51 protein-coding genes and 5 tRNA genes (2 of these 56 cut by a window edge) are annotated in these 55,830 nt (G+C 68.6%); 29 read left to right on the top strand and 27 right to left on the bottom strand.

Annotation, left to right across the window (positions count from 1 at the left end; translation table 11 throughout):
* A protein-coding gene (locus AB6807_RS29535; RefSeq protein ID WP_371087335.1) for a response regulator crosses the window boundary here: on the top strand, positions 1-53 show its 3' end. The gene continues 631 nt to the left of window position 1, outside the view; the window shows 53 of its 684 coding nt (coding positions 632-684); the start codon falls outside the window, past its left edge; it ends in the stop codon at positions 51-53.
* A 213-nt stretch (positions 54-266) separates the two neighbouring features.
* Positions 267-6,425 carry an ESPR-type extended signal peptide-containing protein gene (locus AB6807_RS29530; RefSeq protein ID WP_371087334.1) on the top strand — a complete coding sequence of 2,053 codons (6,159 nt, stop codon included), beginning with the start codon at positions 267-269 and terminating at the stop codon, positions 6,423-6,425.
* A 118-nt stretch (positions 6,426-6,543) separates the two neighbouring features.
* Here the strand turns inward: AB6807_RS29530 and AB6807_RS29525 are convergent.
* From AB6807_RS29525 to AB6807_RS29500, 6 genes are all read right to left on the bottom strand, one after another.
* A tRNA-Ser gene (locus AB6807_RS29525) sits at positions 6,544-6,631 on the bottom strand.
* Between the two features lie 43 nt (positions 6,632-6,674).
* A complete protein-coding gene (gene hemW / locus AB6807_RS29520; protein ID WP_371087333.1) occupies positions 6,675-7,955 on the bottom strand; it encodes a radical SAM family heme chaperone HemW in 1,281 nt (426 codons plus the stop codon).
* Positions 7,956-7,962: 7 nt separating this feature from the next.
* Positions 7,963-8,562, bottom strand: coding sequence for an RdgB/HAM1 family non-canonical purine NTP pyrophosphatase (gene rdgB / locus AB6807_RS29515; protein WP_371087332.1), 600 nt, complete (start codon positions 8,560-8,562; stop codon positions 7,963-7,965).
* A 48-nt stretch (positions 8,563-8,610) separates the two neighbouring features.
* On the bottom strand, positions 8,611-9,342 hold the full coding sequence (rph, locus tag AB6807_RS29510; protein WP_371087331.1) for a ribonuclease PH: 732 nt from the start codon (positions 9,340-9,342) through the stop codon (positions 8,611-8,613).
* A gap of 54 nt (positions 9,343-9,396) precedes the next feature.
* Positions 9,397-10,308 (bottom strand): PP2C family serine/threonine-protein phosphatase, encoded by a 912-nt coding sequence (locus AB6807_RS29505; RefSeq protein WP_116909288.1) that lies wholly within the window; start codon positions 10,306-10,308, stop codon positions 9,397-9,399.
* 4 nt (positions 10,309-10,312) lie between these two features.
* Positions 10,313-11,320 carry a serine/threonine-protein kinase gene (locus AB6807_RS29500; RefSeq protein WP_116909289.1) on the bottom strand — a complete coding sequence of 336 codons (1,008 nt, stop codon included), beginning with the start codon at positions 11,318-11,320 and terminating at the stop codon, positions 10,313-10,315.
* A 91-nt stretch (positions 11,321-11,411) separates the two neighbouring features.
* On the opposite strand from AB6807_RS29500, the gene AB6807_RS29495 reads away from it, so the two are divergent.
* The 4 genes from AB6807_RS29495 to AB6807_RS29480 all read left to right on the top strand — a co-directional run bounded on the left by AB6807_RS29495 (position 11,412) and on the right by AB6807_RS29480 (position 15,558).
* Positions 11,412-12,335, top strand: a complete 924-nt coding sequence (locus AB6807_RS29495) for a YicC/YloC family endoribonuclease (RefSeq protein ID WP_371087330.1) — start codon at positions 11,412-11,414, stop codon at positions 12,333-12,335.
* A gap of 11 nt (positions 12,336-12,346) precedes the next feature.
* Positions 12,347-12,967 (top strand): guanylate kinase, encoded by a 621-nt coding sequence (gene gmk / locus AB6807_RS29490; protein ID WP_116909291.1) that lies wholly within the window; start codon positions 12,347-12,349, stop codon positions 12,965-12,967.
* A gap of 38 nt (positions 12,968-13,005) precedes the next feature.
* Positions 13,006-13,209: a DNA-directed RNA polymerase subunit omega gene (gene rpoZ / locus AB6807_RS29485; protein WP_007835875.1), complete on the top strand. Its 204-nt coding sequence runs from the start codon at positions 13,006-13,008 to the stop codon at positions 13,207-13,209.
* A gap of 93 nt (positions 13,210-13,302) precedes the next feature.
* Positions 13,303-15,558, top strand: a complete 2,256-nt coding sequence (locus tag AB6807_RS29480; RefSeq protein ID WP_116909633.1) for a bifunctional (p)ppGpp synthetase/guanosine-3',5'-bis(diphosphate) 3'-pyrophosphohydrolase — start codon at positions 13,303-13,305, stop codon at positions 15,556-15,558.
* 4 nt (positions 15,559-15,562) lie between these two features.
* Here AB6807_RS29480 and greB read toward each other — a convergent pair whose 3' ends face one another.
* The 5 genes from greB to hrcA form a co-directional block, all read right to left on the bottom strand.
* On the bottom strand, positions 15,563-16,138 hold the full coding sequence (greB, locus tag AB6807_RS29475; RefSeq protein ID WP_371087329.1) for a transcription elongation factor GreB: 576 nt from the start codon (positions 16,136-16,138) through the stop codon (positions 15,563-15,565).
* Between the two features lie 59 nt (positions 16,139-16,197).
* A tRNA-Arg gene (locus AB6807_RS29470) sits at positions 16,198-16,274 on the bottom strand.
* Between the two features lie 116 nt (positions 16,275-16,390).
* Positions 16,391-16,467: transfer RNA gene (locus tag AB6807_RS29465), tRNA-Arg, on the bottom strand.
* A gap of 84 nt (positions 16,468-16,551) precedes the next feature.
* Positions 16,552-16,628, bottom strand: a tRNA-Ile gene (locus AB6807_RS29460).
* Between the two features lie 40 nt (positions 16,629-16,668).
* A complete protein-coding gene (gene hrcA, locus AB6807_RS29455; protein ID WP_116909293.1) occupies positions 16,669-17,676 on the bottom strand; it encodes a heat-inducible transcriptional repressor HrcA in 1,008 nt (335 codons plus the stop codon).
* 31 nt (positions 17,677-17,707) lie between these two features.
* On the opposite strand from hrcA, the gene AB6807_RS29450 reads away from it, so the two are divergent.
* From AB6807_RS29450 to rapZ, 3 genes are read left to right on the top strand one after another with little or no spacing between them, the layout of a single operon-like run.
* Positions 17,708-18,619: an NAD kinase gene (locus AB6807_RS29450; protein WP_116909294.1), complete on the top strand. Its 912-nt coding sequence runs from the start codon at positions 17,708-17,710 to the stop codon at positions 18,617-18,619.
* Position 18,620: 1 nt separating this feature from the next.
* Positions 18,621-20,312 carry a DNA repair protein RecN gene (recN, locus tag AB6807_RS29445; RefSeq protein ID WP_116909295.1) on the top strand — a complete coding sequence of 564 codons (1,692 nt, stop codon included), beginning with the start codon at positions 18,621-18,623 and terminating at the stop codon, positions 20,310-20,312.
* Positions 20,309-21,190 (top strand): RNase adapter RapZ, encoded by an 882-nt coding sequence (gene rapZ / locus AB6807_RS29440; RefSeq protein WP_116909296.1) that lies wholly within the window; start codon positions 20,309-20,311, stop codon positions 21,188-21,190. Before recN ends, rapZ begins: the two co-directional genes overlap by 4 nt.
* Positions 21,191-21,214: 24 nt before the next feature.
* On the opposite strand, the gene mutY is transcribed toward rapZ, so the two are convergent.
* From mutY to mutM, 3 genes are all read right to left on the bottom strand, one after another.
* Positions 21,215-22,249, bottom strand: coding sequence for an A/G-specific adenine glycosylase (gene mutY, locus AB6807_RS29435; RefSeq protein ID WP_371087328.1), 1,035 nt, complete (start codon positions 22,247-22,249; stop codon positions 21,215-21,217).
* A gap of 34 nt (positions 22,250-22,283) precedes the next feature.
* A complete protein-coding gene (locus tag AB6807_RS29430; RefSeq protein WP_371087327.1) occupies positions 22,284-24,245 on the bottom strand; it encodes a dynamin family protein in 1,962 nt (653 codons plus the stop codon).
* 112 nt (positions 24,246-24,357) lie between these two features.
* On the bottom strand, positions 24,358-25,170 hold the full coding sequence (gene mutM, locus AB6807_RS29425) for a bifunctional DNA-formamidopyrimidine glycosylase/DNA-(apurinic or apyrimidinic site) lyase (protein WP_116909298.1): 813 nt from the start codon (positions 25,168-25,170) through the stop codon (positions 24,358-24,360).
* A gap of 82 nt (positions 25,171-25,252) precedes the next feature.
* On the opposite strand from mutM, the gene AB6807_RS29420 reads away from it, so the two are divergent.
* The 8 genes from AB6807_RS29420 to AB6807_RS29385 all read left to right on the top strand — a co-directional run bounded on the left by AB6807_RS29420 (position 25,253) and on the right by AB6807_RS29385 (position 31,818).
* Positions 25,253-27,100 carry a tetratricopeptide repeat protein gene (locus tag AB6807_RS29420; protein WP_371087326.1) on the top strand — a complete coding sequence of 616 codons (1,848 nt, stop codon included), beginning with the start codon at positions 25,253-25,255 and terminating at the stop codon, positions 27,098-27,100.
* A gap of 2 nt (positions 27,101-27,102) precedes the next feature.
* Complete coding sequence (locus AB6807_RS29415; RefSeq protein WP_371087325.1) at positions 27,103-27,639, top strand: lipoprotein insertase outer membrane protein LolB; 537 nt, start codon at positions 27,103-27,105, stop codon at positions 27,637-27,639.
* Complete coding sequence (ispE, locus tag AB6807_RS29410; protein ID WP_371087324.1) at positions 27,636-28,535, top strand: 4-(cytidine 5'-diphospho)-2-C-methyl-D-erythritol kinase; 900 nt, start codon at positions 27,636-27,638, stop codon at positions 28,533-28,535. Before AB6807_RS29415 ends, ispE begins: the two co-directional genes overlap by 4 nt.
* 70 nt (positions 28,536-28,605) lie before the next feature.
* Positions 28,606-28,682: transfer RNA gene (locus AB6807_RS29405), tRNA-Gln, on the top strand.
* Between the two features lie 140 nt (positions 28,683-28,822).
* Positions 28,823-29,797: a ribose-phosphate pyrophosphokinase gene (locus AB6807_RS29400; protein WP_093132507.1), complete on the top strand. Its 975-nt coding sequence runs from the start codon at positions 28,823-28,825 to the stop codon at positions 29,795-29,797.
* A gap of 95 nt (positions 29,798-29,892) precedes the next feature.
* Positions 29,893-30,573: a 50S ribosomal protein L25/general stress protein Ctc gene (locus AB6807_RS29395; protein ID WP_116909302.1), complete on the top strand. Its 681-nt coding sequence runs from the start codon at positions 29,893-29,895 to the stop codon at positions 30,571-30,573.
* Positions 30,574-30,651: 78 nt separating this feature from the next.
* Positions 30,652-31,284, top strand: coding sequence for an aminoacyl-tRNA hydrolase (pth, locus tag AB6807_RS29390; protein ID WP_116909303.1), 633 nt, complete (start codon positions 30,652-30,654; stop codon positions 31,282-31,284).
* Between the two features lie 36 nt (positions 31,285-31,320).
* Positions 31,321-31,818 (top strand): hypothetical protein, encoded by a 498-nt coding sequence (locus tag AB6807_RS29385; RefSeq protein ID WP_371087323.1) that lies wholly within the window; start codon positions 31,321-31,323, stop codon positions 31,816-31,818.
* 77 nt (positions 31,819-31,895) lie between these two features.
* Here the strand turns inward: AB6807_RS29385 and AB6807_RS29380 are convergent, their stop codons facing one another.
* Positions 31,896-32,171, bottom strand: coding sequence for a YfhL family 4Fe-4S dicluster ferredoxin (locus AB6807_RS29380; protein ID WP_116909305.1), 276 nt, complete (start codon positions 32,169-32,171; stop codon positions 31,896-31,898).
* A 103-nt stretch (positions 32,172-32,274) separates the two neighbouring features.
* On the opposite strand from AB6807_RS29380, the gene AB6807_RS29375 reads away from it, so the two are divergent.
* The 7 genes from AB6807_RS29375 (at position 32,275) to AB6807_RS29345 (ending at position 40,651) form a co-directional block, all read left to right on the top strand.
* Complete coding sequence (locus AB6807_RS29375) at positions 32,275-33,225, top strand: ABC transporter permease (protein ID WP_116909306.1); 951 nt, start codon at positions 32,275-32,277, stop codon at positions 33,223-33,225.
* Entirely contained in the window at positions 33,222-34,097 is an 876-nt protein-coding gene (locus AB6807_RS29370; protein ID WP_371087322.1) for an ABC transporter permease, read from the top strand. The genes AB6807_RS29375 and AB6807_RS29370 overlap by 4 nt, the downstream gene beginning before the upstream one ends.
* Before the next feature lie 15 nt (positions 34,098-34,112).
* Positions 34,113-35,111 carry an ABC transporter ATP-binding protein gene (locus tag AB6807_RS29365; protein WP_371087321.1) on the top strand — a complete coding sequence of 333 codons (999 nt, stop codon included), beginning with the start codon at positions 34,113-34,115 and terminating at the stop codon, positions 35,109-35,111.
* A complete protein-coding gene (locus AB6807_RS29360; protein ID WP_371087320.1) occupies positions 35,108-35,956 on the top strand; it encodes an ATP-binding cassette domain-containing protein in 849 nt (282 codons plus the stop codon). The genes AB6807_RS29365 and AB6807_RS29360 overlap by 4 nt, the downstream gene beginning before the upstream one ends.
* 111 nt (positions 35,957-36,067) lie before the next feature.
* Entirely contained in the window at positions 36,068-37,558 is a 1,491-nt protein-coding gene (locus AB6807_RS29355) for an ABC transporter substrate-binding protein (protein WP_371087319.1), read from the top strand.
* 220 nt (positions 37,559-37,778) lie between these two features.
* Positions 37,779-39,266 carry an ABC transporter substrate-binding protein gene (locus AB6807_RS29350; RefSeq protein WP_116909311.1) on the top strand — a complete coding sequence of 496 codons (1,488 nt, stop codon included), beginning with the start codon at positions 37,779-37,781 and terminating at the stop codon, positions 39,264-39,266.
* Positions 39,257-40,651: an amidase gene (locus AB6807_RS29345; RefSeq protein WP_371087318.1), complete on the top strand. Its 1,395-nt coding sequence runs from the start codon at positions 39,257-39,259 to the stop codon at positions 40,649-40,651. The genes AB6807_RS29350 and AB6807_RS29345 overlap by 10 nt, the downstream gene beginning before the upstream one ends.
* A gap of 207 nt (positions 40,652-40,858) precedes the next feature.
* On the opposite strand, the gene AB6807_RS29340 is transcribed toward AB6807_RS29345, so the two are convergent.
* Positions 40,859-41,485 carry a YitT family protein gene (locus AB6807_RS29340; protein WP_116909313.1) on the bottom strand — a complete coding sequence of 209 codons (627 nt, stop codon included), beginning with the start codon at positions 41,483-41,485 and terminating at the stop codon, positions 40,859-40,861.
* A 92-nt stretch (positions 41,486-41,577) separates the two neighbouring features.
* Positions 41,578-42,438: a LysR family transcriptional regulator gene (locus tag AB6807_RS29335; protein ID WP_371087317.1), complete on the bottom strand. Its 861-nt coding sequence runs from the start codon at positions 42,436-42,438 to the stop codon at positions 41,578-41,580.
* Positions 42,439-42,573: 135 nt separating this feature from the next.
* On the opposite strand from AB6807_RS29335, the gene AB6807_RS29330 reads away from it, so the two are divergent.
* Both AB6807_RS29330 and AB6807_RS29325 read left to right on the top strand, forming a co-directional pair.
* Positions 42,574-42,972 carry a 4-oxalocrotonate tautomerase family protein gene (locus AB6807_RS29330; RefSeq protein WP_371087316.1) on the top strand — a complete coding sequence of 133 codons (399 nt, stop codon included), beginning with the start codon at positions 42,574-42,576 and terminating at the stop codon, positions 42,970-42,972.
* Between the two features lie 39 nt (positions 42,973-43,011).
* Complete coding sequence (locus AB6807_RS29325; RefSeq protein ID WP_371087315.1) at positions 43,012-44,370, top strand: tetratricopeptide repeat protein; 1,359 nt, start codon at positions 43,012-43,014, stop codon at positions 44,368-44,370.
* A 40-nt stretch (positions 44,371-44,410) separates the two neighbouring features.
* Here AB6807_RS29325 and AB6807_RS29320 read toward each other — a convergent pair whose 3' ends face one another.
* Entirely contained in the window at positions 44,411-45,118 is a 708-nt protein-coding gene (locus AB6807_RS29320; RefSeq protein WP_116909316.1) for a histidine phosphatase family protein, read from the bottom strand.
* A 31-nt stretch (positions 45,119-45,149) separates the two neighbouring features.
* A complete protein-coding gene (locus tag AB6807_RS29315) occupies positions 45,150-45,809 on the bottom strand; it encodes a Yip1 family protein (RefSeq protein WP_371087314.1) in 660 nt (219 codons plus the stop codon).
* Positions 45,810-45,948: 139 nt separating this feature from the next.
* On the opposite strand from AB6807_RS29315, the gene AB6807_RS29310 reads away from it, so the two are divergent.
* Entirely contained in the window at positions 45,949-46,659 is a 711-nt protein-coding gene (locus AB6807_RS29310; protein WP_371087313.1) for an alpha/beta fold hydrolase, read from the top strand.
* An 88-nt stretch (positions 46,660-46,747) separates the two neighbouring features.
* Here AB6807_RS29310 and pxpA read toward each other — a convergent pair whose 3' ends face one another.
* The 6 genes from pxpA to AB6807_RS29280 all read right to left on the bottom strand — a co-directional run bounded on the left by pxpA (position 46,748) and on the right by AB6807_RS29280 (position 51,234).
* The gene (gene pxpA, locus AB6807_RS29305; RefSeq protein ID WP_371087312.1) at positions 46,748-47,488 is read right to left on the bottom strand and encodes a 5-oxoprolinase subunit PxpA; all 741 of its coding nucleotides are present in this window, start codon (positions 47,486-47,488) and stop codon (positions 46,748-46,750) included.
* 25 nt (positions 47,489-47,513) lie between these two features.
* Positions 47,514-48,512 carry a biotin-dependent carboxyltransferase family protein gene (locus tag AB6807_RS29300; RefSeq protein WP_371087311.1) on the bottom strand — a complete coding sequence of 333 codons (999 nt, stop codon included), beginning with the start codon at positions 48,510-48,512 and terminating at the stop codon, positions 47,514-47,516.
* Positions 48,509-49,171, bottom strand: coding sequence for a 5-oxoprolinase subunit PxpB (gene pxpB, locus AB6807_RS29295; protein WP_371087310.1), 663 nt, complete (start codon positions 49,169-49,171; stop codon positions 48,509-48,511). The genes AB6807_RS29300 and pxpB overlap by 4 nt, the downstream gene beginning before the upstream one ends.
* Positions 49,172-49,291: 120 nt before the next feature.
* Positions 49,292-49,795, bottom strand: coding sequence for a pantetheine-phosphate adenylyltransferase (coaD, locus tag AB6807_RS29290; protein WP_116909322.1), 504 nt, complete (start codon positions 49,793-49,795; stop codon positions 49,292-49,294).
* Between the two features lie 43 nt (positions 49,796-49,838).
* Positions 49,839-50,564 (bottom strand): RsmD family RNA methyltransferase, encoded by a 726-nt coding sequence (locus AB6807_RS29285; protein ID WP_371087309.1) that lies wholly within the window; start codon positions 50,562-50,564, stop codon positions 49,839-49,841.
* Positions 50,565-50,598: 34 nt separating this feature from the next.
* Positions 50,599-51,234, bottom strand: a complete 636-nt coding sequence (locus AB6807_RS29280) for a LysE/ArgO family amino acid transporter (RefSeq protein ID WP_371087308.1) — start codon at positions 51,232-51,234, stop codon at positions 50,599-50,601.
* 77 nt (positions 51,235-51,311) lie between these two features.
* Between AB6807_RS29280 and AB6807_RS29275 the strand changes: the two genes are divergently transcribed.
* Positions 51,312-52,223 carry a LysR family transcriptional regulator ArgP gene (locus tag AB6807_RS29275; protein WP_116909325.1) on the top strand — a complete coding sequence of 304 codons (912 nt, stop codon included), beginning with the start codon at positions 51,312-51,314 and terminating at the stop codon, positions 52,221-52,223.
* 42 nt (positions 52,224-52,265) lie between these two features.
* On the opposite strand, the gene AB6807_RS29270 is transcribed toward AB6807_RS29275, so the two are convergent.
* Both AB6807_RS29270 and AB6807_RS29265 read right to left on the bottom strand, forming a co-directional pair.
* Positions 52,266-53,687: a M16 family metallopeptidase gene (locus tag AB6807_RS29270; RefSeq protein ID WP_371087307.1), complete on the bottom strand. Its 1,422-nt coding sequence runs from the start codon at positions 53,685-53,687 to the stop codon at positions 52,266-52,268.
* A gap of 14 nt (positions 53,688-53,701) precedes the next feature.
* Entirely contained in the window at positions 53,702-55,150 is a 1,449-nt protein-coding gene (locus AB6807_RS29265) for a M16 family metallopeptidase (protein ID WP_371087306.1), read from the bottom strand.
* Positions 55,151-55,179: 29 nt separating this feature from the next.
* Here AB6807_RS29265 and ftsY point away from each other — a divergent pair, with 29 nt between their 5' ends.
* A protein-coding gene (ftsY, locus tag AB6807_RS29260; RefSeq protein ID WP_371087305.1) for a signal recognition particle-docking protein FtsY crosses the window boundary here: on the top strand, positions 55,180-55,830 show its beginning. It continues 780 nt past the right edge of the window; 651 of the gene's 1,431 nt are visible here — the first part of the coding sequence; its start codon is at positions 55,180-55,182; the stop codon falls past the right edge of the window.

Here is a 55,830-nt window from a genome sequence, read left to right as displayed (position 1 = left end):
TCGGCGTCACCTCGAATAACGGCCTTTTCAAGATCATGAGCAAGCTGGAGTGATCGGCCGCAACGGTCGATGCAGGGCTAGTGGTGGCCCGCTGACGATCGGGAACAGTTATTGAGACTGGTCCTATAGGGAAGTGAAAGAGCGAAACCTAGAGTCCAAACCGGCCGTGGGGTTTGGCCAGTTTTCTTCGCGCATCCGGCGTCTCCATCGCGCCTGCGTCTTTCACCCTTCCCCGCCTTTGCTTCAAGGCGCTGACCCGTCCACCAATGAACAAGTCCTACAAAACCATCTGGAACGAATCGCTCGGCGCCTGGGTTGCCGCCTCTGAAACGACCAAGGGCCGCGGCAAGCGCAGCAAGCTCGGAAATTCGGCAACCGGTTCTTCGCCAGCGTCCTTCGAGCGAACGCGCGGCCATGGCGGTCGACTCACCGGCGCGATCTCCCTGGCCGTTCTTGGCATGGCCGGCGCATTGCCTTCTGCATTCGCTCAGTTCACTCCCGTGGGCAGTGGCGGCGTCGCCACCGGTGCGGCGAGCATCGCCATCGGCGGTGGCACGGGCGCCACGGCCCGCGGCACTATTGCAGCGGGTGCATCAGCCACCGCCGCGGATGCCATCGCCATCGGCGAACAATCGAACGCCGCGTCCACGGCCATTTCCGGTATTGCCATCGGCCGCGGGGCGACAGTCAGCGACAAGTTCGGCATCGCCCAGGGCGACGGCGCAACGGCCGCGTTCAGCAGCGTGGCCATCGGCATGACAGCCCTGGCCACGAACAACTTCGCTTCTGCCCTGGGTTGGACGGCCCAGGCGCTCGGCAACGCTTCCATCGCATTCGGCCCCGGCGCCATCGCTGGGGTCAACGCGAAAAACGCAGTGGCCATCGGCATGAGCGCCCAGGCGTTCGCCGGCTCTTCCATTGCGCTGGGCCCCACCGCGGTCACGGGCGTCAATGCGTCGAACGGAATTGCCATCGGCTCATCGGCATCGTCCACCGGCGACCGGAGCGCGGCCATCGGCTCCGGCGCCCAGGCAGCGGGCGAGTTCGCCTTGGCCGTGGGCCGCACGACGCTGGCGGCAGGGGCCGGGGCGACGGCGCTCGGCAGCAACACCTTGAACGGCGCGTCCGCCGCCGGCGCCGATGCGATTGCCATCGGCGGCCAATCCAACGTCGCGTCCACGGCCACCTCCGGCATCGCGCTCGGCCGAGGGGCCACCACCAGCGGCGCCTTCGGCATCGCCCAGGGCGACGGGGCCACGGCCTCCGCGTCGAATGCCGTCGCTGTGGGCACGGGTGCCCAGGCATCCGGGGCCGGGGCCATCGCGCTGGGCAACAAGTCGATTGCGCTGTACCCCGACAGCGTGGCGCTGGGCTCGTCGAGCAAGACGTCGGGCACGCTGGCGACGTTGCAGTCGGGCGTGGCGCACACGCCGTTCAAGGGCGCGGTCATTGCGGGCTCGACGCCGGTTGGCGAGGTGTCGGTGGGGTCGGCCGGCAACGAGCGGCGCATCACCAATGTGGCCGCTGGCAGTGCCGCAACGGATTCGGTCAACGTCAGCCAGTTGCAGGCGGCGTCCGCGGCGGGCGTGCAGTACGACAGGAACACGGACGGCACGCTGAACAAGGCCGGCGTGACGTTGGGCGGCGCAGGCGCCACCACGCCGGTGCGGCTGGGTAACGTGGCCGCGGGCAATGTGGCCGCGGGTTCGACCGATGCGGTCAACGGCGGGCAGCTCGATACGGTGCGCGCGGCGGCCGGCAAGGGCTGGAACCTGGGCGTGAACGGAGGGGCCGCGCTGAACATCGCGCCGGGCGGTGCGGTGGACTTCATCAACGGCAGCAACACCACCGCCTCGCGCACCGGCAACCAGATCAGGGTCGATGTGTCGAAGGCGCCGACCTTCGACTCGGTGACTGCAAGACCGGGCGCGCCCGGCAGCGGCAGCGCCACGCTGGGCGGCAACGGTCTGACGACCATCGGCGCGGACGGCAGGGCCGGACCCGGCATTCTCTCTACCGGCATCGACGCGGCGAGCCGGCAGATCGCCAACGTGGGCGCGGCCACCAGGGACGACGACGCGATCAACAAGAGGCAGCTGGACGACGCGACCAAGTTCGTCAAGGTGAGATCCGGCGGCACGGAACTGGCCGCCGTTGCGGCAACGCTGGGAGACGTCGCCATCGGCGTGCAGGCCAACGCGACCAGCGGCAGCAACCTCGACCATGCCGGCGTGGCCATCGGCTATGGCGCGACGATGAGGGGCAACCGGGGCGTGGCCGTGGGTATGCAGTCGTCGGCCACGGGCGACGACACGGTCGCTTACGGCTACGAGGCCAATGCCAGCGCAAGGGGCGCGTTGGCGCTCGGCAGCCGCGCCAATGCCACGCAGGCCAGCGCGGTGGCCTTGGGCCAGGGCAGCGTCGCGGATCGCGCCAACACGGTGTCGGTCGGCAGCGCCGGTGCGGAGCGCCAGATCGCCAACGTCGCTGCCGGCACGGCGTTGACCGACGCGGTCAACAAGTCGCAGCTGGACACCGCGACGAAGTTCGTCAAGGCGCGATCCGGCGGCTCGGAAGTGGCGGCTGTGACGGGGTCCCCCGGAGACATCGCCATCGGCGTACAGTCCAACGCGACCAGCGGCAGCGGCGGCGACCATGCCGGCGTGGCGATCGGCTATGGCGCCACGATGAAAGGCAACCGGGGCGTGGCCGTGGGCATGCAGGCGTCGGCCACGGCCGATGACACGGTCGCCTATGGCTACGGCGCCAACGCCAGTGCAGCGGGTGCTTCGGCGCTGGGCAGCCGCGCCAGCGCCACGCAGGAAGGCGCCGTCGCGCTGGGCCAGGGCAGCATCGCGGACCGCGCCGACACGGTGTCGGTCGGCAGCGCCGACGCCGAGCGCCAGATCGTCAACGTGGCCGCCGGCACGGCGCCCACCGATGCCGTCAACCTCAGCCAGCTGGACGTGGTGAACGCGACGGCGACCAAGGGATGGAACCTGAGTGCGAACGGCGTGAATCCGCTGAACATCGCGCCTGGCGGCGGAGTCGATTTCGTCAACGGCAGCAATACCGCCGTCTCGCGCATCGGCAATCAGATCAGGGTGGATGTGTCGAAGACGCCGACCTTCGATTCGGTGACTGCGACGTCAGGCACGCCGGGCACGGCCGGCTTCAGCAGCACCACGCTGGGCGCCAACGGCCTGACAACGGCCTCCGGCATCGACAACAAGGCCGGCCCGAGCGTGACCACCGCCGGCATCGACGCAGGCAGCAGGAAGATCACCCGTGTGGTCGCAGGCACGGACGACACCGATGCGGCCAACGTAGGGCAGGTGAAGCTCGCGCAGGCCCAGGCCGGCAATTCGGTGCAATACGACGGCGGCGACCGGCGCGCCGCGACGCTCGGCGGCATGGTCTCCACGGACGGCGGCAGAACCGGCGGCACCAGGCTGTCCAACGTCGCGCAGGGCGCGCTGAGCGCCAGCTCGACGGACGCCGTCAACGGCGCCCAGCTGAACACCACCAACCAGAACGTCACCATGCTGGGCGACAGCATTGCCGCGGGCACAACCGGCCTGGTGCAGGCTGCTCCCGGCAAGACCGACCAGCTCACGCTGCTCGCGCCGGGTGCGACCACCGCTGCGCCCGGCACTGCGCAAACGCTGGGCAACGTCGCGGCCGGCAAGGCACCGACCGATGCGGCCAACGTGGGCCAACTCGACGCGCTCGCCGGCAGCGCGGTGCAGTACGACAGGAACGCAGACGGCACGCAGGGCCGGACCGGCGTGACGCTGGGCGGCGCGGGCGCCAGCACGCCGGTGAGGCTGGGCAATGTGGCGGACGGCAACGTGGCAGTCGGCTCGAGGGACGCGGTCAACGGCGGGCAGCTCGATGCAGTGCGAGCGACGGCTGGCAAAGGGTGGCGCCTGAGCGTCAACGGTGTGGACGCCCTGAACCTCGCACCGGGCGGTGCGGTCGACTTCATCGACGGCAGCAACACCACGGTGTCTCGTGCCGGCAATCAGTTGAAGGTGGACGTGTCGAAGACGCCGACCTTCGAATCGGTGACTTCCACCACCGGCACACCAGGCGCGCCCGGCTTCAGCAGCGCCACGCTGGGCAGCAACGGCTTGACCGTGCAAGGCGGCCCGAGCGTGACCACGGCCGGCGTCGATGCCGGCGGCTCGACGATCACCCGCGTCGGCAACGGCACCGCGCCCGACGACGCGATCAACCGCGGTCAACTCGACCAGCTTGCGGACGAGGCGGTGAAGTACGACAAGAGGGCCGATGGCACCGTCGACAAGACCCGCGTCACGCTGGGAGGCAACAACGCAGACGGCACACCTGCAACGGACGCTGTGCGGTTGGCGAACGTGGCCGACGGCAACGTGGTCGCGGGATCGAAGGACGCTGTCAACGGCGGCCAGCTGAACGCACTGGGCACAGGCATCGGCAACGCGCTGGGCGGCACCTACGCCAACGGCGTGTACACCCCGCCGACCTTCGTCACGGTCGGCGGCGGCACCGCCACGACGGTGCAGGGCGCGCTGGACAACCTCGGCCGCGCGGTTTCCAACGGCGCGGTCGGTCCGGTGCGGCAAACGGGCAACGACGACCAGCTCGCACTGGTGGCGCCGGGCGGCACCGGCGCCGCGCCGGGCGCCGCGCAGCAACTGACCAACGTGAAGGCGGGCACCCTGTCGGCCACCTCGACCGATGCGGTCAACGGCAGCCAGCTGCACGCGGTCAACGCGGCGGTGGCCGCTGCGGGCACCAAGGCGGACAACGCGCTGCAGTACGACAGGAACGCGGACGGCACGCAGGCAAAGACCCACATCACGCTGGGCGGCGCGGGCGCCGACGGCGCGGCGCCGCTGACCGCGCCGGTGAGGCTGAGCAACGTCGCCGACGGCAACCTGGCCGAAGGCTCGAGGGACGCGGTCAACGGCGGCCAGCTGCATGCAACCAACCAGAACGTCGCCAACCTCGGCAACGACATCAGGAACCTGAACGCGAGCATCAACGACGGCAAGTCCGGCCCGCTGCAGCGCACAGGCAGTGCCAATGAACTGGTGCTGGTGGGCAGGGACGGAAATTCCGACAACCCAGGCGCGGCGCAGCGCGTGACCAACGTGGCCGCCGGCACGGGCGACGGCGATGCCGTCAATCTCGGCCAGTTGAGGCGGGTGTCGACCGCGGCGGGCAACGCGCTCCAGTACGACGGTGCAGACAAGCGCGCAGCGACGCTGGGCGGCCCGGCCTCCACCGACGGCGGCAGGACGGGCGGCACCCGGATCGGCAACGTGGCGCAGGGCGCGGTCAACGACCGGTCGACCGATGCCGTCAACGGCGCGCAGCTCGCCGCCGCGAACACAGCGGTGTCGCGCGCGCTGGGCGGCGGCGCGAACCTGAACGAAGGCAACGCGCCGAGCTACACCGTGCAGGGCAACACCTATGACAACGTCGGCGGCGCACTGGGTTCGGTGAACGACAACCTGCGCACGGTCAACCACGCGATCAACGGCGGGGGCGGCATCAAGTACTTCCGCTCGAACTCCGCTCTGCCCGATGCCAACGCGAGCGGCACCGACGCCGTGGCGGTGGGGCCGCAGGCGGTGGCCGGCGGTGCTTCGTCCGTGGCCGTGGGTTCGGGCGCGCAGGCGACATCGGCCAGCGGCACGGCCATCGGCTTCAAGGCGGTGGTGCAGCAGACGGGCGGGGTTGCGCTGGGCTCGGGCTCTGTGGCGTCGGCCGCGGCGGGCGTGGTTGGCCACGTACCGGTCGGTGCGAGCGCGCAGCAGGCCGCGGCGGTGCGGGCGACCACCGGCACGCAAGGCGCGGTGTTCGTAGGCGATGCAGGCAACGGGCAGTTCCGCCAGATCACCGGCGTTGCCGCGGGCACGGCGGACAGCGATGCGGCCAACGTGGCGCAATTGAAGGCTTCTGCGAACGCCGTCAAGGCGGGCTCGGTGCAGTACGACACCCACGCCGACGGCACGACCAACTACGGCCAGATGACGATGGGCAACGGCCAGGCGCCCGACGGCACGCGCATTTCGAACGTGGCGCCGGGCGTGCAGGGCAACGACGCGGTCAATGTGAACCAGCTCAACAGCGCCACGGCGGCGTCGATGAACTACACCAACGCGCGCGCCAACCAGCTCGGCAGCGCGTTGCGCGATGTGGCGAAAAAGTCCTATGCGGGCACTGCGGCTGCGATGGCGCTCGAGAGCGCGCCGTACGTCGCAGGCAAAGTCACCTATGCGGCCGGCCTGGGCCACTACCAGGGCCAGACGGCGGTCGGTGCTTCGCTGCGCAAGACGGCGGAGAACGGCCGCTGGAGCGTGACGGGCGGTGTCACCGCCACCTCGGCCGGCACCGCGGGCGTGCGTGCAGGTATCTCGGGTGTGTGGGACTGACGGGGCGCCCGGAGATCGAGGTAGCCAGAGGGCTGATGCGCCGCAGGTAACCGCCCAATGGAAAAAGTCCCGTCGCAGAGACTGCGCGGGACTTTCAAAAACTGCCAGAGATCGATTCTGGCGGAGAGTGTGAGATTCGAACTCACGGACGTTTTCACGTCGGCAGTTTTCAAGACTGCTGGTTTAAACCACTCACCCAACTCTCCGGAGCCGGCGATTCTAAGCCGGCGGCGCGGCCCACCGACGCGCTCAGTCGCCCTCGGGCAGGAACAGCGTCTGCAGGTCACTCAGAAAATCCAGCCCGCGCTCGGTCGGCCATACGCGGAACAGGTCGCGCGCCACCAGCCCCTTGCGCTCGGCTTCTTCCAGGCCGCGCTGTATCGACGTCATCGCCAGCCCGGTGCGCTCGCTGAACTGCGGCAGCGTGAAGCCCTGCTTCAGGCGCAGCGTGTTGAGCATGAACTCGAACGGCAGGTCGGCCAGCGCCACCTCGTCGCTCTGCGACACCGCGGCGCCCGCGCGCGCGTTCTCCATGTACAGCCGCGGCTCGCGATAGCGCACCTGCCGCACGATGCGGTGCGCAAAGCTCAGCTTGCTGTGGGCGCCGGCGCCAATGCCCAGGTAGTCGCCGAACTGCCAGTAGTTCAGGTTGTGCTGGCACACGTGGCCGTCCCGCGCATAGGCCGAGACCTCGTAGCGCGACATGCCCTGCGCGCCGGTGCGCTCGGTGATGCGGTCGAGCATGGCGTAGGCGATGTCGTCCTCGGGCAGGGTCGGCGGAAACTTGGCGAACCAGGTGTTGGGCTCGATGGTCAGGTGGTAGATGGAGAGATGCGGCGGCGCCAGCGCCAGCGCCTGGCTCAGGTCGGCGTCCAGGTCTTCCATGGTCTGGCCCGGCAGCGCGTACATCAGGTCGAGGTTGAAGGTGTCGAACGCCTGCGCGGCCTCTTCGAGCGCGGCGATGGCCTGCGCGCGGTCGTGCACGCGGCCCAGGGCCTTCAGGTGCGCGTCGTTGAAGCTCTGCACGCCCACCGACAGGCGCGTGACGCCCGCGGCGCGGTAGGCGCGAAAGCGGTTGCGCTCGAAGGTGCCGGGGTTGGCCTCCAGCGTGATCTCGCAGTCGGGCGCCAGTTTGAGCCGCGCACGCACGTCGCCCAGCAGGCGGTCGATGGCCTGCGGCGAGAACAGGCTGGGCGTGCCCCCGCCGATGAAGATGGTGTGCACGGTGCGGCCCCAGATGAGCGGCAGCGCCGCGTCCAGGTCGGCGACCAGCGCGTCGATGTACGCCGCCTCGGGCAGGCCGTCGATGTCGGCCTCGCTGGTGGCGCGCCATTCGTGCGAGTTGAAGTCGCAGTACGGGCACTTGCGTAGGCACCACGGCAGGTGGATGTACAGCGACAGCGGCGGCAGCGCCGAGAGCTGCAGCGGGCCGGGCCGCATCCAGTGCAGCACGTCGTTGGCCTGCCCGGCGTTTGCTTGGCCCGTGGGCTGGTCCGGCTGTGCCGGCTGGATCGGAAAAACGGTAGCCATCGGCGCCTCAGAACCAGCGCTCGCGCATCAGCGCGAGCATGGCCTGCGCGGCGCGGCCGCGGTGGCTGTTGGCGTTCTTCACTTCGGGCGAGAGCTGGGCGAAGGTCTTGCCGAAGCCTGGCAGGTACATGACGGGGTCGAAGCCGAAGCCGTTGTCGCCGATGGGCGCCGCCGCAATCTCGCCGACCACGCGGCCGACGGCAATGAGCGGCTCGGGGTCGTCGTGGCTGCGCAACGCGACCAGCGTGCTGACGAGCGCGGCGCGGCGGTTGGCCACGCCGTCGAGTTGCTCCAGCAGCGCTTTCACGTTGTTGGCGTCGCCCTTGGCGTAGCCGAACTGCGTGGCGTAGTAGGCGGTGTCCACGCCCGGCAGGCCGCCGAAGGCGTCGACGCACAGGCCGGCGTCGTCGGCCATGGCCGGCAGGCCGGTGGCGGCGCTGGCGTGGCGCGCCTTGGTGAGCGCGTTTTCCACGAAGGTGCGAAAGGGTTCTTCAGCCTCGCCCACGCCGAGTGCCGACTGCGGCACCAGGGTGACGGACAGCTCGGCAAACAGCTGCTGGAGTTCGGCGAGCTTGCCGGCGTTGTTGGAAGCAAGAACCAGTTTCATGAGTCAGGATGGCTGTGGCGTCCGTTCGACGGGCGCCAGTGGCTGTTGTCAGTCGGAGAGCAGTGCCTGCTGCTGCAGGGTCACGAGTTCGTTGATACCCTTCTCGGCCAGTCCGAGCAAGGCGTTCATTTCGTCGCGCGTGAAGGCCACGCCTTCGGCCGTGCCCTGCACTTCGACGAAGTGGCCGGCGCCGGTCATGACGACGTTCATGTCGGTGTCGCAGGCCGAGTCTTCGGTGTATTCGAGGTCGAGCAGCGGCGTACCACTGACGATGCCCACCGAAATGGCGGCCACGTGCCCCTTGATAGGCGAGGCCTTGAGCGCGCCGGAGGCCAGCAGCTTGTTGACGGCGTCCTGCGCGGCCACGAAGGCGCCGGTGATGGCCGCGGTGCGGGTGCCGCCGTCGGCCTGCAGCACGTCGCAGTCGAGGTGGATGGTGCGTTCGCCGAGCACGGCCAGGTCGAACACGGCGCGCATCGAGCGGCCGATGAGGCGCTGGATTTCCTGCGTGCGGCCGGTCTGCTTGCCCTTGGCGGCCTCGCGGCTGCTGCGGGTGTGGGTGGCGCGCGGCAGCATGCCGTATTCGGCCGTCACCCAGCCTTCGCCGCTGCCCTTCTTGTGCGGCGGCACCTTCTCCTCGACCGAGGCGGTGCACAGCACGCGCGTCTGACCGAACTCGATGAGCACCGAGCCCTCGGCGTGGATGGTGAAACCGCGGGTGATGCGCACCGGGCGCAGCTGGTCGGCGGCACGGCCGCCGCTTCGTGTGAAAGCAGTCATTGTTTGAAAACCGGAAAAGGAGAGAAAAGGAAAAGGCCGCGCGCGCCGTGGCGTTCAGGTCTTGCGTGCGGCGGAGCGTCGAATGGCTTCGTTGATCTCGGCGATGGAGCGCTCGATGGCGTCTTCGTCGAGGTCGTCGGTCTCGCTGTCGGAGGGCATGCCGGCCTGGATGGTCGAGGCGAACACGCCGTCCTCGATGGTCTCGGTAGACACGCCGCTGCGGTCGTCGGCCGCGGCGGTGTCGGGCATTTCCCATTCGAGCGCGATGAGGGTGACGTTGTCGCTGTGGGAGCCGCCCTTGCGCAGCGCCATCTCGGCCAGGTCGGGCGCGGCGTCGGACACGGGCTTGCCGGAGGACAGCGTGTGCACGATGAGTTCGTCGTCCAGCACGCCCCACACGCCGTCGGAGCACAGCATGAGGCGGTCGCCGCGCTGCAGCGCCATGGGCGCCGACACATCGAACAGCGGCGTGGTCGGCGAGCCGAGGCAGGTCAGCAGCAGGTTGCGGTTGACGGGCGCGTCGGAGGCGTTGGGCTTGGGGCGCTCGGCGTGGGAGTGGTCGCGCGTGCGCACCAGCAGGCGGCCGTCGCGCACCACGTACAGGCGCGAGTCGCCGCAGTGCATCCACGTGGCGGTGGAGTTCTGCAGCACGGCCGCGACCACGGTGGTGCGGGGGGTGTCGAGCATGGCCTTGTGGCTGGCGTACCGCATGATCTGCTGGTGCGCGGCCATGGCCGACTCGGCCAGGAAGGCCTTCACGTCCTTCACGGTCGGGCGCGCCTCGCGCTGGTAGAGCGCGGCAATGGTCTGCAGCGCGAGCTGCGCCGCCACCTCGCCCTCGGGGTGGCCGCCCATGCCGTCGGCCAGCACGAACAGCCCCGATTCCCGCGTGTAGCAATAGCCCATGCGGTCTTCGTTCTTGACACGACCGCCCTTGCGGCTGACCTGGAAGACGGAGAATTTCATGATGTCATGCGGGGCGCGTGGTGGGCGCTACAGCCTTGGGCAGGCTCTTCTTGTCGAAGGAGCGGATGTTGTCGATCGACAGGCGCACTTTCTCGCCCACCGTGAGCTTGGTGTAGCGGCGCTCGCCCTCGCGGCTGAGCTCCTTTTGCAGCGCGAAAACCGATTGCGGGCGCGACAGCGGATCGAGCGACATGCACCACTCGACCACTTCGATGAGGTTGTCGGAATACACGCCGCGCAGGCGCGACAGCGACAGGCTGAGCCGGTCTTTCTCGATGCGCCGCGGCGCGTCGTTGGGCGGATAGCCCTGCATGCAGGCGTAGATGCAGGCGCCGATGGCGTAGATGTCGGTCCACGGGCCCATGGACGAATCGCGCCGGTACATCTCGGGGGCGGCGAAGCCGGGGGTGTACATCGGGCGGATGAAGATGCCTTCCTTGCTGAGCACCTCGCGCGCGGCGCCGAAGTCGATCAGCACGGCGCGGTCGTCGTCGGTGACGAAGATGTTGGCCGGCTTGATGTCCAGGTGCAGCATCTTGTACTGGTGCACGATGCGCAGGCCGCGCAGGATCTCGTCGAACAGCGAGCGGATGGTCGACTCGCGGAACACCTTCTGCTTTTTCAGGTCGCGCGCGGTGACCACGAAATCCTGCAGGGTGGCGCCCTCCAGGTAGTTCATGACCATGTAGACGGTCTCGTTCTCGCGAAAGAAATTGAGCACGCTGACCACCGAGGCATGCGAGATCTGGGCGAGCGAGCGGCCTTCTTCGAAGAAGCTCTTCAGGCCGAGGCGGTAGAGCGACAGCTTCTCGGGCGGCACCTGCGGGTTGAGCTCGCCGGGCCCGCGGGTGGCCAGCGAGGACGGCAGGTATTCCTTGATGGCGACCTGCTGGCCGTTGGAGTCGATCGCGAGGTAGACAACGCCGAAACCGCCCGCCGAAAGGCGGCGGATCACGCGGTATCCGCCGATGACCGTATCGGGCGACAGGGGCGTAGGCTTGACCTTTGACATAATCCGGGAGTTTCGCCCGAAGGCGATGGTGCGGCAAGCGAACGCCGTGCCGACGCCTCGGTGCATGCAAGCAAAACCACAGTGAGGCGCAATGCCAGTTTACAGCATGACCGGCTACGCCAGCGGCCAGAACGGGTCCGCAGGCAGCCACTCCGAAGCCGATGCACGGCCTACCGCCGCAGGCCGGCTCGGGGTAGAAATCCGCTCGGTCAACAGCCGCTTTCTCGACCTGACCTTCAAGCTGCCGGAAGAACTCCGCCAGCATGAAACCGCCCTGCGCGAGCTGCTCACGGGCAAGCTCAAGCGCGGCAAGGTCGAGGTGCGCGCCGCCATCGAGAACACCGCCCAGGCGGGCGTCGTCGAGCCCTCCGTGAAGCTGCTCCAGCGGCTCAACGGCGTGCAGGACAGCGTCAAGGCCTGGCTGCCCGGCGCCCGGGAGCTGAGCGTGGCCGACGTGCTGCGCCTGGCCGGCGGCGACAGCGCCGCCCGCGGCGACTGGGGTGCCGACCTGCTCGACGTCGCCGGCAAGGCGCTCGACGGCCTGATGTCGGCCCGCCAGCGCGAAGGCGCCCGGCTGGCCAAGATGCTCGACGCCCACCTGGGGCAGTTGCGCACCCTGGTGCTGCAGGCCGGCCCGCTGGTGCCCCAGCTGGTCGAACAGCAGCGCACCCGCTTCCTGGAACGCTGGCAGGAGGCCATGGGCCTGACTGCCGGCACCGGCGGCACCCTGCCCGAGGCAGCCCAGGACCGCGCGCTGACCGAGGCCACGGCCTTTGCCATCCGCATCGACGTGGCCGAGGAGCTCACCCGGCTGAACTCGCATCTCGACGAGATCGAGCGGCTGCTGAAAAAGGGCGGCGAGATCGGCAAGCGCCTGGACTTCCTCATCCAGGAGCTGCACCGCGAGGCCAACACCCTGGGCTCGAAGTCGGCGGCGCTGGAACTCACGCGCATCGGCGTGGACATGAAGGTGCTGATCGAGCAGATGCGCGAACAGGTGCAGAACATCGAATGACGAGCGAAAGAATGGACTACCCCGGCAATATCTTCGTGGTCGCGGCGCCCAGCGGCGCCGGCAAATCGAGCCTGGTGAAGGCGCTGATGGAGCTCGATTCGGCCGTCCAGCCTTCGGTGTCGCACACCACCCGGTCGCCGCGCGGCCAGGAAAAGCACGGCCGCGAGTACTTTTTCGCCTCGCCGTCGGAGTTCGACGCGCTGATTGCGGCGGACGGCTTCGTGGAATGGGCGCATGTGCACGGGCACCGCTACGGCACGTCGAAGCGGGCCGTCGAGGAGCGCATCGCCCAGGGAGCGGACGTGATCCTTGAAATCGACTTCCAGGGCGCGCTGCAGATCCGCAAGACCTTCGCCAACGCGGTGATGATCTTCATCCTGCCGCCCAGCTGGGAAGAACTGCGTTCGCGGCTCGAACGGCGCGGCGAAGACAGCGCCTCGGTCATCGAACTGCGCCTGAAAAACGCCGCCGAAGAGATGGCACGGGCGGGGGAATTCGACTTCGTTATAATCAACGAGTTATTTGAGCGCGCGCTTTTCGATCTCAAGGCGATCGTCCACGCTCAGCGGCTCCGGTATTCCGCACAGCGCCGTGCGCGTGCCGACACATTCGCCGCACTGAACATCCCCTGATACCCGAGCCCTCGCTCACCGACAGAAAGATTCTCATCATGGCCCGCATCACCGTCGAAGATTGTCTCGTCAACATCCCGAACCGCTTCCAGCTCGTTCTGGCCGCGACCTACCGCGCGCGCATGCTGAGCCAGGGCCACGCACCGAAGATCGAGAGCAAGAACAAGCCCGCCGTCACCGCCCTGCGCGAAATCGCCGAAGGCAAGATCGGCCTCGAAATGCTCAAGAAGGTGCCGGGCTGATCTGACGCAGCCCTGCAACGAAAAGGCACCGCAAAGCGGTGCTTTTTTTATGCCCGGACGCGTCCATACAGCGGTCACGCTAAAGTGATAGACATGAGCGCGGTAGCCAAACATCAGTCCCAAGCCCCCAAAGGCCCGCCGAAACCGAGCCCGGCGGCGCTGAACGCAGCCGCCGCAAGCTTCGCCGCCTTGACGGCGCGCCTCGACTACCTGAGCCCCGAAGACACCGAACTGGTACGGCGCGCCTACCGCTTCGCCGACGAGGCGCACCTGGGCCAGTTGCGCAACAGCGGCGAGCCCTACATCACCCATCCGATCGCGGTGGCGGCGCAATGCGCCGAGTGGAAGCTCGACGCGCAGGCGCTGATGGCGGCCTTGCTCCACGACGCCATCGAAGACTGCGGCGTCACCAAGCCCGAACTCATCGAACGCTTCGGTGCCCCGGTGGCGGAACTGGTCGACGGGCTCACCAAGCTCGACAAGCTGCAGTTCAACACCCGCGAAGAAAACCAGGCCGAGTCGTTCCGCAAGATGCTGCTTGCCATGGCGCGCGACGTGCGCGTCATTCTCGTGAAGCTGGCCGACCGCACGCACAACATGCGCACGCTGGCCGATGCGCCGCGCGAGAAGTGGGCCCGCATCTCGCGCGAAACGCTCGAGATCTATGCGCCCATCGCGCACCGCCTCGGACTGAACCAGACCTATCGCGAACTGCAGGAACTGTCGTTCCGGCACCTGAAGCCCTGGCGCTACGCCACGCTGTCGAAAGCGGTGGCCAAGGCGCGAGGTCGACGCCGCGACCTGATCCAGAAGGTGCAGAAAGAGGTCGAAACGGCCTTCTCCGCCGCCGGAATGACGCTGCGGATCGCCGGGCGTGAAAAGACGCTGTATTCCATCTATCGAAAGATGGAAGAAAAGCACCTGAGCTTCGCGCAGGTGACCGACATCTACGGCTTCCGGCTGATCGTGCCGAACGTGATCGCCTGCTACACCGGGCTGGGCATCCTGCACCAGATGTACAAGCCGCTGCCCGGCAAGTTCAAGGACCACATCGCGATCGCCAAGCTCAACGGCTACCAGTCGCTGCACACCACGCTGGTGGGGCCCGCTGGCGTGAGCGTGGAGTTCCAGCTGCGAACCGAGGCCATGCACGTGGTGGCCGAATCCGGCGTGGCGGCGCACTGGCTGTACAAGGCGGCCGAGCCCAACGCTGCGAGCAACGACCGCCTGGGCACCAAGTGGCTGCAATCGCTGCTCGACATCCAGGACGAGACGCGCGACGCCGCCGAGTTCTGGGACCACGTCAAGGTCGACCTGTTTCCGGATGCGGTCTATGTGTTCACGCCAAAGAGCCAGATCATGGCGCTCCCGCGCGGCGCCACGGTGGTCGACTTTGCGTACGCCATTCACAGCAACATCGGCGACCACACATCGGCCGCGCGCATCAACGGCGACCAGGTGCCGCTGCGCACCGAGCTCAAGAACGGCGACGTGGTCGAGGTGATCACCGCGCCGGTGTCCACGCCCAACCCGGCATGGCTCGGGTTCGTGCGAACCGGGCGGGCACGCTCCAAGATCCGTCACTACCTGAAGACGCTGGCGCACGCCGAGTCGGAAGGCTTGGGCGAGAAGCTGCTGGCCCAGGCGCTGCGCGCCGAGGGGCTGAGCAAGCTGCCCGAGAACGACGAGGAGCACCAGCCGCTGTGGGAAAAGCTGCTGCGCTTCACCGGCAACCGGACCCGCGCCGAACTGCTGACCGACATCGGTCTGGGCAAGCGCATCGCCAGCATCGTCGCGAAACGGCTGGTGTCCATGCTGTCCGAACTGGGCGAACGGCCCGACGCGCTGCTGCTGAGCCGCGAGCGCTTCATCTCGCACGAGACGGTGTCGCAGGGCGCGGTCACGCTGGACGGCAGCGAGAACTCGTCCGTGCGCTTCGCGCTGTGCTGCCGCCCCATTCCCGGCGACCAGATCGTCGGCTATCTGGGGCACGGCGAAGGCCTGGTGGTGCACACCGAAGACTGCGGTGTCGGCCAGCGCCTGCGCCACAAGGACAGTGAACGCTTCTTCGCCGTCGAGTGGGCGGACGAACCCACGCGCGCTTTCGAAACTGGCGTGGTCATTACCGTGCGCAACGACAAGGGCGTGCTCGCGCGGGTCGCGGCCACGTTGGCGGATGCCGAAGCCGACATCACGCACGTGGAAATGGCCGACGAGACGCCGCAGGATTCGACCGACCTGCGCTTCGTGATCGCGGTGCGCGACCGGACGCATCTAGACGCCGTGCTGCGCGCCGCACGGCGGACCGCATCCGTCCTGACTGCCTCGCGGACGGTTCCCGCTCCCTGAGCCTCTAGGCTTCGGCCGGGCGCGGCGCGGGATAGTTCACCGAAAGAATCTCGACCTCGTGCGCGCCACCCGGCGTCACGAGCTTTACGACGTCGCCTTCGCGCGCCTTGAGCAAAGCTCGAGCGATCGGAGAGATCCAACTGACTTGCGCCTTTGCGCTCTCCGCCTCGTCGATGCCGAGGATGGTGACGCTGCGCTCGTCGCCCGCCTCGTCGGCATAACGCACCGTGGCGCCGAAGAAGACCTGATCGCGGCCGTGATGCACCGACGGGTCGGTGATTTCTGCGATTTCGAGCCGCTTGGTGAGAAAGCGGATGCGCCTGTCGATTTCCCGCAGGCGCTTCTTGCCGTAGAGGTAGTCGCCGTTCTCGGAGCGGTCGCCGTTCTTGGCGGCCCAGTGCACGGTCTCGACGATCTTGGGGCGCTCCTCGTCCATCAGCTGCAGCAGTTCGTCGCGCAGGCGCGCGTAACCGTCGGGGGTGATGTAGTTCTTGCTGCCGGCGGGCAGCGGAGGCAGGGCGCCATCGGCGCCGTCGTCGTCCCCGTCGGAATCCGTTTCCTTGGTGAATGCCTTGCTCAACGCAAAATCCTCCAAAAAAGAAAAAAGCCCGCAACTTTCGTTGCGGGCTTTTTATGTAGTGGTGCGGCTGGCAGGAATTGAACCCACGACCCCTTGGTTCGTAGCCAAGTACTCTATCCAACTGAGCTACAGCCGCACAGCTTGCAATTATAGCCCGCTTTTCTCGACCTTTTAGGATTTACCTGATCGCAGACACGCGGTCGTCACAAAAGAAAAAAGCCCGGAAGACGAATCTTCCGGGCTTTAAAGAGTTGGTGCGGCTGGCAGGAATTGAACCCACGACCCCTTGGTTCGTAGCCAAGTACTCTATCCAACTGAGCTACAGCCGCTGAGCCCACGATTATATCCCGTTTTCGCGGGCTTCCTCGAAGACATCCAAAAAGCTTTGCACAACCTGGTGCAACTGGCGGTGGTGGTAGGCCGTGATGGGCTTGAACCATCGACCAACGGATTATGAGTCCGCTGCTCTAACCAACTGAGCTAACGGCCCACGCGGCACGGATTCTATTCGCGCCGCGCCACAGCCCACGCTACTTGCGATGGCTCAATGCGTTGGTCACCAGCCGCGAGGTGATATCGACGATCTGGATCATCCGCTCGTACGGCATGCGCGTCGGCCCGATCACGCCCAGCGTGCCCACCACCTGCCCGTCGACCTCGTAGTTGGCGCTGACGATGGACAGCTCCTCGAAGGGCACCACCTGGCTCTCGCCGCCGATGAAGATGCGCACGCCTTCTGCCTTGCTCGACACATCGAGCAGCCGCATCAGCTGCGCCTTCTGCTCGAACAGTTCGAAGGCGCGGCGCAGCTGGCCCATGTCGCTGGAAAAGTCGCTCACCGCCAGCAGGTTGCGCTCGCCGGAAATCACGACATCGTCTTCCTGCGCCTCTGTCAGCACTTCGGAGCTGACCTTCACCGCAGCCTGCATCAGCGTGGCGATCTCGCCGCGCAGCGTCTCGATCTCGGACTGCAGCTTGTCGCGCACCTGCTCGATGGTCAGGCCCGCATAGTTCGCGTTGATGTAGTTGGAGGCCTCGACCAGTTGCGACTGCGAATAGTCGGCCTCCGGGAAGATCACCCGGTTCTGCACATCGCCGTCGGGCGACACGATGATCACCAGCAGCCGCTTCTCGGACAGCCTCAGGAACTCGATCTGCTTGAACACCGAGGCACGCCGCGGCGCCATCACCACGCCCACGAACTGCGACATGTTCGACAGCAGGTGCGCCGCGTTGGCGATCACCTTCTGCGGCTGGTCGGGCGCAAGGCTCGGCGTGTTCATGTGCTCACGCTGGGCGGTCAGCATGGTGTCGACGAACAGGCGGTAGCCGCGGTGCGTCGGAATGCGGCCCGAAGAGGTGTGCGGGCTGGCGATCAGCCCGAGCCCTTCGAGGTCGGACATGACGTTGCGGATGGTCGCGGGCGACAGGTCGAGCCCCGCGGAACGCGACAACGTGCGTGACCCGACGGGTTGCCCGTCGGCGATGTAGCGCTCGACGAGCGTCTTGAGCAGCAACTTGGCACGGTCGTCCAGCATTGCAAGATTTTAGTGTTGTAATTTGTGAGATATGACCTCTCGCTTTCGTCACGTCGCCCTGATCGGCAAATACCAGGCTTCCGGCGCCCGAGCGCAGGCGGACGCTCGCGACGGTGTGATGGAAAACATCGGGGCCTTCCTGGAGTCGCAGGGCTGCAAGGTTTTCGTCGAACGCTCCACCTGCAAGGAAGACGAAGAAAGTGCCCCGCCCCACCCACGCTACGAAGCCCTGACGGTCGAGGAAATCGGCCAGCGCTGCGACCTGGGCCTGGTCGTCGGCGGCGACGGCACCATGCTCGGCATCGGCCGGCAACTCGCCAGCTATGGCATTCCGCTGATCGGCATCAACCGCGGCCGCCTTGGCTTCATCACCGACATTCCGCTGGACAACTACCAGGCCACGCTGATTCCCATGCTGGCCGGCGAATACGAAGAAGACCATCGCAGCCTGATGCACGCGAGCGTGATGCGCGACGGCGCCTCGGTGTTCGACGCGCTCGCCATGAACGACGTGGTGGTCAACCGCGGCGCCACCTCCGGCATGGTCGAGCTGCGCGTGTCGGTCGGCCGGCACTTCGTGGCCAGCCAGCGCGCCGACGGCCTGATCATCGCCACGCCCACGGGCTCCACGGCCTATGCGCTGTCGGCCGGCGGCCCCTTGCTGCACCCGGCGGTGCCCGGCTGGGTGCTGGTGCCCATCGCGCCGCACACGCTGTCGAACCGCCCGGTGGTGCTGCCCGATGCCGACGAGATCGTCATCGAGCTGGTCGGCGGACGCGACGCCAGCGCCAATTTCGACATGCAATCGCTCGCCTCGCTCGCCATCGGCGACCGCGTGGTGGTGCGCCGCTCCGACTTCCGGGTGCGCTTCCTGCATCCGCGCGGCTGGAGCTATTTCGACACCTTGCGCAAGAAACTTCACTGGAACGAAGGGGGCTCCTGACATGGCGCTGCGACGCATCGCACTGCGCGACTTCGTGATCGTGCGATCACTCGAACTCGACCTGTCCGGCGGCTTCACGGTCTTGACCGGTGAAACCGGCGCGGGCAAATCCATATTGATCGACGCGCTGCAGCTGGCGCTGGGCAACCGGGCCGATGCCGGCGCGGTGCGCGAAGGCGCCGAGCGGCTCGACGTGAGCGCCGAGTTCGACGCCGACCCGGCCCTGGCCCCCTGGCTCGACGAAGGCGGCTTCGAAGCCGGCGATGCCCTGCTGCTGCGCCGCACGGTCGACCTGCAGGGCCGCAGCCGCGGCTGGATCAACGGCAGCCCCGCCACGGCCACGCAACTGCGCGAGCTGGGCGACCACCTGCTCGACATCCACGGCCAGCACGCCTGGCAGAGCCTGACCCGGCCCGAGGCCGTGCGCGGCCTGCTCGACGCCTACGCGGGCGTGCGCACCGACGCGCTCGATGCCGCGTGGCACGGCTGGCGGCAGGCGCTTTCGTCGCTCGAGCACGCGCGCTCGGCGCAAGACTCGCTGCAGCGCGAACGCGAACGGCTGCAGTGGCAGATTTCCGAAGTCGCCAAGCTCGCACCGGGCGCCGACGAGTGGGAAGAGCTGTCGACCGCGCATTCGCGCATCTCCAACGCCCAGGCCCTGATCGACGCGGCGCAAGGCGCCAGCCTGGCGCTGGAAGACGACGACAACGGCGCGCTCGCCGCGCTCACGCGCGCGGCCACGCTGCTGCAGAACTGCGAGCACATCGAGCCCGAATTCCGCAACCTGGGCGAAGTGCTGGCCTCCTGCGTGGCACAGGCCTCCGACGCGGCCCATTCGCTGCACGGCTACCTGCGCGACACCGACGCCGACCCGCACGGCCTCGCCGAGCTGGACGAGCGCATGGGCCTGTGGATGTCGCTGGCGCGCCGCTACAAGCGCACGCCCGCCGACCTGCCGGCACTGCTGGCCGGCTGGCAGGCCGAGCTGCAGGCACTCGACGCGCAAAGCGATCTCGACGGGCTGGAGCGCGCCGAAGAAGCCGCGCAGCAGGTCTACATGAAGGAAGCCAAGGCGCTGGGCAAGTCGCGCAAGCAGGCCGCGCCGCGCCTCGGGCAGGCGGTCACGCAGGCCATGCAGGGCCTCGGCATGCAGGGCGGGCGCTTCGAGGTCGAGCTGCAGCCGCTGGCGCAGCCCGGCCGCGCCGGCCTCGAAGAAGTGGCCTTCCTCGTGGCCGGCCACACCGGCAGCACGCCGCGCGCCATCGGCAAGGTGGCTTCGGGCGGCGAGCTGTCGCGCATCGCGCTGGCCATTGCCGTCACCACCAGCCAGCTCGGCACCGCGCAGACGCTGATCTTCGACGAGGTCGATGCGGGCGTCGGCGGCGCGGTCGCCGAGACGGTCGGGCGCCTCATGAAGCAGCTCGGCCGCGACCGGCAGGTGCTTGCCGTGACCCACCTGCCCCAGGTGGCCGCCTGCGCCGACCACCACCTGGTGGTCGCCAAGCGCCAGACGGCGGCCGCCGGCAAGGACGGCCCGCGCACCGAAAGCGGCGTGTCGCGCCTCGACGACGACCACCGCGCCAAGGAAATCGCCCGCATGCTGGGCGGCGAAAAGGTCTCGCAGACCTCGCTCGCGCATGCGCGCGAGATGCTGGGCCACAAGAGCGCCACGGCCCCGGTGACGTCGCCATGAACCACCTCGACCTCGTGCTCATCACCGGCATGTCGGGTTCCGGCAAGTCGGTGGCCTTGCATGCGCTGGAAGACGCCGGCTACTACTGCGTCGACAACCTGCCGCCCGAGCTGCTGACCGCGTTCATCGCCCTGCAGCACGAGCAAGCCACGCCGCGCGTGGCCATTGCCATGGACGTGCGCAGCGGCGTGTCGCTGCCGATCGTGCCGCTGCAGCTCGAGGCGCTGCGACGCGACGGCGGCATCTCGCTGCGTTCGCTGTTCCTCGATGCCACCACCGACGCGCTGCTGCGCCGCTATTCGGAAACCCGCCGCCGCCATCCGCTCTCGCGCCAGGAGGGCCGCACCGACGTGCCTGAGCAGCATCGCGTGCTGATGCAGGCCATCGAGCTGGAGCGCGAGCTGCTGGCCGACCTGCGCGACGGCGCCGACGTGATCGACACCAGCCTGATCCGGCCCGCGCAGCTGCAGAGCTACATCAAGTCGCTGATCTCGGCGCCGCAGAACGCGCTGACGCTGGTGTTCGAGTCGTTCGCGTTCAAGCGCGGCGTGCCGCTGGACGCCGACTACGTGTTCGACGTGCGCATGCTGCCCAATCCGCACTACGTGCCCGCGTTGCGGCCGCTCACGGGGCGCGACGAACCGGTGATCGAGTGGCTGCGCGAGCACGACGACGTGGCGCGCATGTACGACGACATCGAGCAGTTCCTGTCGCATTGGCTCGATGCGCTGGCGCGCGACCATCGCAGCTACGTCACGGTGGCCATCGGCTGCACCGGCGGGCAGCACCGCTCTGTGTTCCTGGTCGAGCAACTGGCGCGCTCGTTCGGCGCGCGCTGGGGTTCGCTGAAGCGGCACCGCGAGCTCGACGCGAACTGAGCGGCGCGAAGCTCTAGAAACTGTCTAGACCGCGCCGCTTTCGAGCAGCTTGCGCATCGGCGCCGGCAGGCCCAGCCGACGCCATTCCTCCGCCTCCACCCATCGCGCGCCCTCGCCTCGCGGCTGCGCGCCGTGCAGCTGCACGGGATGCAGGTGCAGGTCCTTGTGGGTCAGCACGTGCACGAAGGCCGGCAGGTCTTGCGCGCCGTGCTGCGCTGCTGCCGGCAATGCAGCGAGCAGGTCTTCGCGGCTGTCGAACACGGGCAGGCAATACAGCCCTGCCCAGATGCCCTTGGCCGGCCGCTTCTCCAGCCAGACCCGGCCCTGCGCGTCGCGCGCCAGCAGCACCCACAGCGACTGGGCGCTGCGCTTGAGCTTGCGCGTCTTCACCGGGTAGCGCTCGGGCGCGCCTTCGCGCAAGGCCGTGCAGCTCCGGTTGACAGGGCAGATCATGCAACTGGGCTTGCGTGGCAGGCACACGGTGGCGCCCAGGTCCATCAACCCCTGCGTGTAGTGCGCGATGGCTTCGCGCTGCTCGGCGGGCGGCAGCAACTGCGTTGCCAGGTCCCACAGTGCGCGCTCCTGCGCGGCGGACGACATGTCGCCCGCAAAACCGAGCACGCGCGTCAGCACGCGCTTCACGTTGCCGTCGAGGATCGCCACGCGCTCGCCGAAGCAGAAGGCGGCAATTGCCGCCGATGTCGAGCGCCCGATGCCGGGCAGCGTGACCAGTTCGGCGGCGGTGTGCGGAAACTCGCCGCCGAAACGCACGACCACGTCCTGCGCGCAGCGGTGCATGTTGCGCGCCCGGCTGTAGTAGCCCAGGCCGCTCCAGAGGCCGAACACCTCGTCTTCCGTGCCGGCGGCCAGTGCCTTCACATCGGGAAAGCGCTCGAGAAAACGCGCGAAGTAACCCAGCACCGTCGTCACCTGCGTCTGCTGCAGCATCACTTCCGACAGCCACACGCGGTACGGATCGCGCGTGTTCTGCCACGGCAACTGGCTGCGCCCGTGGGTGCGCTGCCAGCTCACGACCTGCGCGGCGAAATCGGCGGGCAAAGGTGAAGTTGCAGCCGCCGCGGCGGCGGAACGCTCAGGCCGCACGCAGCTCGCCGACCGTGGCCGCTGCCTGCGGCTTTCCGGGTTGCGCGATCAGCGAGGTGAACTCGCGCAGCCGCACATGCAGTTCGGCCAGGTCGCGCTCCTGCGCGGCCAGTTCGAGCAGGCGCTCGTCGAGGTTGCCGGCCGCGCTCTGGATGCGCTCGATGGCCTCGATGCGCTTGCTGAAATTGCGCCTGCGCTCCTTGAGCTGCGCATCGATCTGCGCGCTCGCGCCCTTGCTCCAGCGCTCGACCTCGGTCATGGCGGCCTCGTTGACCAGCCGCAGGCGGCTGGCCAGCGCGCGCACCAGCTTGTCGCAGAAATCGGCCTGCGCCAGCTTCAGCAGGTTGCCCACGCCCAGGTAATGGATGTGGCTGCGCTCGATCTGGCTGAGCTCCTGCTCGAAGCCGGTGAGATCAGGCTCGGCCGGCGCCTGCAGCGTGAAGCCCTGCTCGGCATTGAGCTGGCGAAAGGTGGCGTGCAGCATCGACTGGATCTCGGCCGTGGTCGCCTGCACTTCGCGCAGGTTGTTGCGCAGCGAGTCGAAGGTCTCGGCGTACACCTTGCGCACGTTGAACTTGACGCCAGGCCGCTTGAGCGCGGCCGACAACCGCACCATGTCGGCCTTGAGCGCGGTGCGCCCGAGCACGGCGTACACCTCGCGCAGCAGCTTGCCCTGCACCGAGCGCAGCGCCAGGATGCGCGTGTTGCTGCCTTCGAATTCGGCGTGTTCCTGGTCGATGCGCGCGCGCATGTGGCGGATCACCGACACGTTCTTGCCGCGCAGCCCCTGCAGTTCGAGCGCCTGCTCGGACAGGTCGCGCTGGCGCACCTTCAGGATGCGTTCGGCCTCGGCGCGCAGCGCGGTCATGCCCGCATCGACCGCCAGCCGCAACATGGTCTCGCGCTTGCCGAGCACGCCTTCGCCCAGCAAGGCTTCGAGCGCCGGCAGACGGCTGGCCTGCAGCAGCTGCACGTCGCGCTGGATCTTGGCCTGCAGCCCCTTCTGCGCGGACACCGGCAGCACCTGCGCCAGCGGCACCTCGAGCAGCCGCGCCGCGCCTTCGCGCTGGCGCTCGATCTGCTGCTCGATCTGCGCGGGCGTGCTCAGCGTGTCCCACATGGTGTCGATCTTGTTGAGCACCACGAAGCGCGTGTCGTTGCCTTCGTCCTCGGTGATCAGGTGTTCGCGCCAGATCGACAGGTCGGAGCGCGTCACGCCGGTTTCGGCGCCCAAAATGAACACGACCGCATGCGCCTGGGGAATGAGGCTGACCGTCAACTCGGGTTCCGCGCCGATCGCATTCAGGCCGGGCGTGTCCAGAATCACCAGCCCCTGCTCCAGCAGCGGATGCGGCATGTTCAACACGGCATGGCGCCAGCGCGGAATTTCGACGCGGCCCTCGGCGTCCTGCACCGGGTTGTCGTCGGGCGTTTCGTCGTTCCAGAAGCCCAGCGTGCGCGCTTCTTCCTTGCTGACCCACCGCACCTCGGCCACCTTGCCCATCGCCTGCGCGAGCTGCTCGGCGTTGACGACGTCGATGGCGATCTCGGTCCAGCGCGTGGGCTTTTCGCGCCAGTGGGCGAGCGAATGCGGCTCCAGCCGGGTCTCGATGGGCAGCAGGCGCAGCTTGGGCGCCAGCGCGGGGTCGTAGCCCAGCTCCGTCGGGCACATCGTGGTGCGGCCCGCGCTCGCCGGCATGATGCGGCGCCCGTAGCCGGCAAAGAAGATGGCGTTGATCAGCTCCGACTTGCCGCGCGAGAACTCCGCCACGAAGGCGACCATGACCTTGCTGGTGCGGATCTGCGTCTCGAGCCCGCGCAAGCGCTCGGCCACCGACTGGTCGAGCAGCTCGTTCTCGGTCAGCCAGCGGGACAGCCACTGCAGCCGGCGAGCGAAATTGCTTCGCCACGCGCCGTGCTGGTCGAGTTGTTGGTTGAAAGAGCGGCTCAAGGGAAATGTGTAAGAAAGAGCTTACAAATATAGCATCGGGAGGCGCGCAACAACCGTTTTCGGGCGATTCCGTTCAAGGTGTTGGCGGCGTTCCACGTTTGAGGTTTCAGGTTTACTTCTGGCAGTTGGGGCAGTAGTAAGTCGAGCGTTGCCCCTGGCGCAGCAAGCGGATCGGCGTCGCGCAGACCCGGCACGGCTCGCCGGCGCGGCCGTACACGGTCGCCTCGAGCTGGAAATAGCCGTTCTTGCCGTCCACGCCCGAGAAGTCGCGCAGCGTGCTGCCACCCTTCTCCACCGCCCGCGCCAATATCTCGCGCACCGCGGCGTGCAGCTTCGCCGCGCGCGGCCTGCTGATGCGCGCGGCCGACAGCGTCGGCCGAATGCCGGCCTGGAACAACGCCTCCGACGCATAGATGTTGCCCACGCCCACCACCACGTCGCCCGCCAGCAGCACCTGCTTGACGGCGCTCTTGCGCTTCTTCAGTCCGGCATGGAAGGCATCGAGGTCGAAGGCATCGCCCAGCGGCTCCATGCCCAGGCCGCCCAGCAGCTTGATGGCCCAGGGCGCGTCTTCGTGCTCGACGTAGACCACCGCGCCGAAGCGGCGCGGGTCGTTCAGCCGCAGCGTGCCGCGGTCGGTCACCAGGTCGAAGTGATCGTGCACGCCGGGTGGCGGCAGGGTCATGTCGAAACGCAGGCTGCCCGACATGCCCAGGTGCAGCAGAAGGATGCCCTGGTCGAGGTCTATCAGCAGGTATTTGCCGCGCCGGCGCACCTGCAGCACCTTGCGCCCGACCAGTGCCTCGGGCAGCACCATCAAGGCCCATCGCAGCGGCTTGCCGATGCGCACCGCGTCGATGCGCGCACCGGCAATGCGGTCGGCAAAACCGCGCCGGGTGACTTCGACTTCGGGTAATTCGGGCATGAAAAGTAAATCTCCGGCAAACACCCGCGGCGGCGAAGCCCCCGCGCGGCGCTCGTTCAAAAGCCTGGATTATTATGGTCAGATGAATCTTTCGCCCCGCCGACACCGCCTTGCGGCGGCCGCGTCTCTCGCCTTGCTGGCTTGTGCCGCCCAAGCACAAACATCCGATCCTGCAGCCCCCACCAGCCCCGCGCCGGTCATCGAGCGGTCCGCGCCGCCCAAGCCAGCGGCCAAGCCGCGGGTGGTGGCAGCCAAGCCGGCGAGCGAACCTGAAGCACAGCCCTCGGCGCTCACCGCCGACCTGTTCTACGAGATCCTCATGGGCGAGCTCACGACCCGCACCGGCGACCCCGGCTCGGGCTACGCACTGGTGCTGGATGCCGCCCGCCGCTTGCGCGACGGCAAGCTGTTCCAGCGTGCGGTCGAAATCGCACTGCAGTCGCGCTCTGGCGACGCGGCGCTGGCCGCGGCCCGCGCCTGGCAGGAAACACTGCCGACTTCGCGCGACGCACGTCGCATCGAACTGCAGATTCTCATTGCGCTGAACCGCATCAGCGAAACGGTCGAGCCGTTGCGCGCCGAGGTGGCGGCCACCTCGCAAATCGAACGCCCGCTGCTGATGGCCGTGATTGCGCGCAACTACTCGCGCGCCGCGGACAAGAAGCTGGCCGCGTCGGTGGTCGAGCAGGCACTGGTCGACGAGCTCAAGAGCCCGACCACCGGCGGCCTGGCCTGGGCCACCGTGGGGCGCCTGCGGCTCAATGCCGGTGATGCCTCCGGCGCGCTGGATGCCGCGCGCAAGGGCCAGGAAATCGACCCGGCCTCCGACGCACCGCCCGCGCTGGCGCTTGAAATGATCGACCCCGGCCAGCCGCTGGCCGAGCCGATCGTCACGCGCTTCCTGAACAACAACCCCAAGGCTTCGCCCGACCTTCGCGTGGCGTACGCACGGGTGCTGGTGGAAAACCGCCGCTTCAACGACGCGTCCGTGCAGCTGCAGGCCGTCACCTCGTCGCGGCCCGATCTGGCGGAACCCTGGCTGCTGCTTGGCAGCCTGCAGATGCAGGCCAAGCAGGACGCCGCGGCCGAAGCATCGATCAAGCGCTTCATCGAGCTGTCGAACAGCCAGGCCAACAAGGACCAGGACGCGTCCGACCGCAAGCGCAGCGTGGCGCAGGCGTACTTCGCGTTGTCGCAACTGGCCGAACGGCGCAAGGACTACGCAGGCGCCGAGCGCTGGCTGTCGCGCGTCGACGGCGCCGAAGAAGTGGTGGCCGCGCAAACCCGCCGCGCCGCGCTGCTGGCGCGCCAGGGCAAGCTGCCCCAGGCCCGCGAGGTCATCCGCAGCCTGCCGGAGCGCACCGCGGAAGACAAGAAGCAGAAATTTCTCGCCGAAGTGCAGCTGCTGCGCGACGCCAAGCAGTACCAGGCCGCCTACGACATGCTGACCCAGGCGTCGGCCGCTGCGCCTGACGACAGCGACCTCGTCTATGACCAGGCCATGATCGCCGAGAAGCTCAACCGCCTCGACGACATGGAGCGGCTGCTGCGCCGGCTGATCGTACTGAAGCCGGAAAACCAGAACGCATACAACGCGCTGGGCTATTCGTTCGCCGATCGCAAGATCCGCCTCGACGAAGCACGCACGCTGATCCAGAAGGCCGTGCAACTGGCGCCTGAAGATCCGTTCATTGCCGACAGCCTGGGCTGGGTCGAATTCCGCCTCGGCAACACCGACGAGGCCATCCGCATCCTGGAAGCCGCCTACAAGACCCGGCCCGATCCGGAGATTGGCGCGCACTTCGGCGAAGTGCTGTGGAGCGTAGGCCAGAAGGACCGCGCGGTCACGATCTGGAAAGAAGCACTGCTGAGCGACGCAGAGAACGAGACCCTGCAGGAAACGCTCAAGCGCCTGCGGGTCAAGCCCTGAGCATGGCGCAGGCAAGGGCACTGGCGCCAACCGCGCACATCGACCTCGGCCGCCGCACGCTGCTGGCCGCAGGCGGCGCAGCGCTCCTGCTGGCCGCGGGTTGCGCGCAGCTGTCGGGCGGCTCCTCGGCGCCGAAGACCTCGGACAGCTGGAGCGGCCGCATGTCGCTGCGCATCGAGAGCGAGCCGGTGCAGACTTTCGCCGCGTTGTTCGACCTGCGCGGCTCCGCCGAGACGGGCACGCTGTCGCTCACGACACCGATCGGCAGCACGCTTGCGCAGCTGCAATGGGCGCCCGGCGAAGCGTTGCTGAAAGACGGCAGCAACACCCGGCGCTTCGACTCGGTCGATGCGCTGATCGAAGCTGCGACGGGCGCAGCCATTCCGGTGGGCGCCCTTTTCGGATGGCTCGCGGGCCGCAACGAGCCGGTGCCCGGCTGGAAACCCGACCTGGGGCAGCTGGCCAACGGCCGCCTGCAGGCGGTGCGCGAATCGCCGAGCCCGCGCGCGGACCTGCGCATCGTGTTCGAACGGTCATGAAGGCGATCTACGACCTTCCCGCGCCGGCCAAGCTCAACCTCTTCCTCCACATTACCGGCCGGCGCGACGACGGCTACCACCTGTTGCAATCGGTCTTCATGCTGATCGACTGGTGCGACACGCTGCATGTCGAGTTGCGCAGCGACGGGCAACTGAGCCGCGAAGACCTGACCACCGAACTGCCGGCGGACGACCTCGTCCTTCGCGCTGCCAGGGCGCTCCAGGCGCATGCCGCGCCAGGGCAAGGCGCCCACATCGGCGTGGCCAAGCACGTGCCTGCGCAGGCGGGCATGGGGGGCGGCTCGTCGGACGCGGCCACCTGCCTGCTGGCGCTCAATCGGCTGTGGGGGCTGAACCTGCCGCTGTCGCGGCTTGCCCACATCGGCTTGAAGCTCGGTGCCGATGTGCCTTTTTTTCTGGGTGGACACAATGCGTGGGTCGAGGGCGTTGGAGAGCAACTGACTGCGGTTACACTCCCCTCCGCGCGTTTCGCGGTGGCTAAACCTCCCGAGGGACTCGATACCCGATTAATTTTTTCAGCAACAGATCTTGAACGTGCTTCTCCTGTTGCTATAATCACAGGCTTTGCTGCAGAGAGCGAATCGCTCGAAGCGACAAACCTGGAAAGCTCGGTTCCACTGAGCGACTCGGTTTTCGATTTCGGCCACAACGACCTGCAGCCGGTTGCCCAGCGACTTTGCCCCGCGGTCACCGACGCCATCGAATGGCTCGGCGCCCAAGGACTGAAGGCCCGGATGACCGGCTCCGGAAGTTCGGTGTTCGCGAAGTTGCCGCAAGCGCCGCAGGAAGCGGAACTGCTGGAAGCCCCCAAGGGCTGGCAGGTTCGTCAATGCAGCAACCTGGAAGTTCATCCGCTGTGCGGATGGGCAACCTGAAGATAGTCGGATCGTTCATTCGGTTCGACGCGACATATATCGGTTGGTGGTGAAAACCATCGACCCGTGTAGGGGAGTCGCCAAGCTGGTTAAGGCACTGGATTTTGATTCCAGCATGCAAAGGTTCGAATCCTTTCTCCCCTGCCAAATCTTCAAAGACTGCGGCCCAACGGCCGCAGTCTTCGTTTGCAGCCCACCCGCTGCAATAATCGGCGGCTCACCGGTCGCCACGCATCACCAACCTTTTGGCGGCTTCCTCAGCCAATTCGCTCAGCCGGGACGCGCTCATGCAGGCTAATCACCCTGACTTCATGGTTTTCACCGGCAATGCCAATCCTGGCCTTGCTGCAGAAATCGCGCACAACCTCGGCACCTCGCTCGGTGCCGCTCGCGTCGGTCGCTTCTCGGACGGTGAAGTCACCGTCGAGATCAACCAGAACGTGCGGGCGCGCGATGTGTTCGTGGTGCAGTCGACCTGCGCCCCGACCAACGAAAACCTGATGGAACTGCTGATCATGGTCGACGCGCTCAAGCGCGCTTCGGCCGAACGCATCAGCGCCGTGATTCCCTACTTCGGCTATGCCCGCCAGGACCGCCGCCCGCGTTCCAGCCGCGTGCCGATCTCGGCCAAGGTCGTGGCCAACCTGCTGGAAACCGTCGGTGTCGAGCGCGTGCTCACGATGGACCTGCACGCCGACCAGATCCAGGGTTTCTTCGACATTCCGGTCGACAACATCTACGCCTCGCCCGTGCTGCTCGGCGACCTGCGCGCCAAGAACTACGAAGACCTGATCGTGGTCTCGCCCGACGTGGGCGGCGTGGTTCGCGCCCGTGCGCTGGCCAAGCAACTGAACTGCGACCTTGCCATCATCGACAAGCGCCGCCCAAAGGCCAATGTCAGCGAAGTCATGAACGTGATCGGCGAGATCGACGGGCGCAACTGCGTGATCATGGACGACATGATCGACACCGCCGGCACGCTCGTGAAGGCGGCCGAAGTGCTGAAGGAGCGCGGCGCCAAGAGCGTATACGCCTACTGCACGCACCCGATCTTCTCGGGCCCGGCCATCGAGCGCATCACGCAGGGTTCGGCCCTCGACGAAGTGGTCGTGACCAACACCATTCCTCTTTCCGATGCGGCCCTGGGCTGCGGAAAGATCCGCCAGCTCTCCGTGGCACCGCTGATCGCCGAGACGATCCAGCGCATTGCCAAGGGCGAGTCGGTGATGAGTTTGTTCTCGGACCAGGACAACCTGTTCTGATCTGAGCAAAAAGCGGGCGCCTCTCCGTTCACGGACAGGCGCCCTTGTTGAACCGGAGTCGCACTGGTCGCGGTGGACTCCCACAGGAGCTAACTATGAAATTCGTCGCTTTTGAGCGCGCCAAGCAGGGCACGGGTGCGAGCCGCCGTCTCCGCATCACGGGCAAGACGCCCGGCATCGTCTACGGTGGTGACACCCAGCCGCAACTGATCGAAATCGATCACAACGCGCTGTGGCACGCCCTGAAGAAGGAAGCCTTCCATTCGACCGTGCTCGAAATGGACCTGGGCGGCAACGTCAGCAAGGTTCTGCTGCGCGACGTGCAATACCACCCGTTCCGCCAGCTGGTGCAACACATCGACTTCCAACGCGTCGATGCCAAGACCCGCATGACCCTGAAGGTGCCGCTGCACTTCAAGGGCGAGGAAGAGTCCGACGCCGTCAAGCTCGAGCACAACCTGGTGAACCACGTCACGACCGAACTGGAAGTGAACTGCCTGCCTGCCGAACTGCCTGAGTTCATCGAAGTGGACCTGTCGGGCCTGAAGAAGAACGGCACCGTCACGCTGAAGGACATCAAGCTGCCCCGCGGCGTGAAGTGGGTCAGCCACGGCAAGGTCAACCCAGTGCTGGCTTCGGCCGTCGCTCCGGCCGCTGAAGAAGTCGAAGCACCCGCCGAAGGCGCTGCCGACGCAGCCGCTGCCGCTCCGGCTGGCAAGGGTGGCAAGGCCGCTCCCGCCGCCAAGACCCCTGCTGCCAAGACCGCCAAGAAGTAATCACTTCCCGCGTCTGACGCTGACAAGGCCCGCCCCGTGCGGGCCTTTCTGCTTTTGGCGACGGGATAATCCACGACCATGATCAAGCTGTTCGTCGGCCTCGGAAACCCGGGCCCAGAGTACGAAGCCACGCGCCACAACGCGGGCTTCTGGTGGATCGACGCCCTCGCGCGCGACTGGAAACTCAACCTCGTGCCCGAGCGCAGCTACCACGGCTTCGCGGCACGCACCAGCATCGGCGGCCAGAGCATCTGGCTGCTGGAGCCGCAGACCTTCATGAACCTGTCGGGCAAGTCGGTCGGTGCGCTGGCGCGCTTCTTCAAGATCGCGCCCGAAGAAATCCTCGTCGTGCACGACGAGCTCGACGTGGTGCCCGGCCAGGCCAAGCTCAAGTTCGGCGGCAGCCATGCCGGCCACAACGGCCTGCGCGACATCCATGCGCAGCTCGGCACCGGCGACTACTGGCGACTGCGCCTGGGCATCGGCCACCCCGGCGTGAAGTCGGAGGTGGTCAACTGGGTGCTGAAGAAGCCGCTCAAGGAACAACGTGAAGCCATAGACGACGCCATCGTGCGCACCCTGCACGCGGTTCCCGCGCTGGTGGCGGGCGAGATGGAGAAGGCGACGCTGGTCATTCACACGAGCAAACCGCCCCGGCCCAAACCGCCGCGGCGGGAGCCCGGCGACGGGGGCACGCCTGCCGCCACCTAGCCGGCCACCGGAGCGCAGGGAGGGAGAGAAATAAAAATGAGCAAGAAGAGAAGAAGAACGACAGGGCAAAAGGCAAGTGCGGCCCTGTTCATGACGGTGATGTGGGTGGGTTCCGTGGGCCTGTTCGTCCACGACGCCGCCCACGCCCAGACCTGGCGATGCGGCAACACCTATTCCGACCGCCCCTGCGAAGGCGGCAGGCCGGTGAAGGTGGAGGACCACCGCAGCGACCAGGACCGCCGGGCCGCCGACGCCGGCGCACGCAGCGCGCAGACGCAGGCCGACCACCTCGAGCGCACTCGCCTGTCGCAAGAAAAAGCAGCCTACGACCGCGACCGCCACGCCGCCAGGGAAGCAAGGAGCGCGGCCCAGTCCGAAAGGCGGCTCGCCATGTCGGAGCAACGCGAGAGGGACCGCGCCCGCAAGGCGCTGGGCGACCCGCACAAGTCCAGCATGAGCTTCAAGGGCCCGCCGGCGGAGAAAGCCGCTGGCGACGCTCCGAAGAAAAAGAAGAAGCGGAAATCAGCCGACTGACACCAGCCGACTGATGCGCCGGCCTTGTGCCGGCGTGGTGCCGGCAATCCGCGGCTCAGGCGCTTGCCAGACGCCTTTCAGGCGCCAGGTGAAGCCGCCGTCACCTTGATCGCCGTGAGACGCTCGTACTTCTGCATCAGCGTCTCGCGGCTTTCCACATGCTCGGGGTTCAGCGGAATGCAGGCCACCGGACAGATCTGCACGCACTGCGGCTCGTCGAAGTGGCCGACGCATTCGGTGCACTTGTGCGGATCGATCTCGTAGAAGGCCTCGCCCATGTAGATGGCGTCGTTCGGGCACTCGGGCTCGCAGACATCGCAGTTGATGCATTCGTCGGTGATCATGAGGGCCATGCCCCGATTATCGGCGGCCCGGTACCCGCAGTCGGCGGTGAATGACAAAGGCCACATTCACGGCACACTTGTTGCAGGAGTCAGTTATGCTGCGCCCCGCCCCATGAGTCTGTTTCTACTAAAGCGCCTTGCCACGCTGATCGGCACCCTGATCGGCGCCTCGGTCATCGTCTTCCTCGTCCTCGAGATCCTGCCCGGCAACGCCGCGCAGATGCTCATGGGCCCCGATGCCTCGCCCGACGCCGTGGCCGCCCTGGCCACCAAGCTGGGCCTCGACCAGCCCGCGTGGACGCGCTACTGGCACTGGATCGGCGGCCTGCTCACCGGCAACCTGGGCGACAGCTACGCCTACAGCTCGCCGGTGCTCGATCTGATCCTCGAACGCCTCGCGCTCACCGTGCCGCTGGCCCTGATGGCGATGACGCTCACCGTCGTGATCGCCCTGCTCGTCGGCGTCACGGCCGCAGCGCGCCACAACAAGCTCGGTGACGTCGGCCTCATGGGCATGGCGCAGGTGGGCATCGCCATTCCCAATTTCTGGTTCGCGATCCTGCTGATCCTTGTCTTCTCGGTGCAGCTCCAGTGGTTTTCGGCCGGCGGCTTCGAGGGCTGGGGCGAAGGCTTCTTCGCGGGCATCAAGTCGCTGCTGCTGCCCGCGCTTTCGCTCGCGGTCGTGCAGGCCGCGATCCTCGCGCGCATCACGCGCTCGGCGGTGCTCGAAGTGATGCGCGAAGACTTCGTGCGCACCGCGCGGGCCAAGGGCGTTTCGCAGCGCATGGTGCTGTGGACCCACGTGCTGCGCAACGCGATGATTCCGGTCATCACCGTCATGGGCATGCAGTTTTCCGAACTGCTGGCCGGCACCATCGTGGTGGAAAACGTGTTCTACCTTCCCGGCCTGGGCCGCCTCATCTTCCAGGCCATCAGCAACCGCGACCTGATCGTGGTGCGCAACTGCGTGATGCTGCTCGCGGCCATGGTGGTCATCGTGAACTTCGTGGTCGACGTGCTCTACGCCGTGATCGACCCGCGCATCAAGGCCAGCGACATATGAGCACCGTGACAGTCCCGAGCGCCGCGGCGCTCAAGGTGCCCGGCTTCTGGCGCCGCGCGCTGCACCACCGCAGCTTTGTCATCGGCGCCGTGCTGACCCTGCTGCTGTTGCTGGCCGCCGGCGTGTCGCTGGTGTGGACGCCCTGGTCGCCCTACGACATGGACATGGCCAACAAGCTCAAGCCGCCCTCGGGCTCGCACTGGCTGGGCACCGACACCTACGGGCGCGACGTGGGCTCGCTGCTGCTGGTGGGCGCGCGCGCGTCCATCCTGGTGGGCGTGATCGCGGTGGGCATCGGCCTCGTGGTCGGCACCGCGCTGGGCCTGCTCGCGGCCGCCCGGCGCGGCTGGGTCGAGGAAGCCATCATGCGGCTCACCGACTTCTCGCTCGCCTTCCCGGCCATCCTCTCGGCCATCATGATGACGGCCGTGTTCGGCGCGGGCATCGTCAACGCGATCATCGCGATCGGCATCTACAACATTCCCACCTTCGCGCGCATCACGCGCGCCTCGGCCAATGCCATCTGGTCGCGCGAGTACGTGGCCGCGGCGCGCGCCTGCGGCAAGGGCGGTTTCGCCATCACCATGCAACACGTGCTGCCGAACATCTCGGCCGTGCTGATCGTGCAGATCACCATTCGCTTCGCCATCGCGATCCTGGCCGAGGCCGCGCTGTCGTATCTCGGCCTGGGCACGCAGCCGCCGCAACCCTCGTGGGGCCGCATGCTGAGCGAGGCGCAGACCATGATGTTCCAGTCGCCCCTGCTCGCGGTGTTCCCCGGCATGGCCATCGCCTTCGCGGTGCTGGGCCTGAACCTGCTCGGCGACGGCCTGCGCGACCTGCTCGACCCGCGGCTTGCCCGCGCGAGATGAAGTGAGGTAAGCCACATGCCACTCCTCGAGGTCAAGGACCTCCGCATCGAACTGCAGACGCAACGCGGCCCCGCCGAGGCCGTGCGCGGCATCGACTTCACGCTGGAGCGCGGCGAAACGCTGGGCATCGTCGGCGAATCGGGCTGCGGCAAATCGATCACCGTGATGTCGCTCATGGGCCTGCTGCCCTCGACCGCCAAGGTCACGGGCAGCATCCGCTTCGACGGCACCGAGCTGGTCGGGCGCGACGAGAAATCGATGTGCCAGATTCGCGGCAACCGCATCGGCATGATCTTCCAGGAGCCGATGACGGCGCTGAACCCGGTGCACACCATCGCGCGCCAGGTCGGCGAACCGCTGCGGCTGCACCGCGGCCTGTCGAAGGCCGACACGCGCAAGGAAGTGCTCGCGCTGCTCGAGCGCGTGGGCATTCCCGACGCGGCCTCGCGACTCGATGCGTATCCGCACCAGTTCTCCGGCGGCCAGCGGCAACGCATCGGCATCGCCATGGCGCTGGCCTGCGGCCCCGACCTGCTGATTGCCGACGAGCCCACCACCGCGCTCGACGTGACCATCCAGAAGCAGATCCTCGAGCTCATCCAGAGCCTGGTGGCCGAGCGCGGCATGGCGTTGATCTTGATTTCGCACGACCTCGGAGTCATCGCGCAGACCGTCTCGAAGATGCTCGTGATGTACGGCGGCAGCGTGGTCGAGAGCGGCCCGACCGCGGCTGTGTTCGCGCGCCGGGCGCACCCCTACACGCAGGGCCTGTTCGCCGCGCGTCCTGCCATCGGCGCGCCGCGCGGCCTGCGCCTGGCCACCATCAAGGGCAGCGTGCCCGAGCTGGTCGACCTGCCACCAGGCTGCCCCTTCGCGGGCCGCTGCAGCTACACGGTGGACGCCTGCAAGACCACGAAGCCACCGCCCACCATGCTGCCCGACGACCATGCGGTGCGCTGCATTCGCCTCGAAGAAATCGCCGTGCAAGGCAAGCAAGAGGCCATCTCGCCATGAGCCAAGGCACCCAAGTCCCCCAAGGCACCCCCACCCCGCCGTTGCTGCGCGTCACCGACCTCGTGCGCCACTACGCGCTGCCGCGCGAGAAGCTCTTCGGCCCGCCGCCCACCGTCAAGGCGCTCAACGGCGTGAGCTTCGACGTGCAAGCGGGCCAGAGCGTTGGCATCGTCGGTGAATCGGGCTCGGGCAAGTCGACCATCGCGCGCCTCGTGATGGCGCTGGACACGCCCACCTCCGGCAGCGTCTCACTCGAAGGCCGCGACCTGCACACGCTGTCGAAGAACGAGCTGCGCACCGCGCGGCGCGATTTCCAGATGGTTTTCCAGGACCCGTACGGCTCGCTCGATCCGCGCCAGACCGTGGCGCGGATCGTGGCCGAACCGCTGGAGGCGCTGGCCGAGACCAGCCGCGCCGAGCAGCGCGAGCGTGCTTCGGAAGCGCTGGCCGCCGTCGGCCTGCGCACCACCGACATGGACAAGTACCCGCACGAGTTCTCGGGCGGGCAGCGCCAGCGCATCGCGATTGCGCGCGCGCTCATCACGCGCCCCAAGCTCATCGTCGCCGACGAGCCGGTCAGCGCGCTCGACGTGTCGGTGCAAGCCCAGGTGTTGAACCTGATGCAGGACCTGCAGCAGCAGTTCGGCATCAGCTACCTGCTCATCAGCCACGACCTCGCGGTGGTCAACCACCTGTGCGACGAAGTGTGCGTGGTGTTCAAGGGCAAGATCGTCGAGCAGGGTCCGCCCGCCGAGTTGTTCCATCATGCGCAGCACGCGTACACGCGCACGCTGCTCGACGCGGTGCCGCGCACGCCCGCCGGCGGCACGCTGCTGCCCACCTGACACAGAAGCGCCTCCGGCCCTGCTTAGGATGAGTGGGTCATAAGCATCTGGTTGCGCCCGCACCCCGCTCTCGCGGATGATGCCTGCCCCTTGTTCGGAGGACATCGCTTCATGCTCAAAAGACGCACCCTGCTCGCCACCGGCGCCGCAGCCCTCACCCCGCTGGCCCTGCCGGCAGCCTTCGCGCAACGCAGGAAAGACGCGCTGGTGATCGGGCTCACGCTGGAGCCGACAGGCCTCGACCCCACGGCCAAGGCCGGCGCCGAGATTGCCGAGGTGGTGCTCTACACCGTCTTCGAGACGCTCACCAAGATCAACTCCGACGGCAGCGTCACGCCGCTGCTGGCCGAGCGCTGGGACATCTCGCCCGACCTGAAGACCTACACCTTCAAGCTGCGGCAGGGCGTGAAGTTCCAGAACGGCGAGCCGTTCAACGCGCAGTCCGTCAAGTTCTCGTTCGATCGCGCGGCCGCGGCCAACAGCACCAACAAGGACAAGCGCACCTTCACCAACATCGCCACGCAGGTGGTCGACGAGCACACGGTGGTGCTGATCAACAAGGAGATCGAGCCCGACCTGCTCTTCCTGCTGGGCCAGGCCTCCGCCATCCTGGTGGAGCCGAAGACGGTGGACACCAACGCCACCAAGCCCGTGGGCACCGGCCCCTACCGGCTCGACAGCTGGGCCAAGGGCTCGGGCATCGTGCTGGCGAAGTGGGACGGCTGGCGCAACGCCTCGGCGGTGCAGATCCGCAAGGCGAGCTTTCGCTTCATCTCGGAGCCGGCGGCGCAGACCACCGCGCTACTGTCGGGCGACGTCGACCTGTTCCCGCACGCCTCGGTGTCGCGCAGCCTGCCGCAGTTCGAGAACGACAAGCGCTTCCAGATCGTGTTCAACGCCTCGCGCGGCAAGACCATCCTGGCGATCAACAACAAGCGCAAGCCGCTGGACGACGTGCGCGTGCGCCGCGCCATTGCCGCGGCCATCGACCGCAAGGCCGTGATCGAGGCGGCCGTGGACGGGCGCGGCATTCCCATCGGCAGCCACTACGTGCCGGGCGCGCCGGGCTACGTGGACACCACGGGCGTCAACCCCTTCGACATCGAGAAGGCGAAGAAGCTGCTGGCCGAGGCCGGCGTGAAGACGCCGCTGGAGCTCGACCTCGTGCTGCCGCCGCCGCCCTACGCACGCCAGGGCGGCGAGCTGATCGCCGCGCAGCTGGCCAAGATCGGCATCGTCGCGAAGATCCAGAACGTCGAGTGGGCGCAGTGGATCAGCGGCACCTACGGCAACAAGAACTACGACCTCTCGCTGATCCTGCACGTCGAGCCCTTCGACCTGGTGAACTACACCAAGCCCGAGTACTACTGGGGCTACCAGTCGGCGAAGTTCAACGAGCTGTTCGACAAGGCGCGCAACGCTCCGCGCCCGGCCGACCGCCTGCGCTACCTGGGCGACGCGCAGCGGCTGCTGGCCGAAGACTCGGCCAACGTGTTTCTCTTTCAGCCGCAGTTCATCACCGTGGCGTCGCGCAACCTGCGCGGCCTGTGGAAGGACGCGCCGATCTTCGTGAACGACATCGCCGCGCTTTCGTGGGCCTGAAGCAGGCGCCCGCCGGGCCCTGACCTACGGGAAGCCCCCGACGAAAAACCGCCCCGCCGGCCGCGCGCCGGCGCGCGCGCTGCGAGAGAATGACCGGCTGCGCACGTGGCATCTTTCGTGCTGCGTGTCGTGTCTTTCGTGGCGCGGCGCCTCCCTTCGGGGCACGGCGCGCGCCGAAGCAGTCATTCGACCCTGGCTTGTTTTTCCGGAGATCACACGTATGTTGAACCGCCGCACCCTCCTTACCACCGCTGGCGCCACCGTTGCGCTGGCCACCCCGCTCGCCGGCATGGCGCAGGGCAGGAAGGACGCCATCGTGATCGGCATGGCGCTCGAACCGCCGGGCCTGGACCCGACCTCCGGCGCCGCCGCCGCCATTGCAGAGGTGGTGCAGTACAACATCCTGGAAACGCTCACCAAGATCAACGCCGACGGCAGCGTCACGCCGCTGCTGGCCGACAGCTGGGAAGTCTCGCCCGACCTGAAGACCTACACCTTCAAGCTCAAGCGCGGCGTGAAGTTCCAGAACGGCGAGCCCTTCAACGCGGCCGCCGTCAAGTTCTCGTTCGACCGCGCTGGCGGCGAGAAGAGCACCAACAAGGACAAGCGCACCTTCGCCAACCTGAGCACCCAGGCGGTGGACGACTACACGGTGGTGGTCATCAACAAGGAGATCGACCCCGACCTGCCCTTCGTGCTGGGCCAGGCCACGGCCGTCATCGTCGAGCCCAAGAGCGCCGACACCAACGCCAACAAGCCCGTGGGCACCGGCCCCTACAAGCTCGACGCCTGGGCCAAGGGCTCGTCGCTCACGCTGAGCAAGTGGGAAGGCTTTCGCAGCCCCGCCACCGCGAAGATCAACAAGGTCACCTTCCGCTTCATCTCCGACACGGCCGCGCAGGCCGCGGCCATGCTCTCGGGCGACGTGGACGTGTTCGCGCGCATCGGCACGCGCGTGGTGCCGCAGTTCAAGATGAACCCGCAGTTCCAGGTGATCCTGGCGGGCTCGCGCGCCAAGACCATCCTGTCGATCAACAACCGCAAGAAGCCGCTGGACGACGTGCGCGTGCGCCGCGCCATCCTCGCGGCCATCGACCGCAAGGCCGTGATCGAAGGCGCGGCCGACGGCTTCGGCGTGCCCATCGGCAGCCACTACGTGCCGGGCGCAGCGGGCTATGTGGACACCACCGGCATCAACCCCTTCGACATCGAGAAGGCCAAGAAGCTGCTGGCCGAGGCCGGCGTGAAGACGCCGCTCGAACTGAAGATGACGCTGCCGCCTCCTCCGTACGCGCGCCAGGGCGGCGAGGTGATCGTGGCCCAGCTCGCCAAGATCGGCATCGTGGTGAAGGTGCAGAACGTGGAGTGGGCCCAGTGGCTCAGCGGCACCTACGGCAACAAGGACTACGACCTGTCGATCGTGTCGCACGTCGAGCCCTTCGACCTGGGCAACTACGCCAAGTCGGACTACTACTGGGGCTACCAGTCGAAGGCCTTCGACACGCTGTTCGACAAGATCAAGAGCACCAGCAGCGCCACGGAGCGCAACAAGCTGCTGGGCGACGCGCAGAAGATGCTGGCCACCGACGCGGCCAACGGCTTCCTGTACCAGCCGCAGTTCCCGACCGTGGCGAAGAAGAACGTCAAGGGCATCTGGAAGGACAACCCGATCTTCGTGAACGACCTGTCGGCGCTGTCGTGGGGCTGAATGAGCTGACCGCGCAGGAGCTTGCCGCGGCCTACCGCGACCGCAAGCTCTCGCCGGTGGAGGTCACGCAGGCCGTGATCGCGCAAATCGAAAGCTGGGAGCCGCACCTGCAGGCGACCTGGCTGTTCCGGCCCGAGGCCGCGCTCGCGCAGGCGCGCGCCTCGGAGGCACGCTGGCAGCGCGGCGACGCGCTCGGCCCGCTCGACGGCGTGCCGGCCACCCTCAAGGAAAACATCGCCACGCGCGGCGACCCGATGCCCGCCGGCACCGCCGCGGTCGACCTGCGGCCTGCCGCCGCCGACGCACCGCCGGCCGCGCGCATGAAGGAAGCCGGCGCGGTGATCGTCAGCAAGACGACCATGCCCGACTACGGCATGTTGTCTTCGGGCCTGTCGAGCTTTCACACGCTGGCGCGCAACCCCTGGAACCTGCGGCTCACGCCGGGCGGTTCCAGCGCGGGCGCCGGCGCGGCCACCGCGGCGGGCTATGGCCCGTTGCACCTGGGCACCGACATCGGCGGCTCCCTGCGCCTGCCCGCGAGCTGGTGCGGCGTGTTCACGCTGAAGCCGAGCCTGGGGCGCATACCGATCGACCCGCCCTACATGGGCCGCGCGGCGGGGCCGATGACGCGCACCGTGGGCGACGCGGCGCTGGTGATGCAGGCGCTGTCGAAGCCCGATGCGCGCGACAGCATGAGCCTGCCGCCGCAGGACATCGACTGGGAGGCCTTCGACGTGTCGCCCGACCATCTGCGCGGCTTGCGCATCGGGCTGCTGCTCGACGCAGGCTGCGGGCTGGCGGTCGAGCCGGAGATCCAGGCGGCGGTGGAACACGCGGCGCGCCTGCTGGAGAAGGCGGGCGCCATCATCGAACCGATGCAACCGTTCATGTCGCAGGCCATGCTCGACGGCATGGACCATCTGTGGCGCATGCGTTCGCTGGTGGACATGAAGGGCCTGCGCGCGGACCAGCGCGCGAAGGTGTTGCCCTACATCCGCGAGTGGGCGGAGAGCGCGGCCGAGTTCAGCGGCGAGCACGTGTTCCGCGGGTTCAGCCAGTTCCATGCGACGCGCGTTGCAGCGGTGGCGGCGTGCGCGCGTTTCGACTACGTGATTTCGCCGGTGTCGCCCAACATGCCGGCGGCAGCCGAAGCCCCTTCGCCGACGAACGACCCTTTGCGTCCGCTGGAGCACATCGGGTTCACGGTGCCCTTCAACATGTCGGAGCAGCCGGCGGCTTCGGTGAACTGCGGCTATTCGGCGGATGGCATGCCGATAGGGCTGCAGATTGCGGGCCAACGCTTCGACGACCTCGGGGTGTTGCGCGTGGCGCGTGCGTTCGAGCAGATTCGGGAGCCGCAGCGGCCTTGGCCTGTGGTTCCCTGATTTCTTTGCGGTGCTGCTTCAGGGCGACGATCACACCGGTGCTTGATCGCGGCTCACCAGCAGCGTGCCCAAGTGAACAGGGCGTCGGGTGCTTCCCGCAGCGAAATAAAGGAGGAGGGGCGCAGCCCCGGGGGACATTCGCGGAGGGAAGTACCCGGCGGCCTGTTCACCCGCCCTGAACAGCGGCGCCAAGGACATCAACAGAGTTCAAGTGGCCGCGTACCGCCCCGGCTTGTGGTTGATCCACAAGAACAGCCCCATCACCACCGCGGCCAGCACCGACCAGCCCACGCGCTCCGGCGGAATCACGAACAGGGCGAGCAACACCACCGTGCAGTCGATGGCGATCTGGACTTTGCCGGCGGGCCAGCCGCGCTTTTCCTGCAGGTACAGCGTCAACACGGTCGCACCGCCCAGGCTGGCGCGGTGACGGGCGAGAAACAGGCAGCCGGTGCCCAGCATCAGGCCACCCAGCACGGCTGCGAAGGCCGGGTGCAGCGAATGGATGGACAGGTAGCGCGGGGCCCACTCGGTCATGACCGACAGCAACGCGATCGCCGAGAAAGTCTTCACCGTGAACGCCCGGCCCATGTGGCGCCACGCAAACCAATAGAACGGCAGGTTGACCAGGAAGAACAGCTTGCCGAAGCTCGCGCCGGTGGCGTAGTGCAACAGGAACGCGGCACCGGCCGTGCCCCCCGTGAGCAGCCCCGCCTGGCCGAACAGCATCATGGCGATGGCGACGAACAGCGTGCCCGAGAAGATCGCCTGCGCGTCGTCGAAACGGGAATGGCGCAGCCAGGCCGGGGTGGAAGTGGGAGGGGGCGCGTCCATGGCGGAGGGTGACGCAAATCCCGCGCCACCTTGCGGCGCGCTGTTTCCACCGGGGAGCCGGCGGTGCGGTGGCTCAGTTGCTCAGTTGCTGTTCACACCAGCTGGGTCGCCAGCATCTCGCGCGCCCGGGTTACGAAGTCTGTTTCTCCCCGGCGCCCCGGCAGGAACTCGAATGTCACGCGCGGCAGCGCCGGCAGCCCGTGGGGCGTTGCCAACCGCGCGACGCCCTCGCTGATCGCCGACTCGTTGAGGCACGCGACACCCAGCCCCGCGGCCAGCGCCGACTGCAGGCCGGCCACGCCCGACGCCACATGCGCCAGCGCGTACGGCACGCGCTGGCGCCGCAGCAAGGCCACCGTGAACTGGTGCAGCGAGCAGGTGTCCGGCAGCGCCAGCAACCGCACCGGCTCGCCCCGCGCGAGGCGCATGCCCTGTGCGCCCAGCCACGCCAGCGACTCGCGCCGTATCACCGAGGCCCGCGGCTGGGCGGCGGACACGCCGGCGATGTTCATCGCGAGCCCCACGTCGAAATCGCCACGCGCGTAGGCCGCGCGCAACTCGTCGCTCTTCAGGATGCCGACGTTCAACCGCACCTGCGGGTAGCTCTCGCCGAGCCGGCCCAGCAGCCGCGTCAGGTCGCCGGGGCGAAAGTAGTCGGTGACCGCAAGGCGCAGCTCGCCCTGCAGCGTCTCGCCGTGCAGGTCGCGAAAGGCTTCGTCGCTCATCGCCAGGATCCGCCGGGCGTAGGCCAGCAGCTTCAGCCCGGCCTCGGTGGGCGACACGCCCGCCTTGCTGCGCGTGAGCAGCGACTGGCCCGCCCGCTCTTCGAGCTTGCGGATCTGCTCGCTGACCGACGACTGCGACAGGAACACGCGCGGCGCCGCGGCCGTCAGGCTGCCCGCGTCGGCCACCGCCACCAGCGTGCGCAATTGCTCCAGGTCGAAACCTTGCATGATCCGTCCATCCATTCGTTCAGTCGATGGCATTCATCATATCTTCCCGCTTTTCCGATGGACTGGCTGTTCGCACAATCACCCCATCGACCACCCCCTTTCAACCCCTTCAACGCTTTCCTACAGGAGTCCGCCATGCCCCACATCGTCGTCCAACTCTCCGGCCAACCCGACGCCGACCTCACCCGCAAGACCGTCGACGCGGTCGCCGAGCTCACGCAGAGCGTGCTCGGCAAGCAGCTGCCGGTGATCGCCATTACCGTGCAGTACATCGCCGCCGACGCGTGGTTCATCGGCGGGCAGTCGCTCGCGGCGCTGGGCAAGTCGGCCTTCCACCTGGACATCAGCGTCACCGACGAGACCAACACCAAGGCCGAGAAGGCGCGCTACCTGCGCGAGGTGCACGCGGCCATGGCGAAGATCCGGCCCGACCTGCACGAGGTGTCGTACATCCACGTGATCGACGCGCGCGGCGCGGCCTACGGCTACGGCGGCAAGACGCAGGAGTACCGCCACCAGCAGGCCGGCGTCTGACGCGTTGAAGCAATGCCGGGGGCATGGCACCATGCCGCCATGCCCTCTGGAAATTCGCTCGCCGCCGACAGCCTCGGCAACCCCCTCACCCTCGACGACCCCGCCAGCCTGCCGCTGGTCGACGACTTCGTCATGGGCTTCATCTCGACCGAGGCGCGCGCCGTCAACCTGATCGCGCTGGCTGAAACCGATGCGAGCCCCCTCGTGCAGGCCTACTGCGCCACGCTGCACCTGTTCGCCGAGTCGCGCGAGGCGGTGGCCAATGCGCGGCCCTTCCTGGCGAAGGCGCGCTCGGGCGCGCACCGCGCCACGCCGCGCGAGCAGCGCTACATCGCGGCCATCGAGGCCTGGGCGAACGGCGACATCGCGGGCGCCATCGCGCTGCATGCCGAGCAGGCGCGCGAACATCCGCGCGACCTGGTGTCGATCAAGCTGGGGCAGTACCACTGCTTCAACACCGGCGACTGCCCGGGCATGCTGCGGCTGGCGCTGGCCGCGCAGCCGCACGCGGCCGACGTGCCCTACGTGCACGGCATGGCCGCCTTCGGCTACGAGCAGTGCCACCTGATGCGCGAGGCCGAGGCCAGCGCGCGCCATGCCATCGCCATGTGCCGCAAGGAGCCGTGGGCGCACCACGCGCTGGCGCACGTGATGCTCACCGAAGGCCGGCTCGCAGAAGGCCTGGCCTTCATGCAGGGCGTGAGCGACACGTGGAGCGGGCTCAACTCGTTCATGGTCACGCACAACTGGTGGCACGTGGCGCTGTTCCTGATCGACCTGGGCCGCGACGCCGAGGCGCTGGCCGTGTACGACGAGCACGCCTGGGGCGTGGTGAAGGACTATTCGCAGGACCAGATCGGCGCGGTCTCGCTGCTCGCGCGGCTGGAGCTCGCGGGCATCGACGTGGGCACGCGCTGGGACGACGTGGCGGGGTACCTGCTGCAGCGCCAGGCCGACCAGGTGCTGCCCTTTCTCGACCTGCAGTACCTCTACGGCCTGGCGCGCGCCGGGCGGGCCGAGGCCGACGTGCTGCTGCGCAACATCGAGGCCTTCGCGCCCCACGCGCCGCCCTCGACGCGCGCCGCATGGCAGCGCGTGTGCGTGCCGGCCGCGCACGGCCTGGTGGCGCATGCGCGGGGCGACCTGGCGGGGGCGGTCGAGGGGCTGGGGGTGGCGCTGCCGCGCATGATCGAAATCGGCGGCAGCCACGCGCAGCGCGACCTGTTCGAGCAGCTGTACCTCGATGCGCTGGTGCGCACCGGCACCGAGGCCTCGCTGACGGGTGCGCAGGGCATCCTGCAGCAGCAGCTGAACGGGCAGCCGGAGTCGCTGCGGCTGCGGCGACAGACGGCGGCGGTCTACGAGAAGCTGGGGCTGGGCGCGCTGCTGGCAGGCTGAACGGCTGGAAACTGAGCGCTTTGCGTCAAGGCCGAGCGCATCAGCCCTTGTTCTTCAGGTGCCGCGTCTGGTCGTAGGTCGGTTGCGGCGGCAGGTCGGCCAGGTGGCGCGTGTCGGCCCAGTCGACGATCTCGATCGCCTCGGGCCGGGCCGGGTCGGCGATGCGGATGCGGTTGAAGCCCGCGTTGGGGATGTCGCTGGTGCGCGGGCCGCTCAGGCTCAGGCCGCGGGCGGTGCGCCACACCATGTCGAGCACGCCGCCGTGCGTGACCACGATCAGGTGCCGGCCCCGGTACTCGGTGGCGATGGTGCCCAGCGCCGCGATGATGCGGGTGTGAAACTCGCGCGCCGTCTCGCCCTCGGGCATGGCGTGGTCTTCGCGAAACTCCAGCCACTCTTCCCACGCGCGCGGGTGCAGGCTCTGGATTTCGTCGGAGCGCATGCCCTCGACCACGCCGAAGAACTGCTCGCGCAGGCCCGCCGACGTCACCACCGGCAGCGACAGCTGCTGGGCGGCGGGCGCGGCGGTCTGCTGCGCCCGCATCAGGTCGCTGCTCAGAATGTGCTGCACCTGCTCTTCGGCCAGCCGCAGGCCGAGGCGGCGGGCCTGTTCATGGCCGATGTCGTTGAGCGGAACGTCGGCATGGCCCTGGAAGCGCAGCTCGCGGTTCCAGGCGGTTTCGCCGTGGCGGATCAGGATCAGGTCGGTGGTGAGCTCGGGCTTGGGTTGGGGTGTTGGCGTTGGCATTGCCGCCCATTTTCCACCGTGCGCGCGAAGCTCAGGTGTTCGCGCCCGGGCGCTGTTGCACGGCCACCACCGCGCCTGCCGCGTCCATGGCCGGAACCCCGTACACGGCGCCCAGGCGCACCGGCGAGGGCGTGAGCAGCGCCAGCACCCAGGCGATGACGAAGCCGCCGACGATGGCGCAGATCACCACCACCGCGGTGTACGGCACGGCCTTGTCCCGCGGGCATTTCATGAGCACCGGCAAGCCGGTGTAGAGCAGGTACACGCCGTACAGCGCCGCCAGCGCGCCGATGACCGACAGCGAAGGCAGCAGGCTGAAGATGCCGCCCACGAAGGCCGCGGTGCTCGAGTAGGCCGACAGCTTGAGCGCGCCGATCTGGCTTCGCGCGCCGTCGAAGGTCGGCGCCATGGCGTCGATGATGAGCGCCAGCACGAACACCATCAGCAGCGACATCACGTAGCCCACGATCATGTTCGCCAGGCCCGAGACGATCGGCACCCGAAAGCTCACGCCGAAGGCGCCGATGCCCACGAGCGACAGGCCGATGAAGCTCGCCACCGCCGGGATCAGCGCGAGGATCATCACGTAGTTCTTGTAGATGGAGGCGGCATCGGCCGGCTCCTCGTCGATGGCCAGCCAGGTGATCTGGGGCCTGAGCAGGATGGACTGGACGCGGTCAACCAGGGTCATTTGCAGGGAGTCCTCGACATGGATGCCGAAGTATGTCGAGGCCCGCCCGCCATGGCTGCTGGCCAGGAAGCCTATGCCATGGCCTGCGCATGACCTATGCCGTTACGCTGGTGAGCGCATTCACGCAGAATCCGTTTCCATGCCGAACATCGTCCTCCTGCCAGGCCTTGCCTGCGACGCACGCATCTGGGAAGCCCAGTTGCCCGCCCTCCCCGCCGCCTTCGCCGCCCGCGTGAGCGACGCGCAGCTGTTCAACGACACCATCGAGGGCATGGCCGCGGCCGCGCTGCGCGACAACGAAGGCCCGCTGGTGCTGTGCGGCGCGTCGATGGGCGGCATGGTCGCCATGGAAGCGGCCCGCCAGGCGCCCGGGCGCATCGCCGGGCTCGCCCTGCTGGGCAGCAGCGCGCGGCCCGAGACGCCCGACATGTTCACGCTGCGCGAGGGCGCCATCGAGTACTTCGAGCGCGGCGAGGTGCGCGAGATGATCGAGCCCAACGTGTTCTTCGCCTTCCACCCCAAGCAGGCGGCCGACCCGGCGATGGTGCAGCGCTACCTCGACATCGTGCTGGGCGCCGGCGCCGAGCAGCTCATTCGCCAGAACCGCGCGGTGATGCGCCGGCCCGACGCGCGCCAGCACCTGGACTCGGTGCGCGCGCCGGTGCTGCTGGTGTGCGGCAACGAAGACCGGCTGGCACCGCCCGAATGCACGCGCGAGATGGCGGCGCTGCTGCCGAACGCGGAGGTGGTGTGGATCGCCGAGTGCGGCCACATGCTGACGATGGAAAAGCCCGACGAGGTCAACGCCGCGCTGAATGCGTGGCTGGCCAGGCAGTTTCCCGATGCCTGAGACGTGACCTGACGACGGGACCGCCCGGGCAGGCAAGGCCGGCCAGCTTGCGAGCGCTGCCTTGCCGCGCTGCCTTGCCGCGCCGCCCTCAGGCCATCGCCCGCACGGCGATGCCTTCCTGCTCCAGTCGCTCGCGGATGCGGCGCGCAAAGGCCAGCGCATGCGCGCCGTCGCCGTGCAGGCACACGGTCTGCGCGTTGACGGCCACGGTGCTGCCGTCGATGGCGGTCACGCGGTGGTCGCGCACGAATGCCAGCGTCTGCGCGATGGATTGCGCCTCGTCTTCGATCAACGCGCCCGGCTGGCTGCGCGGCACCAGGCTGCCGTCGGGCATGTAGCCGCGGTCGGCGAACACTTCTTCCACCGGCGTGAGGCCGGCGCGGCGGGCCGCGTCGATCATGTGGCTGCCGGCCAGGCCGAAGAACTTGAGCGAGGGGTCGAAGCGGCGCACCGCCTCGCACAGCGCCGCGGCGAGCTCGGGCTCCTTCACGGCCTGGTTGTAGAGCTGGCCGTGCGCCTTCACGTGCGCGAGCGTGCCGCCCTCGGCCTTCACGATGGCCGCCAGCGCGCCGACCTGGTAGAGCACGTTGGCCACGATGTCGTCGGGCGGCAGGTGCATGGTGCTGCGCCCGAAGTTCTCGCGGTCCGGAAAGCTGGGGTGTGCGCCGATGGCCACGCCGTTGCGCAGCGCCCAGCGCACGCACTGCTGCATCGTCTTGGCGTCGCCCGCGTGCCAGCCGCAGGCGATGTTGGCGGAGCTGACCAGCGCGAGCAGCGCTTCGTCGTTGCCAGCGCCTTCGCCGAGGTCTGCGTTGAGGTCGATTTGCATAGCGGAGTTTCCTTTGCGCAAAAGTCTATGCCGCGCGGCGCCAGCCTGCAGCGGCCAGGCCTTGCGCCACCTGCGCCAGGTAGCGTTGCTGGGCCGCCCATGCAGCCAGCGCCTGCGGCTGGTCGACCTGCACCAGCCGTAGCTTGCCGTTGAGCGGCGCCTGCGCCAGCTTCCAGAGGTCGGCGCGGATGACCACGCCGATGCGCGGGTAGCCGCCGGTGGTCTGCGCGTCGCCCATCAGGATGATCGGCTGGCCCGAGGGCGGCACCTGCACCGTGCCGGGAATGACGCCCGAGGACAGCATGTCGCCGCTGCGCTTGCGCTTGAGTTCGGCGCCCGCGAGCCGGCTGCCCATGCGGTTGCTCTGCGGCGTGATGCGCCAGCGCTCGCCCCACAGCTGCTCGCGCGCGGCCAGCGTGAACAGCTCGAACTCGGGGCCGGGCAGCACGCGCAGGGCGATGGCGCCGTCGGCTTCTCCCGCGCCCCAGTCGGGGCCGCGCAGGCCGAAGGCACGGCGCTCGCGCTGCGCGGCGTCCAGGTGCGAGGCGCCCAGCGCCAGCCGGTCGCCCTTGCGCAGCGCGCGGCCTTCGTGGCCGCCGAAGCCGGCCTTCAGGTCGGTGCTGCGCGAGCCGAGCACCTGCGGCACGTCGATGCCGCCGGCCACGGCCAGCCAGCTGCGCAGGCCGGCCTTTTGCGCGCCGGGTGCGTTGGCACCCGAGAGCTTCAAGGTCTGGCCGGCCGCGACCGGCACGCTCCAGCAGGGCCAGAGCGGCACGCCGTCGAGGCTGGCGTTGAAGCCGTCGCCGGTGAGGGCGATGCGCGTGTCGGTCTCGAACTGCAGCTCGCAGCCGCCCATCGTCAGCTCGAGCCCCGCCGCGCCGTCGGCATTGCCGACGAGCCGGTTGGCCAGCGTGAGCGAGAGCACGTCGAGCGCGCCGCCCGGGCAGATGCCCAGCTGCCGATGGCCGTGCCGGCCCAGGTCCTGCACCGAGGCGAGCAGGCCGGGTTTGCGCACGATGATCATGTCTGCACGCTCTCGGCCACGAAGCGCACGCGGTCGCCGGGGCGCAGCAGGGTGGGCGATGCTGCCGTGGGGTCGAACAGCGCGAGCGAGGTCCGCCCGATCAGCTGCCAGCCGCCCGGCGACGCCAGCGGGTAGATGCCGGTCTGCTCGCCGCCGATGCCGACCGAGCGCGCCGGCACCGCCGTGCGCGGTTCGGCGCGCCGCGGCGTCGCGAGCTCGGGCGGCAGGCCGCCCATGAAGGCGAAGCCGGGCAGGAAGCCCAGCAGGTAGACGATGTACTCGCCGCCGCTGTGGCGCCGCACCACTTCGGCCGGCGTGAGGCCGGTGTGGGCCGCGACGTCGGCCAGGTCGGGCCCGTGCTCGCCGCCATAGGCCACCGGAATGTCGATGCGCCGGCCCTCGATGGCGCCCGAGGCGAGCGTCGGCCACGCCTGGAGCACGTGCGCGGTGAGCGTGTCGAGGTCGATCGCGGTCGGGTCGAAGGTGAGCGTGAGGTTGTTCATGCCCGGCAGCGTCTCGCCGACGCCGGGCCATTGGCGGGCCTGTTCGGCCAGCGCCCAGATGCGTTGCTGCTGCGCCAGCGTGGCCGGCGCGGGCAGCTCGCACAACAGCGCGGCATCGCCCAGCAGGTGCAGCCGGGGCGGCGGGGTGCCGCTCACGTCAGGCTGGCCTGCGCGGCAGGGCCTGTTCGCGCAACACCGCGGAGCCGGCTTTGCCGGGCCGCTGGCGTGGCCCCCGGCGAGGGGGTTGGAGAAGGTGCGCGAAGCCTGGAGGAGCGCTTATTCACGGCCCAGGCTACGGACCTTGGCCGCCAGTTTCTGTTCCACGTTGGGGGAGACGAACTTGTGCACCTCGCCGCCGAGCATGGCGATCTCGCGCACGAAGGTGCTGGAGATGAACTGGTACTTGTCGCTGGGCGTGAGGAACACGGTCTCAACGTCGGGCATCAGCGAGCGGTTCATGCCCGCGAGCTGGAACTCGTAGTCGAAGTCGGTCACGGCGCGCAGGCCGCGCACCATGGCCTTGCCGCCGCGCGCCACGACGAAGTCGCGCAGCAGGCCCGAGAAGCTCTCCACCGACACCTGGTCGCTATAGGGCTTCACGGCCTCGCGGGCCATGTCCATGCGTTCGGAGAGGGTGAAGAGCGCCTTCTTGTGGTGACCCGCCGCGACGGCGACGATCACCTTGGAGAAGAGCTGGGTTGCGCGCCGCACCACGTCCTCGTGTCCGAGGGTGATGGGGTCGAAAGTGCCGGGGTAAACCGCGATCACGTTGCTGGCCATGGTTGCTTCTTCCTCATGCTGCCGGTGCGGCTTGTTCGGCGGATTATGCAGTCCCCTGCGCGGGCTGCAGCGGCAACGTGGCGAGGACGGCGGCGGGCCGCAGCAGGTGCGCGTGAACGGCGCCGGCCTTCAGGTAGCGAAAGCCCACGAGGCCGAAGGCGGCGAGCTCTTCGTCGCTCCAGCGGCGCGGCGCCTCGAGGTACACCGAGCCGGTGCTGCGCAAGGCGCGCGCGGCGGCACGCAGGGCCGGCTCGTAGAGCGCGGTGCTTTCGAAGGGCGGGTCGAGGAACACCGCGTCCAGGCTGCCGGCGGCCACGCGCTCCAGCGCGGTCACGCCGTTGCCGCGCTCGATGCGCACGGCCTCGGCCTTCAGCTTGGTCTTGGCGGCCTGCAGTTGCGCGACCAGCGCGGCGTCCTGCTCGCACAGCAGCACGCCGGCCGCGCCGCGCGAGGCAGCCTCCAGGCCCAGGGCGCCGGTGCCCGCGAAGGCGTCGAGGCACTGCCAGCCCGGCAACTCGCCGCCGCCCGCGCCGGCCAGGCTCGCGAGCCAGTTGAAGAGCGTTTCGCGCACGCGGTCGGGCGTGGGGCGCAGGCCGGGCTTGTCGGCCACGGAAAGGCGGGTGCGCTTCCATTCGCCGCCGATGATGCGGACCTCGCTGGGCCTCGACGGGCGCTTGGCGGCGGCAGGGGTGGCGGGCTTGGCTGTCTTTGAAGACTTTGACGTCTTCGCAGACCTGGAAGACTTGGCGGGGGCGGCTTTCTGGGGCATGCGGCGAGCTTAACGCCGCTACCGCACAGCGATGTCAGCCCCCGAGCACAGCGCGCCGCGCCAGCATGGCCGCCAGCACGAGCATGGTGCCGCCGACGAGCGCGTCGAGCATCTGCCAGGCGCGCGGCCGCGCGAACACCGGTGCCAGCAGCCGGGCGCCGAAGCCCAGCGAGGTGAACCACAGCACGCTCGCCACCGTCGCACCCGCCACGAACCAGACCTTGAGCAGGCCCGCGTACTGCGCACCCGCGCTGCCCACGAGCAGCACGGTGTCCAGGTAGACGTGCGGGTTCAGCAGCGTGAAGCCGGCCGCCTGCGCCACCACGGCGGCGCGCGACACCGACACGCCCTGCGCGGTGGCGCGCAGCGCCGCGGGCTGGCGCGAACGCCACAGCGCCTTCAACCCATAGCCGCAGAGAAACGCTGCACCCAGCGCCGCGAGCACGGTGGCCAGCATCGGCCGCCCCTTCAGCGCCTGCGCCATGCCGGCCACGCCGGCACCGATCAGCACCGCGTCGCTGGCCGCGCAGAACAGCACCACCGCGCCCACGTGCTCTCGGCGCAAGCCCTGGCGCAGCACATAGGCGTTCTGCGCGCCGATGGCGACGATGAGGACCAGGCTCATGAAGAGCCCGTTGGCGAAGGCGGTGGTGACGTGTACGGCTTGCATGCGTCGAGGATGCCGCCTGCGCGCGCTTAATTCAAACTAAACTTTCTAACGCCGATTCAGTTTTACTTCATCACATCATGCTCGACTACGCCGCCCTCAACGCCCTTGCCGCCGTGGTGCGCGAAGGCAGTTTCGAACGCGCGGCGCGCGCGCTGCACGTCACGCCGTCCGCGGTGTCGCAGCGCATCCGGCAGCTCGAGGAGCGCACCGGCGGCGCCCTGCTGGTGCGCGGCCAGCCCTGCGTGGCGACCGAGGCCGGGCTGCAGCTGTGCCGGCACGTGGAGCGCGTGGGCATGCTGGAGCACGAGCTGCGCGATGCGTTGCCCGCGCTCGGCATGGGCAGCGGCGAAGCCGACGAGCGCGTCACCGTGCGCGTGGCCGTCAACGCCGACAGCCTCGCGACCTGGTTCATTGCCGCGGCGGCTTCGTTCGCCGCGCAGGCGCCCGCCGCGCTGCTCGACCTGACGGTGGACGACCAGGACCACACGGCCGAGCGGCTGCGCAGCGGCGCGGTGCTGGCGGCGGTCACGGCGCTGGCGCAGCCGGTGGCGGGCTGCAACAGCGAGGCGCTGGGCACCATGCACTACGTGGCGGCGGCCAGCCCCGGCTTCGTGCGCGCGCATTTCGCCAAGGGCGTGGGCGCCCGCACGCTGGCCAACGCGCCCAGCCTGGTGTTCGACCGAAAAGACCGACTGCAGGCGCGCTGGGTGCGCCGCATTTGCCACCGCAACGTCGAGACGCCGCGCCACTGGGTCCCCTCGCCCACCGCCTTCGTCGAGGCGGCGTGCGCGGGCATGGGCTGGGGCATGCACCCGGCCAGCATGGTGGCCGAGGCGCTTCGTACAGGGGAGCTGGTGGAGTTGGTGCCCGGCTCGACGCTGCCGGTGCCGCTCTACTGGCAGCAGGCGCGCGCGGCGCCGAAGCTGCTGGCGCAACTGGGGGCCGCGGTGCGCGCGGCCGCCGGCCAGGGCGCGCACGCCCTGGCCTGAGCGCAACGAGTCAGGGCGTCAGGGCGTCAGGGCGTCAGGGCGTCAGGGCGTCTTGACGGCGGCGGCGTTCGCTGCGTTGGCCGCCTTGGGGTCCTTGGCGTCCTTGCCGCCCACCACCACCGTCACCATGCGCTCGGGCTGCAGCTTGCGCTGGAAGGCCGCCTTGATGTCGGCCGCCGTCACCGCGTTCATGCGCGCGGTCCAGGTGTCGAGGTAGTCCAGCGGCAGGTCGTGCCAGGCGATGTTGGCCACGTTGCCGATCAGCTTGCGGTTGCTGTCCAGCAGCAGCGGAAAGCCGCCGATCACGTTGTCCTTCGCGGCCTTCAGCTCGCTGGCGGTCGGGCCTTCGGCCACGAACCTGGCGAGCACCTCGCGCGACATCTTCACGGCGTCGTCGGCCTGGTCGGGCCGGGTCTGGAAGCCGATGCGGAACGCGCCCGCCTCGAGCCCCGGCGCAAAGCCGCTGTAGATGCTGTAGGTGAGGCCGCGCTTCTCGCGCACCTCGTTGGTCAGGCGCGAGACGAACCCGCCGCCGCCCAGCACGTAGTTGCCCAGCGTGAGCGCAAAGTGGTCCGGGTCCTTGCGCGGGTAGCCGGGCTGGCCGATGAAGACATGCGCCTGGGCCGAGTCGAACGCAATGCGCTCGTCCTTCGGCGCCGTGAGCGCGGCCACGGGCGCGATCTGGGGCAGCGGCGCGCAGGCCTGCGGCGCCGGCAGGCGCGACAGCAGCGCGGTCGCCAGCGTCTCGGCCTCGGCGCGCGTGACGGCGCCCACGATGCTGAGCTTGGCGCGGCACGGCACGATGAGCTGCTCGTAGCGCTGGCGCATGGCGGCGGTGTCGATGCGCGCCAGCGTGGCCTCGGTCACTTCCTGGCCGTAGGGGTGCACGCCGTACACCGCCTGCGCGAAGGCGCGGCCGGCGATGGTCGCGGGCTTGGTGTTGGCCTCCTTGATGGCGGCGTTGATGCGCTCGCGCTCGCGCTGCCACACGTCGTCGGGGAAGGCCGGCTCGCCGATCTCGCGCGAGGCCAGCGTGACGGCCTTGTTCAGCAGCGCGGGGTCGGACAGCGAGCGCAGCGAGTAGCTGGTGCGGTCGGTGCCGGCGCTCACGTCGAAGCTGGCGCCCAGGTCGGCCCAGGCCTCGCCCAGGGCGTTCTGGTCGAGCGCGGGCTCGCCGTTGCTGCCGGCGCGCACGCCCTTCTCGACCATGGCCGAGGTGGTGCTCGCCAGGCCGGCCTGCGCCGCGGGGTCGCGGCGGCTGCCCGCGTCGAAGTCGACCTGCACGTCGACGATGGGCAGCGCATTGGTGGCCACCAGGTAGATCTGGGCGCCGTTGGCCAGCGTCCAGTGCTGGATAGGCAGCGCGGCCTGCGCGCTGGTCATGCTGGTCATGGCCGTGATGCCGACCAGCGCGGTGACGCCGGCGAACAGTGCGTGCCGGGCTTTTTTCTTGAGGGTGAACATGAAATCGGTACCTTTCAGCGCAGTTCGCCTGCGGGTGCCGCGAAGCCGCGGCCGCGCTTGGCTTCGGGCGGCAGGGGCCGCAGCGTGGCGACCGTGAGCTGGTCGTCGCCGAAATACCTGGCGGCCACGGCCTGCACCTGGGCCGCGGTCACGGCCTGAAGCCGGGCGACGATGCGCTCGCTGGCGTCCAGCGGCAGGCCCTGGATCCAGTTGCTGCCGAGTTCGCGCGCCTGCGCCATCACCGAGTCACGCTTGTAGGTTTCGCTGGCCACCCACTGGGTCTTCACGCGCGCCAGTTCGGCCTCGCCCACCCCTTCCTTGGCAACGCGCGCCACCTGGGCGCGCAAGGCGGCCTCGACCACCTCGGCGCTCTTGCCGGCGGCGGGCACGCCGTCGAGCACGAAGAGCTGCGGGCCGCGGCCGATGAAGCCCGAATAGGCGCCGGCCGAATCGGCGACGCGGTCGGGGCCTTGGGTGAGGGCACGGTCCAGCCGCGCGCCCGAATAGCCGTCGAGCACGGCCGACAGCACCACCAGCGCCCAGGCGTCGCTGTTGGCGTCGTCGATGCCGGCGAGCTGCGGGGCGCGGAAGGCCAGCGACACGTAGGCCTGTTCGGCCGGGGCCTTGAACTCGATGCGGCGGATGCCGCGCTGCACCGGCTCGACGCGCGGCTTGCGCACCGGCACGGCACGCGCGGGAATGCGTCCGTAATATTTCTCGGCCATGGCGCGCACCTGCGCCACGTCGACGTCGCCGGCCACCACCAGCACGGCGTTGGCGGGTACGTACCAGCGCTTGTGGAACTCGCGCACGTCGTCGGGCGTCATGGCGTCCAGGTCGCTCATCCAGCCGACCACGGGGCGGTGGTACGGCGAGGCGATGAAGGTGGCGGCGTTCTGCTGCTCGCCAAGCAGCGCGCGCGGCTGGTCTTCGGTGCGCAGGCGGCGCTCTTCCTTGACCACCTCGATCTCGCGCTTGAACTCGTCGTCGGGCCACTGGTTGTTGGCGAAGCGGTCGGACTCGAGCTTCATCACCTGCTCGAGGCTGCCCACCGGAATCTGCTGGTAGTAGCCGGTGAGGTCGCGGTTGGTGAAGGCGTTTTCCTGGCCGCCCAGGGCCGCCACGCGGCGCGAGAACTCGCCGGGCTTGATGTCCTTGGTGCCCTTGAACATCATGTGTTCGAGCGCATGTGCCACACCGGAGGTGCCGTCGACCTCGTCCATGGAGCCGACGCGCACCCACACCATCTGCACCGCGGTCGGCGAGCGCCGGTCGGGCTGCACGATCAGCGTCATGCCGTTGGCGAGGGTGAATTGCTGGGGGCCGGGCGCCGCGGCTGCGGCGGCGGAAGGCTGGGTGGAAACCTGGGTGGATTGGGCCTGCGCAGGCATGGCCCACGGCGCGAAGAGCGCCATTGCCAGCACCGCACCAGACGCAGCACGGCGTGGCGGGAGGTGTTTCATAGAATGGGTCGGATTGTAAAAAGCTCCTGATGTTCAGTTTCTTCAAGAAAAAACCGCCTGCCGAGACCCCCGACACGCCGGCGCCCCCCTCGACGGGCACGCCGGCCGCGCCAGCGCCTGCCCCGGAACCCGCACCCACGCGCTCGGTGTTCTCGCCTTCGAGCTGGTTCGGCTCGAAGCCGGCGGTGGAAGAAACGCCCGCTCCGCCACCGGCTGCGCCGCCTCCGCCGCCCCCACCGCCACCTCCCCCGGCTTACGTCCCGCCGCCTACGCCGCCCGCCGTGGCGCCTCCCGCGCCAGTCGCGGCACCGGTGCCAGCGCCCGCACCGGCTTTCGCACCAGCCCCTGCCCCTGTCGCCACGTCGGTCGCCACGCCGGTCGCCGCACCTGCGCCGGTGGTGTCGCCGCCGCCGGTGGTTGCAACCCGTGTGGTGGCGCCCACTGCGCCGACACCGGCCCCCGCACCCGCATTCGTCGCCCCGCCTGTCACAGCGCCCGTCCCCGCACCCCCGCCACGCGCACCGGTTCCCGCACCCGTCCCCGAACCCGCCGTCGCCACCGAGCGCAAGAGCTGGCTCGACAAGCTCAAGACCGGCCTGCGCAAGACCGGCACCGGCATCCAGGCCGTGTTCGTCAACGCGCAGATCGACGACGCGCTCTATGAAGAGCTCGAATCTGCC

The sequence above is a fragment of the Variovorax sp. RCC_210 genome (assembly GCF_041355175.1).
In the GTDB taxonomy this organism is placed as follows: domain Bacteria; phylum Pseudomonadota; class Gammaproteobacteria; order Burkholderiales; family Burkholderiaceae_C; genus Variovorax.
This window is presented reverse-complemented; position numbering and strand designations above follow the sequence as displayed.

Excerpts from the sequence above, each read along its gene's own strand:
- AB6807_RS29530 (WP_371087334.1), top strand. The coding sequence starts at position 267 with ATGAACAAGTCCTACAAAACCATCTGGAACGAATCGCTCGGCGCCTGG.
- hemW (WP_371087333.1), bottom strand. The coding sequence starts at position 7,955 with ATGGCTACCGTTTTTCCGATCCAGCCGGCACAGCCGGACCAGCCCACG.
- rdgB (WP_371087332.1), bottom strand. The coding sequence starts at position 8,562 with ATGAAACTGGTTCTTGCTTCCAACAACGCCGGCAAGCTCGCCGAACTC.
- rph (WP_371087331.1), bottom strand. The coding sequence starts at position 9,342 with ATGACTGCTTTCACACGAAGCGGCGGCCGTGCCGCCGACCAGCTGCGC.
- AB6807_RS29505 (WP_116909288.1), bottom strand. The coding sequence starts at position 10,308 with ATGAAATTCTCCGTCTTCCAGGTCAGCCGCAAGGGCGGTCGTGTCAAG.
- AB6807_RS29500 (WP_116909289.1), bottom strand. The coding sequence starts at position 11,320 with ATGTCAAAGGTCAAGCCTACGCCCCTGTCGCCCGATACGGTCATCGGC.
- AB6807_RS29495 (WP_371087330.1), top strand. The coding sequence starts at position 11,412 with ATGCCAGTTTACAGCATGACCGGCTACGCCAGCGGCCAGAACGGGTCC.
- gmk (WP_116909291.1), top strand. The coding sequence starts at position 12,347 with ATGGACTACCCCGGCAATATCTTCGTGGTCGCGGCGCCCAGCGGCGCC.
- rpoZ (WP_007835875.1), top strand. The coding sequence starts at position 13,006 with ATGGCCCGCATCACCGTCGAAGATTGTCTCGTCAACATCCCGAACCGC.
- AB6807_RS29480 (WP_116909633.1), top strand. The coding sequence starts at position 13,303 with ATGAGCGCGGTAGCCAAACATCAGTCCCAAGCCCCCAAAGGCCCGCCG.
- hrcA (WP_116909293.1), bottom strand. The coding sequence starts at position 17,676 with ATGCTGGACGACCGTGCCAAGTTGCTGCTCAAGACGCTCGTCGAGCGC.
- AB6807_RS29450 (WP_116909294.1), top strand. The coding sequence starts at position 17,708 with ATGACCTCTCGCTTTCGTCACGTCGCCCTGATCGGCAAATACCAGGCT.
- recN (WP_116909295.1), top strand. The coding sequence starts at position 18,621 with ATGGCGCTGCGACGCATCGCACTGCGCGACTTCGTGATCGTGCGATCA.
- rapZ (WP_116909296.1), top strand. The coding sequence starts at position 20,309 with ATGAACCACCTCGACCTCGTGCTCATCACCGGCATGTCGGGTTCCGGC.
- mutM (WP_116909298.1), bottom strand. The coding sequence starts at position 25,170 with ATGCCCGAATTACCCGAAGTCGAAGTCACCCGGCGCGGTTTTGCCGAC.
- AB6807_RS29420 (WP_371087326.1), top strand. The coding sequence starts at position 25,253 with ATGAATCTTTCGCCCCGCCGACACCGCCTTGCGGCGGCCGCGTCTCTC.
- AB6807_RS29415 (WP_371087325.1), top strand. The coding sequence starts at position 27,103 with ATGGCGCAGGCAAGGGCACTGGCGCCAACCGCGCACATCGACCTCGGC.
- ispE (WP_371087324.1), top strand. The coding sequence starts at position 27,636 with ATGAAGGCGATCTACGACCTTCCCGCGCCGGCCAAGCTCAACCTCTTC.
- AB6807_RS29400 (WP_093132507.1), top strand. The coding sequence starts at position 28,823 with ATGCAGGCTAATCACCCTGACTTCATGGTTTTCACCGGCAATGCCAAT.
- AB6807_RS29395 (WP_116909302.1), top strand. The coding sequence starts at position 29,893 with ATGAAATTCGTCGCTTTTGAGCGCGCCAAGCAGGGCACGGGTGCGAGC.
- pth (WP_116909303.1), top strand. The coding sequence starts at position 30,652 with ATGATCAAGCTGTTCGTCGGCCTCGGAAACCCGGGCCCAGAGTACGAA.
- AB6807_RS29385 (WP_371087323.1), top strand. The coding sequence starts at position 31,321 with ATGAGCAAGAAGAGAAGAAGAACGACAGGGCAAAAGGCAAGTGCGGCC.
- AB6807_RS29380 (WP_116909305.1), bottom strand. The coding sequence starts at position 32,171 with ATGGCCCTCATGATCACCGACGAATGCATCAACTGCGATGTCTGCGAG.
- AB6807_RS29375 (WP_116909306.1), top strand. The coding sequence starts at position 32,275 with ATGAGTCTGTTTCTACTAAAGCGCCTTGCCACGCTGATCGGCACCCTG.
- AB6807_RS29370 (WP_371087322.1), top strand. The coding sequence starts at position 33,222 with ATGAGCACCGTGACAGTCCCGAGCGCCGCGGCGCTCAAGGTGCCCGGC.
- AB6807_RS29365 (WP_371087321.1), top strand. The coding sequence starts at position 34,113 with ATGCCACTCCTCGAGGTCAAGGACCTCCGCATCGAACTGCAGACGCAA.
- AB6807_RS29360 (WP_371087320.1), top strand. The coding sequence starts at position 35,108 with ATGAGCCAAGGCACCCAAGTCCCCCAAGGCACCCCCACCCCGCCGTTG.
- AB6807_RS29355 (WP_371087319.1), top strand. The coding sequence starts at position 36,068 with ATGCTCAAAAGACGCACCCTGCTCGCCACCGGCGCCGCAGCCCTCACC.
- AB6807_RS29350 (WP_116909311.1), top strand. The coding sequence starts at position 37,779 with ATGTTGAACCGCCGCACCCTCCTTACCACCGCTGGCGCCACCGTTGCG.
- AB6807_RS29340 (WP_116909313.1), bottom strand. The coding sequence starts at position 41,485 with ATGGACGCGCCCCCTCCCACTTCCACCCCGGCCTGGCTGCGCCATTCC.
- AB6807_RS29335 (WP_371087317.1), bottom strand. The coding sequence starts at position 42,438 with ATGCAAGGTTTCGACCTGGAGCAATTGCGCACGCTGGTGGCGGTGGCC.
- AB6807_RS29330 (WP_371087316.1), top strand. The coding sequence starts at position 42,574 with ATGCCCCACATCGTCGTCCAACTCTCCGGCCAACCCGACGCCGACCTC.
- AB6807_RS29325 (WP_371087315.1), top strand. The coding sequence starts at position 43,012 with ATGCCCTCTGGAAATTCGCTCGCCGCCGACAGCCTCGGCAACCCCCTC.
- AB6807_RS29320 (WP_116909316.1), bottom strand. The coding sequence starts at position 45,118 with ATGCCAACGCCAACACCCCAACCCAAGCCCGAGCTCACCACCGACCTG.
- AB6807_RS29315 (WP_371087314.1), bottom strand. The coding sequence starts at position 45,809 with ATGACCCTGGTTGACCGCGTCCAGTCCATCCTGCTCAGGCCCCAGATC.
- AB6807_RS29310 (WP_371087313.1), top strand. The coding sequence starts at position 45,949 with ATGCCGAACATCGTCCTCCTGCCAGGCCTTGCCTGCGACGCACGCATC.
- pxpA (WP_371087312.1), bottom strand. The coding sequence starts at position 47,488 with ATGCAAATCGACCTCAACGCAGACCTCGGCGAAGGCGCTGGCAACGAC.
- AB6807_RS29300 (WP_371087311.1), bottom strand. The coding sequence starts at position 48,512 with ATGATCATCGTGCGCAAACCCGGCCTGCTCGCCTCGGTGCAGGACCTG.
- coaD (WP_116909322.1), bottom strand. The coding sequence starts at position 49,795 with ATGGCCAGCAACGTGATCGCGGTTTACCCCGGCACTTTCGACCCCATC.
- AB6807_RS29285 (WP_371087309.1), bottom strand. The coding sequence starts at position 50,564 with ATGCCCCAGAAAGCCGCCCCCGCCAAGTCTTCCAGGTCTGCGAAGACG.
- AB6807_RS29280 (WP_371087308.1), bottom strand. The coding sequence starts at position 51,234 with ATGCAAGCCGTACACGTCACCACCGCCTTCGCCAACGGGCTCTTCATG.
- AB6807_RS29275 (WP_116909325.1), top strand. The coding sequence starts at position 51,312 with ATGCTCGACTACGCCGCCCTCAACGCCCTTGCCGCCGTGGTGCGCGAA.
- AB6807_RS29270 (WP_371087307.1), bottom strand. The coding sequence starts at position 53,687 with ATGTTCACCCTCAAGAAAAAAGCCCGGCACGCACTGTTCGCCGGCGTC.
- AB6807_RS29265 (WP_371087306.1), bottom strand. The coding sequence starts at position 55,150 with ATGAAACACCTCCCGCCACGCCGTGCTGCGTCTGGTGCGGTGCTGGCA.